We start from the raw sequence: 52,655 nt of genomic DNA, 5'->3' as shown, positions 1-52,655 counted from the left end.
TCTTTTTTTATTCCGCGAAAGCGGAAAACGTTTTAATTAAACACTATTTTTCTTCTGTTATTCTAATCCAGATTAATATGATATACACACATTTTTAGGCTCTGTAAAAAAGCGTAGTGCTTCCAAACCTCCTTCACGACCTACACCGCTATCTTTCATTCCGCCGAACGGGGTTCTTAAATCACGCATCATCCAAGTATTTACCCAAACAATCCCCGCTTCAATCGCGCTGCTCAAACGCATACTACGATTAAGGTCATTGGTCCATAGCGTAGCCGAAAGTCCGTAGCGTGAATCATTGGCTAGAGCGAGTGCTTCTTCTTCGGTATCAAATGGCATAATAGTGACTACGGGTCCAAAAATCTCTTCTTGGTTGAGTACGCACGCGTTGGAAGTGACTTCAATGATTGTAGGTTCTAGGTAATACCCATTTTCTGCTTTATGAACGTTAACCTTCTTCCCGCCGGTGAGGAGTTTCCCGCCTTCTTTTTCAGCTTTATCAATATAGCCTTGAACTTTTTCTAGGTGTTCTTTAGATACCAAAGCTCCCAGGTCTGTTGTAGTATCTTCGGGATGACCGACCACTAACTGCTTGACCTTAGTAATGAAATCGACTTTAAATTTTTCATAAAGAGGTCGTTCTATAAAAATTCTGCTTCCGCAGAGACAAATCTGACCTTGATTGGCAAAAGATGATTTCAAGGTGGTTGGTAGCATTTTATCGTAATCGCAATCTGCAAAAATGATGTTTGGATTTTTTCCGCCTAACTCTAGAGAAAGCTTTTTAAAAAGAGGTGCGGCGGTTTTTGCAATAGCCGCTCCTGTTGCTGTTCCACCAGTGAAAGAAATTGCTTTGATGCTGGGATGAGCTACTATAGTCTGCCCGGCAGTTTGTCCCAGCCCATGAACAACATTAAGTACTCCTTTTGGCAATCCTGCTTTAGCACAGATTTTACTTAATAGGAAAGCGGTTGCCGGAGTCACTTCACTAGGTTTTGCAATCACGCAGTTTCCCGCAGCCAGCGCCGGGGCAATTTTCCAGGTGAATAAATAAAGTGGGAGATTCCAGGGTGAGATACAACCCACAACCCCAAGTGGTTTGCGTAGCGTAAAATTAATCGCATTCTGCCCGGTACTCTCATGGCTTTCACTTGAAAATTGGGTAATCGCCTGAGAGAAGAATCTAAAATTACTCGCCGCACGTGGAATATCGACCGATTTGGCTAAAGAAACCGGTTTACCGTTGTCCTTACTTTCGGCTTTCGCCAATTCATCCAAGGAGGCTTCAATTAAATCTGCAATGGTCGCCAAAATCTTACTCCGCTCTTGTTGGCTGGTAGATGACCAATGTGAAAAGGCTTTTTCAGCGGCATCAACACCAAGTGCAACATCATCTTCGCTACTGTTGGGAATCTTACCATAAATTTCTCCTACCGCAGGCTCATAATTATCTAACCATTCGCCAGAGATAGGATCAAGAAACTCACCATTGATGTAATTTTGAATGGTCATTAGAGTGGTTTATACGCCATTGCTTTTATTTCTACCACAAGATTGGGATGCGGCAACTGGTGCACTGCAACGGTAGTTCTTGCGGGGCCGGTTTCAGCCTTAAAAAATTCTGCATACACCTTATTATAGCCTCCAAAATCATTCATATTAACCAAGAATGTGGTAACATCAACGACGTCGGCCATGGAAGCACCTTCTGTTGACAAATAATCTTTAATATTGTTGAGTACCGCTCTGGTTTGTTCTTCTATGTCTAAGTGCATGGTGCCCATTTCATCTACCTGATGCACGCCAGCGAAGCTATTATCTGGTAGCCTGGAACTGGTTCCAGAAATAAATAAGAAATCTCCTACGCGTTTGATGTGCGGATAGGCTCCTCTTGGAGTAGCTTTGTCTTTTAAGAGTTTATTGTTCATAATCGTTTCCGCGAAAGCGGGATTTTTTTAATTAACATGTTGTTTGTTCCCCTCTTGAGATAGGAGATGCTTAAAATTCATTTATCACCTAGATTCAAAGGAATCTTTACAATAGTAAGTAATCTACTTTAGTAACTCATCTTCGTGTAAAATTTCTTCAGTTTCAGTTTTTACTTTATTGAGTTTTTCTTGTAATTCCATTTCTTCAGTCAATACACCATCATCAATCAAGTTGAGTATTGCTTTGTCTTGCGCACGTCCTCTTCGCAATGCTTCAGAATAAGGGATGTCCTCATGAAAGGTAACCAGGCTGTACTTTGAATGGTACTCATGAGGAAATTCAGCTTCAAAAGCGGTTTCTAATTTTCTTTTTTCCTGAAACAATGGATTTGCTGTGTGCGATTTCATTTCATAAAAATTGTCTACCGCTAAGTCTGCAATTGCATCAGTATCCTTTTTGCGTTCGTGTTGGTAAGCCTCAAATACCTCAGCCCAGCGCGTTGGCTGATCAGAGTTGGTCTTACTATGTTTTTTTAGAATGTGATCAAAAACCACCACATCTTCAAACGAAGCGTTCATACCTTGACCATAAAATGGTACAATGGCGTGGGCGGCATCTCCCAATAAACAAACTTTGCCGTATGCATGCCAAGGACTGCATTTTATAGTACCCAACGGACCTGTTGGGTTTTCATGAAATTCTTCTACCAGATTTGGCATGAGTTTAAGGGCATCTGGATATTGATCTTCAAAATAGGCCAGGATATTCTCTTTGGTATCCAGTGCATCAAAATTATGTTCTCCTTTACTGTAGGAAAGAAATAAGGTCACGGTAAAGCTACCGTCTAAATTAGGTAAGGCAATAAGCATGTTTTCTCCCCGTGGCCAAATGTGAAGTGCATTCTTTTCCGTACGATAGCCACCATCTTGGGTGGGTGGAATCGTAAGTTCTTTGTAGCCATGTTCCAGGTAATTTTGCGAAAAGCTGAAGAGGAATTTTTTATGCAAATACATGCTTTTTCGTACCGAAGATCCCGCGCCATCTGCACCTAGAATAATATCAGCTGAAAAAGTGTGCTGTTCATTGGTAGTATAATCTTTAAAAACAGCAGAAGCATGCTCTAGATCTACCCGTTCGCACTTTAAACTAAAATGAATGTTAAGATTGGGCATCTTTTCTGCCTCATTAAGCAGCATGATGTTGAGGTCTGTTCGAGAAATGGAATTGATGAACTCATTTTCTCTACCACTGTAGGGACTAAAAACAGTGTTGCTCTCCAAATCATGAATCATACGGCCATGCATAGGTATACAAAGTGGCTTAATCTGTTCTTCTAAACCCACCAACTTAATGCCTTTTAGACCTCGATCTGAAAACGCTAAATTAATTGACCGCCCTGCATCTTGGTGTTGTTTACGCATATCTGGTCTGCGCTCTACAACTGTCACCTTGTATCCTCGTTGCGCCATTCGTAGGGCCAGTAGAGAACCACATAGTCCTGCGCCAATAATTAAAATATGTTCTTGTTTCATTCCTCTCCCCCTTGCCCCCTCTCCAAAGGAAAAGGGGAATCATTAAAAAATTAATTTAAAATCCTTTTTAATCGCGTTACAAATTCAAATACCTCTTCAAAAGTATTGTAGAGCGGGGTAGGAGCTACCCGAATGACATCTGGTTCACGCCAATCTGAAATGATCCCGGCATCAGTAAGTTTTTGGTGAAAATCTTTAGTGGCTTCTCTTACTGTAATAGACAGCTGACATCCCCTGAGTTCAGGATTTCTTGGTGTGATGATCGAAATTCGATCATCTTTCAGGCTGTCTATCAAAAATTCCAGAAACCCAGTTAACTTGATTGACTTCTCACGTAAGTTGTCCATCCCGGCCTCTTCAAAAATAGCCAAAGAGGCTTTTATGGCAGCCATAGATAAAATGGGTGGATTACTCAGTTGCCATCCTTCTGCACCAGGGATAGGGTCAAACTCATGTCGCATATTAAAACGAGTTTGTTTATTATGTCCCCACCAACCTGTAAATCGATTAATATCTTTGTTGTTAGCATGACGTTCATGCACAAAACAACCTCCTAAGCTCCCAGGGCCGCTGTTTAGGTATTTGTAGGTACACCATACGGCAAAATCAGGGCCGTTCTCATGCAAATTCGGCTGAATATTACCCACACCATGGGCTAAATCTATTCCTACTTTTGCACCATGTTCATGTCCTAACGTTGTGATTTGATCGATAGGATAGTACTGCCCAGAATAATAATTTGTATTTCCTACCATGACTAAGGCAATTTCCTTACCGTGTGTTTGCATGAGTGCTTCTAGATCTTCTAAACGACACAATTGTTCGCCGGGTCTGGGTTTCCATTCAATGAGGCCCGCATCTGGATCAAAACCGTGGTGCTTGATTTGGCTTCTTACCGCATACTTATCACTTGGGAAAGCATCAGTTTCTACGATAATTTTATAGCGTTTTTTAGTTGGCCTGTAAAATGAAACCATCATGAGGTGTAAATTGACCGTGAGGGTATTCATGATGACTACCTCATGAGATTTTGCTCCCACAATTTTGGCCATTTGCGCCGAAAGTGACTCGTGATAGGGCATCCATGGATTGGTGGCATCTACATGACCTTCTACTCCAAGATTAGCCCAGTCATTCAATTCTTGTTGGATGTAAGCTTCGGTTTGTTTTGGTTGAAGTCCCAAAGAGTTACCACAAAAATAAATGAGTGGTTTACCCGAAGCATCTGTAGGCAGGTGAAATTTTCCGCGAAAGCGGGATAAGGGATCTAATCGATCCTGTTCTTTTGCAAAGTCCAGCGTGGATTCAAATGTGGTAGCATCTGCTATTCTCATGCTCCTTTTGTTGCTTTAATGTTGGTGAAATACAATTTAAATTCGCCTGTATTGTCTTGATGCATGGTCGAGATATTCATGCCTTCAACTGTTTTGTAGTCTTCCCACGTTGTCATCATAGAGGGCTCTTCTTGATTTTTTTGTCTAAAAATCCACTCTTTTATCATGAAGTCATCGTCATAATAAAAGTCGTAGGCATCTCCCGGGGTGTAGCCGCCATCGCCAACATAGGTAAGACTTATTTTGTTTAAGCTATCCTTGGATATTGGAGCGACAGCACGCAGGGGTTGTGATATTTCTACACCTTTATCCCATACAAAATGATACGGAGCAAGTAACCAGTAGGAGTCATTGATAAAGGCCGCGTCTGCTTTTCTACTTACATCATCCAAGGTATTTCTTTTAAAGGTCAGGGTGTCTTCATTGGACTGCATGGTGACTTGATTGCGTTTAGGATACCAAATCCATGAGCGTTCATAGTGATTGTCACCACGATCTACGTTAAACGTAAATGACAATTTATTAATGTCTTTGAACTTTTCGACTCCATTTTTATAGGCAATAGCTTCGGCAGGAGAAAGATCGTTCAGGTCTGCTGTTGTTTCGTTAGCATTAGATTTTATGGCGGTTACACCTGTATCATTTTGTTCAGAATTTTTAGTTTTACAGGAAAGAAAAAAAATGATCAGAAGAAGACTAATCGATTTAAATACATTCATTTGGTCAAGTTTCAAGTAAAAATACAAAACCTATCTTTAGGAACTGTATTAGTTCTTAAATTCTGCCTATGGAAATGAAGATATATAAAAACGAAGCCAGAAAGCGATATGAAACGCTCTTTCATGATAAAATTGCATTTATTGAATATATAGAAGCTAAAAATGCGGTTTATCTTACCCACACAGAAGTGCCTGCATCACTAGAAGGAAGGGGTATAGGCTCTAAATTGATAAAAAACGTGTTAGATATTCTGATGGAAAAGGATGCTAAACTTGCCCCACTGTGCCCTTTTGTGGCTGCTTTTATTCGTAAAAATCCGGTATATAAATCTTTGTTAGCGTCTGGCTACCATGTTTAATTTAGTGGCGCTCTTTTAACTTTTGTATGATTTTATCGCCAACTTCTTCACCGTAGGTGCCATAAGGGCCTATAATTAAACCCTTTTTATCTGTAGTTGTAGTTACCGCATACAAGATTGAATTATCAGCTGGATTGGCTAAACCTTCGAATCTGTATACGTGATCAATGGTAAACTCATCAGCGGCGAATGTGTGAGATTTATCTACGGTATGAATGGCATTGTCTTTAATATCAAACTCCAGCGTATATCCTTGTTTCTTTAGTTCATTCATCTTTCCAGATAATGTTTTTTCTTGATTTATCATGATGGGGTTTTTCGGTTTAATTTATAGAGTAATTTTTTGTTGAGGTAAGGATGATTTTCAACGCGGTAATCACCCTCAACAATGCCTTTGTTATGTGAGGTGGTTTCAACAGCGTATATCACCGTATTATTTGTTGGTAAAGCTGCATTCTCGATGACGTGGATTTCATTGACTTCAAATTCGTCCGGACCAAAACTACTATCTATTCCGTATGCAAAAAGTTGTTCTTTGCCCACTTCAAAGTTTAGACTGTAGCCCTTATTGCGCAGGGTTTCAATAGCGTTTTCTATAGTTTTAAAATTACTCACCTCAATTTTATTGGCAAGGTACTGCACCAAGTAATCCTGTAATATGAATGCGATGTTAATCTATATGAAGGAATTGTTAATTAATTAGAAATGAATGAGTTTCACGAAGGATTGACAGCATTTATGTAGTTAAAAACTGAAATTTTGTCATTATCTACCGAAAAAATGTCAATAATCTAACCCTCAGTGGATTGGCACTTAATTTGTACTTCATGATATAGTTTAATCAAAAATAAATAATCATGAGCAATTTAGTTAACACAGAAAGAAACGGATTGAGAAGAAGAGCTAACTATAGTACTTTCCCAAGTTTAAGTTCTTGGATGAGTGATATTTTAGGCTCTGACATCAATACATTAATGACGTCTAATTTTAATACCGGAATGACACTACCTGCAACGAATATCAAAGAAACAGATGATGCTTATATGGTAGAAGTTGCTATCCCGGGAATGAAAAAAGAGGATTTTGACATCGAAATAGATCAAAATATTTTGACTATTTCTAATGAGCAGGAATTTGAAGATAGTGAAGAAAAAGAATCCTACACGCGCAGGGAGTTTGGATACTCATCCTTTAAGCGTTCATTTACGTTGCCAGAAACGGCAGATGATGAGAAGATTTCTGCGAATTATGAAAATGGTATTTTAGCGATTGAAATTCCAAAACGCGAGGAAGCAAAGCAAAAGCCGGCAAGACGTATTGATATTAAATAATCAATTTAAATTAGAAAGAAAAAAGGAGGTCAGTTGACCTCCTTTTTTTGTAGCTCTGAAATTTTGAGTTGGAGCTGATCTAAAGCCACTGGCTTTGAAAAATAATCATCAAAACCCTGATTAAGAAAACGTTCTTTATCACCAGGCATTGCAAAAGCAGTTACGGCAAATATAGGTTTATGATCATAATTGTATTTTTTTCTCAGGTGCAGCATGACTTCACTACCGTTCATCTCACCAATGCCCAAATTTATATCCATTAAAACAAGATCAAACTCTTTTTCACTAACTTTTAGAAATGCTTCATCACTATTTGCCGCAATATCGACTTGATATTGTGAGAGCATTTTTTTAATTACAACTGCATTAATTTTGTTATCTTCTACGTAAAGTATCTCCATATATACTAAGAAGTTTTTGGCAGTTCAATACTAAATATAGATCCTTTTCCTTTAGAACTCTGAACTTTTATTTGACCATTGAGCATATTTATGTATCGCTTTGCAATACTTAATCCTACACCAGCACCTTCATAACTTCTATTCTCACCCGTACTTTCCTGAATAAAAGAATCAAATATGCGGTTAATACTGCTAGGAGATATTCCTATACCTGTATCTCTAATGTCGATTTCAATATGATTTGCTTTGTCAAAAGACGTCATTGAAACCTCTCCATGGTTAGTGAACTTTATGGCATTATCCATCACATTAATAATTGCTGTTCGAAGGAGATTAGAATTGGAGTCAATAACCAGATTGTCTTTACATAAATTCAAGTCCAAATCTATTTTCTTCGATTGAGCTTTATGTTCGTACATATGATAGATATCCTTAATTAAATTGTTGATATCCACCGGACTTTTTTCAATGATATCATTATCCAGATTTACTTCATTGAGTGATTGCAGATTATCCAAAGTTTCCATTAGGCGTTGATTGGCCTCTGCCTGGTAACTCAATAGTTCTTGCATTTCTTCAAGGTTATCTGATTGCTGAAGCAGATGTGTTAGATTTACAATCCCGTTAAGCGGAGTTCTTATTTCATGACTCAAATTGGCAATGATATCGGATTTTAGTTGATTTAGTTCTTCTGCTTTGATTCTTGATTCCACGGATAGTATAATCGCTTTTTTGCGTTCGGTAATATCCAGAAAATTCATTATTACCCCGATAACTTCCTCATCTTCATTGAGGATGGGTTTATAGATAAGGTCCAGCCATTGTATTCCTTTATCTAATACGCGTTCAATCTCCTTATGGGTGCTAATCCCTTTCAAAGCCTGAGAAAAATTCTCTTTAAATGTTTGGGTAAAATGTCTAGGCATAACATCTCCAAAATAGGGTTGTTCCTCTAGAGGATCTACATTAAAACTCTCACGAATAATTTGTCTTGAAGCTTTATCGCAGGTTAAGATGTTTCCATTTAGGTCTAATAAAATATTGAAGGTAAAGCCATTATTGATCATCGCCTCTAAACGATTTTGATAAGTGGCTACTGCTTTTTCATTTACTACTCGTTCGTGAACATCAATTAAATTACCAATCAGTCGAGTGCTATTTCCCTGTTCATCTTTTTCAATCCAACCATATACATCGTGATAGCGATACCCTTTGCTTTCAATTTCTAGCCTGTAATGATTTCGATAATAGTTAGAGGTTCCCTGTAATTGAGTTAGGTGACGTTGATAGGCATCATCTCTGTCTTTAGGATGAATTAGTTTTCGGTAAGTTGGTTCTGGTATGTAAGAATTCTCTGGTAGCTCAAGAAGAGACTTAAAACTTTCGCTGTAAAACACCGAATCTGTTTGTAAATCGTGATCAAATATTCCAGACTTAATGCCTTTAAGCGCCAGGTACTGTGTTTTTTTACTATGAAGTAATTCTTGATACAACCGCTTTCTTTGGCTAATATCAGTTAAAATACCCACGGCATAAATTGCCGACCCGTTATATTCTAGTGGTTCAACATGGAGTTGCACCCATATTTCCTCGTCGGATCTTTTGAGTAAAACTTCTGTGTCGATATATTTCCCTTCTCGAAATAAAGCTTCGAATAATGAATTGATTTCTGTAGATTGATCAAAGGATTCAATAAACTCGTTGAAGGTGATCACCTCTTTTATTTCTCCGAAAAGTAATTGTGAAAACGAAGGCTCAAAGTTAAGATTTAGCTCTCCTTTATGGTAAGAGAAGGCCGATATCTGTCTTATCTTAATGAGTGGAAGATGATCCTCTGGTAAATTTTCATGATTCCCATTGCGTATTCCCAAAAGGTAAGCCGTATCATCTTGATAGAGCACTCTAAAATCCACTGAAATTATATCTTCATCATCGTTCACGAGATATAATTTAGCTAAATTATGCTCACGATTGACGACCAAATCCTTGGCGCTTTCTAACGATGAGGTTAAAATAGAATCATAGAAGTTTTTGCAACTAGAAAATTCTTCTTGCCAAAGATCGCTGCACTTTAATATTTCACCATTTTCTTTCATGACCAATTGATACTCTGATCTAAGGCTATCCAATTGACTTTTATCTAAGTTTGAAAATGGCATGAAACTTTTTTTAAATGTACATAATTACGGCGAATAAATAAATCGCTAGGGTAAAGGAATATAGGAATCGTCGTTAGGTACCTGCGGAAAACTTTTCGCCTGCCATCGCGCCTTGGCAGCTTCGATTTTTTCTTTAGAGGAAGAGACAAAATTCCAGGCGATATGGCGTTCTTCCGGAAAAGGTTTACCTCCAAAAATAAAAATATGACTATCTTTTTCTAAGGTAACATCACAAATATCTTCTTGTTTGCTCACCAACATGTTTCCTTGCGGAATGCTTTCCGCGCAGGCGCTAATTGATCCGCTAACGATGCAAATCCCAATTTCACCCTGCATATCTGCCGCTGCCGAAAAACTAGCGCTTTTCTTCGCTTTTATTTCTACCATAAACAGATCTGAATGAACGGGAACCGGAGAGATTCGACCGTAAGCTTTACCGGCAATTAAACGAAAATCTAATCCACCTTCCTGCCATGCGGGAATTTCCTCTTTAGTAAAGTGATGAAACTCTGGATTCATTTCTTCCAGTTCTTTTGGTAATGCCACCCAGATTTGATAGCCATGAACGGTAAAGAACTCACCTGTTCTCAACTCTTGCGGAGTACGTTCTGTATGTGTAACACCACTACCCGCAGTCATCCAGTTCACGGAGCCCGGTTTTATGCGCTGGCTTGTCCCCAGACTGTCTGCATGCATGAGTTCTCCCTCCAGTAAATAGGTGAGTGTAGACAACCCAATATGAGGATGTTGATCCACATCCATGTAATTGCCATTGCCAAGTTCTGTTGGTCCCATGTGATCGATAAAGATAAAGGGACCCACCATGCGTTTTTTTCTAAATGGTAGCAATCGACCTACCAAAAAGTCGCCGATATCGCGAGAACGTTCTTCAATGATAATTCCTTGGTTTGACATGTTTTTTTAGTCTTAAAGTCTTTTAGTATTTGAGTCTTTTAGTATTTGAGTCTGTTAGTAATAAGTCTATGAATGGTGAGTCTGTGAGTTGATGAGCTTTGAGTTATTAGTCTTGCGTTAAAATCTTTATTACAAATTTAAAAGCCCCCAACCATACATAAGGTTAAGAATCCTGAATGTTAAATGTTGAATATTGAACATTATATCTCTGCCAAATACTCATGTACAAATTTAATTGCCATGGCACCTTCGCCCACGGCTGAGGCGACTCGATTCATCGCGCCGGCACGCACATCACCTGAGGCAAAAATTCCCGGACTACAGGTTTCCAGTAAAAACGGTTCGCGTTCTTTTTTCCAGATTTTTTTAAAGTTTTCATGGCGCGCTAGATCCTTTCCGGTTTCAATAAAGCCACGTGCATTTTTGATGATATCCAAGTGTACCCAATCTGTATAAGGGCGATTCCCAATAAAGATAAACAAGGCGTCTGCGTTCACTTCTTTTCTTGTTCCTTCGTTATGCGTGAGTTCAATTGATGTTAGGCGTTCATTTGTTCCTATCGCCTTGGTAATATTAGATTCACCAATCACGGTGATGTTGTCAATCGCATCGATTTGATCAATCAAATAACTTGACATGCTGGAAGTCAGATCAGGCTTTCTGACTACGATATAGACATTTTTAGCGAAGTTAGATAAGTATACGGCACTTTGACCGGCCGAGTTTCCTCCACCCACGATATAGACCTCCTTATCTTTACAGGCTTGCGCTTCAGTCATGGAACTACCGTAATAGACTCCGGCTCCGGTAAAATCATCCACACCTTCGGCCTGTAATTTTCGATAGTTTACTCCGGTAGAAATCACGATACTTTTTGCATTGATTTTTTTATCATCAGATAAGGTTAAAATTTTATAGCTGTCTTTAGTCTCGATATTCTTAACTTCTTTGGGAGATAAGAACTCAATCCCAAAACGCTTAGCTTGCGAAATGGCACGGTGGGTTAATTCTTGTCCACTTAATCCATTTGGAAAGCCCAGGTAGTTCTCTATACGGGAACTCGTACCGGCTTGACCGCCGGGAGCATGCTTCTCGATCAAGATCGTTTTTAACCCTTCACTGCCTCCATACACTGCGGCAGCAAGTCCAGAAGGTCCCGCACCAATGATAGCGACATCATAAATTTCTTCCTTCGCATCGGCATTAAGACCTAATTCTACAGCGAGTTCAGAAAGGCTTGGATTTTTTAAGCATTCTCCATTTTCAAGACTTACCACCGGAAGGTTTTTTTCGTCTGTTTGGTGTAGCGCTAATAACTCTTTCGCTTTGGGATTACTCTCCACATCCATCCAAATGAACGGAAAAAGATTTCCGCTTAAAAAATCTTTAATGTCATGAGATTTAGGAGAATATTGATAGCCAATAACTTTTAGACCAACTTCTTCCGGGATATAATTGAGCTGCCATGCATTGAGCAAATCATCAACTACCGGGTATAACTTTTCTTCGGGTGGATTCCAAGGTTTGGTTAGGTAGTAGTCCAGTTGTACATCATTAATCGCTTTTATGGCAGCATCTGTATCAGAGTAGGCGGTAAGCAAAACGCGTTTGGCATTTGGGTACAGCCTTTTTGCGTTTTCTAAAAATTCAACACCCAGCATTTCTGGCATGCGTTGATCCACTAAAAAAAGAGCTACTTCATCACTTTTTTTCTTTTGTTCCTCAAGCACCTCTAGCGCTTCCTTTGGAGAGGTAGTACTCAAAATACGGTATTCTTTACGGTACTTATTTTTCATGTCCCGTACCACAGCTCTCAATACTTGAGGGTCATCATCTATACAAAACAGGATAGGTTTTTTTGACATAGTTAATTATTTCGTTAGATAGGAAGTTGAACTTTAAAGATAGTGCCGTTATTATTTGAGGTCGCTTTAATATCTCCCTGATGTTGGTGAATAATACGCTGTACCAATTCTAATCCCATACCCGTACCTTCACCGATAGCCTTAGTGGTGAAAAAAGGATCGAAAATTTTATCAATAATATCATCTGAAATACCGCTGCCATTATCTTGAACCTTGATCACAGCCTTTTTATTTTCTACGGAAGTAGTGATGGTAAGTTTTCCATCTTGATCCATCGCATCAATGGCATTGTCGATTAGGTTAGTCCACACCTGATTTATTTCTGAAGGTTTCATCGGAACAGGAGGAATATTTTCTGCAAAATTCTTCTCCACTTCAATCCCTTTTTTCTTTAACTTATGTTGCAGCATGATGAGAGTGCTTTTGATCCCTTTATGAAGGTCTTCTGGTGTTTTCTCCTGGCCGCGATCCATATGGGTGTAGGTCTTTACAGATCCTACCAGGGTACTGATGCGACTAGCAGATTCATCAATTTCATCCACCATTTTTTCTGTTGTGAGCATTTGCTCTATCCAGGTAATAGTTGGAGGGAAGTTGTGTGGTCCAACTTGATCCAATATTTTTTCTATCGTTGTTATATCAAAACAAAAGTCCAATAGGGTTTCAGTTAGTTCAAACGCATTTTCCACATTATGGTCTTCCAGCCATTCTTCCAGTTCCTCCTCTTTTTGAGCGCGCTCCATCAACTTCATGTTATTTTCAGGTCGGTTAGAGATTTTATCAAATAACAAGTCATTGATACGATCCACCTGATCATTGGTAACCTCCATCGCCATAAGCTCCTTAAACTTTTCGGGAACTGCGCCTAAGTGAGACTTTAAGGATTTGGCGCTTCGTACCATAGCAGATGCCGGGTTATTTAATTCATGCGCTAATCCTGCCGATAGCTTTCCAAGCGCCATCATCTTTTCTTCTTGTACATTTCGTTTTGTGAAATCCCGAATTCTACTGTTCATAACATGTACTAAAGCTTCTGTAAGTTCAAAGTGATTGGCGACCATTTCTCTAAAATGCACTCCTTCTACGACGAGCAGGGTACTATCTTCTATCGCTTCTCCAAAACCAAGTGCCGTACTCGCCCGTGAAAAAGGTAAAAGTCCTGAAAGGTCGTACTGATTAATCACCCCAACGGTTTTATATTTTCCCTGCTGCTCTATTTTAATCTCCAGTTTACCTCTAATTACAATAAAAAGTTTGTCAATAGGATCCCCTTTTTTAAACAGATGATCACATTGGTTAAGTTCTTTTGTAGTAGATTTAGATAAAAGCCAGTCTAATTGATCTTCTGGGACGTGGCTTAATGCAGGTACTTCTTTAAGGTCGACAACGGTACAATTCATCTTTTAAAATTACGAAATCTTGAAGGAATAATTATACGAAATTGAACCTGAACCTGAACTCTAAACTGAACTAACTGGAATGTGGGATTTCGTTATTGAAATTTATAAAAACGCTATACTGCTACTCAAGACTGCGACTGAACGCTAATACTTCTCAGGATGCTTAATGATGTCCTTAGCACGTTTGCGGTGTGCTTCGATCGTATTTTTATTCATTTTACTCAGCGTACTCATAATCATATTCATACGCTGATTGTTTTCCAGATGTTCCTTTTTACTGTCCAAAAAGTTCCAGTATAATGAATTAAATGGGCAGGCATTCTCCTCAGTCTTTTTGTTGACATTGTAGTGACAATTTTTGCAGTAATTTCCCATCTTGTTGATGTAGCTTCCGCTGGAAACATAGGGCTTTGTGGCTACAATTCCGCCATCAGCGAATTGACTCATACCACGCGTGTTGGGCATTTCTACCCACTGGATTGCATCAATGTATATGCCCAGGTACCATTCTTCAACCTGATCAGGATGAGTTTGCGTTAATAATGCATAGTTCCCGGTGATCATTAAGCGCTGGATGTGGTGCGCATACGCATGATCTAAACTTTGATTTATACTGTGTTTTAAGCAGTTCATCTTTGTATCACCCGTCCAATAAAAATCGGGTAAATCGTTTTGATTATCTAGTTTGTTAGAGCGACGGTATCCCGGCATTTCTTTCCAGTAAATTCCGCGCATATATTCCCGCCAGCCTAAAATTTGACGCACAAAACCTTCTACCTGCGAGATGTCAATGTCATCCTGATTATCTCGCCAATGATCTACCACGGATTCAATCACTTCTAGTGGGTGCAGCATTTTACTGTTCATCGAGAAGGATAATCTGGAGTGAAAGAGGTAGAGTTGATCAGTATGCATGGCATCTTGAAAATCCCCAAAATAGATCAACAAATTTTTACAAAAATAATTGAGTACAGAAAGGCTATCTTCCCGCGATGTAGGCCAATTAAAGTTATCTTCTTTGATATTACCAATGGTTTCTACGCCATGATCCTTAATTCGCTTTACGGTTGCTGAAACATCTTTTCTAAAGCCGCGTTCATGCGGAATTTCCTTTTCACCCTTCCACTTTTTACGGTTGCTTTTATCAAAGTTCCATTTACCGCCCTCTGGATCTTTATCATTAACCATCATGATGTCGTACTTTTTACGCATCATGCGGTAAAAATACTCCATCGTATATTGCTTTTTACCTTCGTAAAACTCTTCCAGATCGCTGCGCGAAGTTAGAAAGTGTTCTGTGTCAAACGATTCTGTTTCTATGTTTAGCGAATCGCAAATTTCCTTGAGCTGCTTATCTAGGCGATACTCATCTGGTAATTGATACTCAAACTTTTCAATGTTATGATCTTTGATAAGTTGATTAAGGTTTTTTTCTAAATCCTGTTGATTTTCATCATCATCCAGGGTGTAAAAAATCACGGTATGATCACGTTCTTTTAACCAATCTGCAAAATTGCGCATGCTCTCAAAAAAGGCCACCACTTTTTGAATATGATGGCGTACATAGTCAGTTTCTTGACGCATTTCTGCAAAAAAATAGATTATGTCCTCATTGGTATCATCGTACCAAGAATGCTTGTGATTTAATTGATCTCCTAAAATAAGTCGAAGTGTTTTCATAGTGTTTTGCTTATGCGTTTAGCCATAAATCGCGGTAGGATCGATCGCCATCGTAACGATCTGCCTGACTTTTAATATTAAATTTTCGATCCCGGGGATCATTACCTACACCTGCATTGTACATCCAATTGCCCCAATTGCTGTGCACGTCATAATCGACCAAGAGGCTTTCAAAATAGGCTGCGCCTATACGCCAATCTTGTTCTTTTTCTTTGGCAAAGTAGCTGGCAACATTCTGTCTGCCACGGTTACTCATAAAACCGGTTTTAGCCAGTTCAATCATATTGGCATTGACAAAATCATATTCAGTTTCGCCATTTTTCCACGCGTCAAGAGTTTCTATATCATTTTGCCAATTGTACTCCTTATCTAGGATTCCGCCAAGGTGAAATATGTTATCACCATGTTTTAGAGATACGTATTTGAAAAAATCCCTCCAGATTAATTCAAAGATCATCCAGTAGGTATCCTGATTTTTCTTGACCTCTTTTTCAAACTTTTTGACTTTATGATAAATCGTCCTGGCAGAAATACTTCCATTAGCCAACCAAGCCGAAAATTTTGAACTGTAATCGGTACCTACGAGTCCGTTTCGGGTTTGTTTGTATTGAGCAAGATTTTTGGTTTCCCAAAAGTAATGCTGAAGCCGATCCAGTGCAGATCGCTCTCCCCCTGTAAACGGAAAGGCAGTACGTTCATCCTTTTCTATCTGATCAAGTCCCAGATCAGCCAGAGATAGTATTGTGGTATCATGATTAATACGATTGGCGTCAGATTTCTTTTTTGGCGTGGGCAAGGAGTCTCTAACCGAAACTTCTTTCTCACATTTTTTTCTGAAGGCAGTGTAAACCTTAGGGATTTGACTAAAATCCTCGTAGGGTAAATCCTTTGGATGAAATAAGAATTGATCGTAATATTCATGAATCTTAACTCCGCTAAGTTTCTCTTTTGCATGTTCTAATTGCTTACGTTCATCACGTGTCCATTCCTTTTGCAAATAGAGGTTTTTGATACCATGCTCTTCAATAAGTTTAGGGATGATATCTTTAGGATTATCGTGATAGACCAGTAAACTTATGTTGAGATCGGCAAGATTATTTTTGAGCTCTTTTACAGATTCTAAGATAAATTGAGCTCTGTAGCGTTCGGTTTTTTTAAAACCAAAGTCTCCTTCTTTATAAAAATAAGGATCAAAGATATACACCGCAACAACTTTGTCGCCTTTACACGCTTCGGTTAATGTTTTGTTGTCACTAACGCGCAAATCATTTCTAAACCAAACTAAATTACTCATGCTTTTTTGTTTTTTCGGCAACGTTCACTACAGTAAATGACATTGTCCCAATTCTTTTCCCACTTCTTCCGCCAGGTAAAATCAAGTTGACATACGGGGCAGGTTTTAGTAGGGAGATGTCGTTTTTTAACTCCTCTCATGGTACAAAGAGGTGATTTCGTGATCTGGTTTTGCGTATGAAAATCTCTCTTTGAGTTGAGGTAATGCATAACCATCTAATCCATTGATTGCAGTGATATATGCACGATCTAATTGCACAAAGCCATCCTCATGCAGTAGCGTTGATTCAAGGTAGAGATGTGCAATCTCACCAACGATTAAACGCGTGTTGTTTTCTTTGATATGGTATTCATTTTTGAACGTACAACCTATTTTTACAGGAGATTCTTGTACATAGGGAGCATTAAAATTTTCTAAATAACAAGAGGTTAGCTTTGTTTTGTCAAACTCTGAGACTTCTTTATCATATCGTGCAGCGGTTTGGTGGGCCTTTTTGCTCCAGGATTGTGCGATATGATTTATGGTGTATGCGCCGGTGGTTTTAATATTTTCATAGGTGTGGCGTACCACCTTGGTAGGACGCATAATGAAACCGAGTAGGGGAGGATTAGCTCCAAGATGCACCACAGAACTAAAAATCGCTAAATTTTCATGCCCTTTAGTGTCTTGAGTGCCAATAAGGTTGGCAGACTTATATCCCGAAATACAATTTATAAGATTAGATCTGTAGCGTTTGTCTAGCGCATCAAGTTGCTGAGCGGTAAAGTGGGTCATGAATGGCATTTTCTCAAAGCTACATAGAGATATAGAAAACGCTTCTCAAGGAAATCTTAATATTATGGCGCGTGCGGGAATCTTAGTCAAGTGCTTAGTCAAGTATATGCACAAGGACATTAGAATAAGATTCTCGCTTGCGTGGGAATGACAATTATAGTGTGAAAATATTTCCTAAGTGGAAATTTCTATATCTGTTAGAGATTCCCACCTTGCTCCTTCGCTAGCCTCCTTCGCCATAGTAGCACAGCTACGAAGGCCGAGAAGCTTCGGCGACACGCGGACGCGGGAATATTAGTGATCTTCCTTAACTACAGATGGCATGTTACGCTTAAAGCGTTCAAACCGTGGAATAGAAACCGCCTGTATATATCGTTGTTGTGGATTGCGCTTTTCAAAATCCTGGTGGTAATCCTCAGCCTTCCAAAATTTTTGAAACGACATCACCTCTGCCGCAACAGGCTCTTCTAATTTTTTTGCCAGCGCATTTTTCTTCTCTAAAATGATTTCTTTTTGTTCATCATTTTGATAAAAGATGATAGAGCGATACTGTGAACCTCTATCCGGTCCTTGCCCGTTTACCTGAGTGGGGTCTTGAGAGGCAAAATAAACATCGACTAAAGTAGCAAAGTTTATTTTTGAGGGATCGTAGATTACTTCAACTGCTTCGGCATGTCCTGTTTTGCCGGTATTGCTTGATGCATAGGTAGGATTTTCTGTATGTCCGCCAGAGTAGCCAGAGATTACTTCATCTACGCCAATGACGCTTTCATATATGGCTTCTACACACCAAAAGCATCCACTGGCAAAATACGCTCTTGCCATACCATCTTTGATGGGAACTTCAACAGGATCACCATTTTCAACTTTAGCTTGAGCTTCATTATTCTGGGCATTATGATTATTGCATCCAATTAAGAAGAGTGCAAAAAACAGGGATAGGTATTTTATCATTGGTATTAATTTTTGGATTAACAACTATTAGTTACCTAATAAAACGAAAAAAGCCTTCTAGGCTTACAGCTAAAAGGCTTTTTGACAATAGTTTAACGTATGTCTTATATTTTAGTGAAAATACGCTGCATTTTTTCTTGTTCTTCAACAGCTAACTGTTCATCTACAAGGATGCGACCGCTGTGCTCATCTGTAATGATCTTTTTGCGCGATGCGATTTCCATTTGCACTTGTGGTGGGATGGTGAAATAAGAACCTCCAGAGGCTCCGCGTTCAATAGCAACTACTGCAAGGCCATTTTTGACATTGGTTCTTATGCGTTTGTAGGCTTTTACTAAGCGCTCTTCGATTTGTCCTTCGTATTCTTTAGACTTTTCTAATAAAGATTTTTCTTCTTTTTCAGTCTCTTTAAGAATTGCGTTAAGTTCGCTCTTTTTGTGACCTAAGTGGGCCTCACGCTCTTCTAAACGGGCTTTCGTTTCTTCAATCACCTCGTTTTTCTGTTCGATTTGCGCTTTAAATTCTTTGATGTGCTTTTCTGCTAATTGAATTTCTAATTCCTGGAATTCAACCTCTTTAGCGAGTGCATTAAACTCACGATTGTTACGCACGTTTTCTTGCTGCTTGCTGTATTTCTTGATGGCTTCTTTAGCATCTTCAATCAAGATCAATTTATTTTTTATCTCGGTATCTGTACTCTCTAAATCATCCTGAAGTTTTTCAAGACGCTTATTCATTCCAGCCACTTCATCTTCTAAATCCTCAACTTCTAGTGGAAGTTCACCGCGTACATTTCTAATTTCATCTACTCTAGAGTCGATTAATTGAAGATCGTATAATGCTCTTAACTTCTCTTCAACGGTTACTTCTTTTTTCTTTGCCATACTGTTTTAAAAATAATATACTGGATTGGTATTTTCTTCTGATAAAATGACTGCAAAATTAGGTAATTTTTTTGTAAGAAACTGATGCAAGCCTCTTTTTGTATGTCGTTCACTTTCAAAGTGACCAATATCAGCTATAATCAACTTATTTTCAGCGGTATAAAAATCATGATACTTCAAGTCACCGGTAAGAAATACATCTGCTTTTGCCCTAATGGCATGCTTAATGGCAAAGGCACCGCTACCTCCTAAAACAGCAACACGTTTAATGGTATTTTTACTAAGATGAGAATGTCTAATGCATCCCGGTCCAAAAATTTCTTTACAGTGTTTTAAAAACTCATGCACACCCAATGCATCGTTAAGTTCTCCAACCATTCCCATACCAACATCCTGATGTATATTATCCAGTCTTATAATCTCAAAAGCTACTTCTTCATAAGAATGTGTGGAATGAAGAGCATTCAAAACATTAGCTTCTTGATGTGCCGCAAAGATTACATTGATTTGAGCTTCAGGTTCGTGATGTATTGTTCCCTTTTTTCCGATTGACGGTTTAGCGTTTTCATTGGGGCGAAAGCTTCCGGTCCCTTCATTGGTAAAACTACACTGGTCGTAGTTACCAATATCACCTGCTCCTGCTTTGAAAAGTGCTTTTTTGAGTCGGTCAGCTTCAATGATAGGGGCATATGTTGTTAATTTCTTTATGTTTCCGCTCTGCGGAATCAGAGTTTTAGTATTTTCCAACCCCAAAGCTTCACACATTAAATGATTTACACCTAGTTTACTATTATCGTAGGCCGTATGTATCGCAAATATGGCGATGTCATTTTTGATCGCTTTAATGACTGCTCTTTCTATATAGGTTTTGGGAGTGATTTTTTTTAAACCAGAAAATACAATGGGGTGAAAGGTGACAATAAGATTACACTGGTTTTTTACGGCCTCCATCACGACCTCTTCAAGCGCATCGTGCGTAACTAAAACACCTGTACATTCTTGCTGATCATCGCCTACTAAAAGCCCAACGTTATCAAAATCTTCAGCATAATGAAGAGGAGCAATTTCTTCAAATAAAGCTGTTATTTGGTTAATGCGCATATCTTAATCCTTTAATGCGTAAAGATAAAAATTATACCTTCGCTTTTATGAAGATACTTCGTTGGCTTTTATTACCATTTTCCTTGTTGTACAGTTTGATTCTAACCTTAAGAAATCTATGCTATAATAAAGGATGGTTCACAAGTACGAATTTTGATCTGCCAATAATCTGTGTAGGTAATCTTAGTGTTGGCGGTACGGGAAAATCTCCTATGATTGAATATTTGGTCAGACTACTTCAAAAGGACTATCAATTAGCCATTTTGAGCAGAGGATACAAGAGGAAAACATCTGGGTTTTATGAACTCACCGGGAATGAGACAGCCAAGATGGTTGGAGATGAGCCGCTTCAATTTAAATCAAAGTTTGATGACATAATAGTAGCAGTTGATGAGCAACGGGTTCGGGGAGTCCAAACTTTACTAAATTTAAGTCATTCTCCCCAGGTTATTTTATTGGATGATGCTTTTCAACACCGAAAAATCTCGCCAAGTTTTACCATTTTACTCACCAAGCATAATGAACTTTATGTAGATGATTTTGTCTTGCCTACCGGAAATTTGCGTGAACCCCGAAGCGGAGTAACGAGAGCAGATATTGTCGTAATTACAAAATGTCCTAACAATATATCCAATCACGATATGAGAAGAGTGAAGGATAGATTAACCGGTATTGCACATGATCGCATTTTCTTTTCTGCTATCCAATACGATCAATCTGTTTTTTCAAGTAAAGGTCAGACTGACTTAGTAAAGTTCGTAAAAACACCGTTTACACTAGTCACCGGTATAGCCGATCCCAGTTCGTTGATCAATAAACTAAGAACATATTTAAACGATTTTGAGGTGTTGAGTTTTCCAGACCATCATAATTTTACAGCTAGAGAGCTGGCCATGCTTTCTTCTTACTCTAGAATTCTAACGACCGAAAAGGATTTTACTCGACTTAATGGATATTTAGCACAAGGCGTAGAACTTTACTACTTACCCATTACTTCAATAATTTTAGATGATGAAAGAACCTTCAATGAGCTCATCACAAATCATATAAACGAAAAGAGACGAATATAATTCGTCTCTTTTTTAAACTCTTGGCTAATTCAAATTATGTATTTCATAATTTCAATATATTAATCAAGACATGTGCCACATTTGAACTAAGTAATTTTTTCTGTTTTTACTTTTGCGCAGATTTTGCTAAAAAATTCTTCGGTCTTATAGGGCTTTGGGATAACCTCATCAAATCCATTACTAAAGAATTCATTAAGATCATCTGTCATCGATACTGCTGTGAGGGCTAGAATTGGAGTCGTTTTGTCAAATTGGCGAATGGTTTGTGTAGCTTCGATCCCGCCAACTTCAGGCATATGAATATCCATAAGAACCAGATCGTACTCATTTTTACGCATTGCTTCAATAGCGTATTTACCATCATCAACAACCTCACAAATAGCATCGTGTTTTAAGAGGATTTTTTTAGTAATCATTTGATTGATCTTATTATCCTCTACAATAAGAATTCGTTTGTTCGTAAGTAATGAAGTTATTTCGGTTTCGGATAAATCACCTAAGAATATGTCATCTACTGCTGGTGATTTCTTGGTGATTTCATCCTGAGCCACTTTTTCAAACTTTAAATCAAAGAAAAAGTTAGATCCCTTTTCAAGCTCACTGGTTAATTTTATCTCACTTCCCAGCAATACTAAAAGATTTCTAACAATAGACAGTCCTAATCCCGTACCCCCATATTTCCTATTAATTTCAACAGATCCTTGTGAGAAATTTTCAAAGATTCGTTCTTGATGTTCTCTGCTTATTCCTTTACCGCTATCTTGAATTTCAAAGAGTAAATTAACATGATTTTTAGTTTCACTTGATTTAGAAATCTTTATGCTAATTTCACCGTTTTCTGTAAATTTTATTGCATTTCCCACCAGATTAATTAAAATCTGAGATACTACTAAAGGATCTCCTTTAACTCGTTTTGGGATAGTAGGATCAAAAACATAGTTGAAATTGTTCCCGCGGTCTTTTGCAGATTTTTCTAACGTAACTAACACATCCTTTACTCTTTTTTGAAGATTGAAAGGCGCTTCTGTAATTTCTACTTTTTGAGCCTCAAGTTTATTAAGGTCAAGGATATTGTTAATTAAGGAAAGCAAGTATTCTCCTGAAAATTTTAATGATTTAAGATGCTCTTTTTGTTCTTTGGTGGGATTTTCTTGAAGTAATAAATGAGTTAGTCCCGTAACTGCATAAAGTGGCGTACGTAATTCATGTGAGATGGTAGATAAAAACTCTGCCTTAGATTGCGATGCTCTTTCTGCCTTTTCTTTTGCATCCGTGAGTTCTGTATTCTTATCTGAAAGTAAATTGTTCGCTTTTGCCCTAAGGTTATTGTTCTTGTATAAGGATATAGTAAGTAATGAAAGGATGACAATTAGAGCAACACTCAAAATAGATGCTAGCTGAGTAAATTTAATTGTTTTTTCATTTTTCTTTTTCTCTTCAGATAAATCTGAGATCATATCTCTAGCTGATGAGAGTTCATATTTGGCTGTTGCTTTTTCTGCTATTGTTTGCTTTTGAGCATTAAAAATGGAATCTCTGTAATTGTTGCTGTTGGTTAGAAAGATTAGCGCCTTCATATATTCACCTTTAGCCGCACTAATATCGCTCAATAGCTGATATGACTCTAAGATATTTGTTTTATAGTTATTATCCTGGCTTATTTTATATGCATTGTTTGCATAATCTTCTGCCAACTTAAGTTCTTGATTTAAGAAATACGCATTCGCCATGTTGTAGTAAAGGCTGGCGATTTGAAATTTATTGTTGGAAAGTACTACTTTATCTTCAGCCTTCTTGAGGTATTTTAAGGCTTCTTCAGGTTGTTTTTGATAAAGAAATAATATTCCGCGATTCAAATCAATCAATGCAATATTATCAGTGTCTCTTTGTGTTTTATAAATTGAAGCTGCCAGGTCAAGATAAGTTTGAGCAGTCTTGAATTTTTTTTGTGATATAAAAAGGCTGGATAGCTGTATATAGTTTTCGGCTAAATGATTTTGATCTTTAAGTTCCTGATGTATTGCAATGGCATTTCTAATCTCTGCGATTGCACGTGCATAATCCCCACGATCTTCATGCAACTTAGCGATAACCTCACTAACATGAGCGATGCTTGTCTTATCTTCTTTTTGACGTGCTAAATCTCTTGCTTCATCAAGTTTAGCTATTGCTTCTTCTATATCCCAATCCTGAGAAGCCTGATAAGCATCATCCAGTAAAAGCTGAATCTCATCCTTTTCTACCGGATCTTCAGAAATTCTAAATTGACCATAAGATATCCCTACGTACAAAGAGGTAAGTATTACAAAGATATTCTTAAGCATTTAATCGAAAAAAAAGTTTGCCAAATATAGCTATTCTATAAAGAGAAGCGAAATTAAATCCATAATTCTATTGGAGTATCCGGTTTCATTATCATACCACCCAATGATCTTAATCAATTGTCCGTCAATGACTGAGGTCATTTGAGCGTCAAATGTACATGAATAGGGCGTTCCTAAGATATCTTTCGAAACTATGGGATCGTTTGTATACGATAAAATATTTTTAAAGCTACCTTGTGATGCCTGTAAAAAAAGTTCATTTACCTGCTTAATTGAAGTGTTTTTAGTCACATTGAGCGTCATATCTGTAAGAGAACCATTGGGAACTGGAACTCTGATTCCACACCCTCCAATGACATTTTTAAGATCCGGAAAGATGTACGTTAATGCTTTTGCTGCACCCGTTGTAGTTGGTATGATGGATTGCGAAGCTGCTCTTGCCCTGCGCAAGTCTTTGTGTGGTTGATCGTGTAAACTTTGATCCGTTGTATAACTGTGTATTGTAGTTATGTAGGCCTGTTCAACATTTAAGCTTTCATGAATTACAGATAGCATGGGGGCAGCGTTATTCGTTGTGCATGACGCATTTGAAATAATGGTATCAGTGGCTGATAAGGTATCCTCATTCACCCCAATAACAATCATCTTGATCTCTTCATCTTGTGGAGGAACTGAAAGAATAACTTTTTTTGCTCCCGCTGTTAAGTGATGTTTTAGTTGTGTTCTTGTTTTGAATTTTCCCGTACATTCAATAACAACATCAACGTTGTGATCTGACCATGAAAGATGTTCCAGTTGAGGTATAGCTGTGATAGGGTATGGAGTTTGCTCCACATAAATACGTGTTGCATCATGAGTAATTTCATGTTCTGATACACCATGAATACTATCATATTTTAGAAGATGAGATAGTGTCCTTGCATCAGATATATCATTTATGGCAACCACATCAATATGCGGCTGTTTGAGTAATAATTTAAAAAGCGTTCTTCCAATACGTCCAAAACCGTTAATGGCAACTCGTATAGGAGCTCTCATCAATGAATGTGTTTATGTGCTTTGTAAGACGAACGTACTAAAGCACCGCTTTCTACATGCTTAAATCCAAGATCTTTACCAATAAGGTGGTATTTTTCAAATTGATCTGGAGTAATAAATTCTTTGACGGGTAAATGTTTTTTGCTGGGTTGCAGATATTGTCCAATGGTAACTACATCAACATCTGCCGCTCTCAAATCATGTAAAGTCTGAATAACTTCATCTTCTTGCTCACCCAGACCCAACATAATTCCTGATTTAGTACGATTTATTCCCTGATTCTTTAAATATTTTAATACACTAAGACTTTGTTCGTATTTTGCCTGTATGCGTACCTCACGAGTGAGTCGTTTTACTGTTTCCATATTGTGAGAAACAACCTCTGGAGAGACTGCAACAATACGATCCAAGTGTTTTTCTATTCCTTGAAAATCTGGAATAAGGGTTTCTAGTGTTGTTGCTGGATTCATTCTGCGAATGGCTTTTACCGTTTCTGCCCAAATAATAGAACCCATGTCTTTAAGATCATCACGATCCACACTGGTAACCACCGCGTGTTTAATTTTCATTAATTTGATAGAACGGGCAACTTTTTCAGGTTCATCCCAATCTACTTGTTCAGGGCGACCTGTTTTTACTCCGCAAAACCCACAAGAACGCGTACAAATATTACCTAAAATCATAAAGGTAGCCGTTCCTTCGCTCCAACATTCCCCCATATTTGGGCAACTACCTGAGGTACAAATTGTGTGAAGATCATATTTATCTACAAGACTTCGTAATTCGGTATATTTCTTACCCACAGGAAGTTTAACTCTAAGCCATTTAGGCTTTGGTTTAGGCTTTGGTATTGCAAGGGTTTCTGTTCTCATAACGTTCTATTGACAAAGATACTATAAACCGAATAATTTCAAGACTCTTTGTGATGAAGTATTAACCTTAGTTTTATAAAAAGAAAATAACCCTGAAATTATTTGATAATTCTCTTGTGATGAGCTTATAAACCTAAATTAAGGGGGATCAATTTTATATTTAATTAGTTGATCGCTGTGTAATAAGCTCTGCAAGAAGTTTCTTCGCTCTTAATAACCTTACTTTTACATTGCTGAGCGGTTCATTGAGTTCTTCGGCAATCTCCTTATAACTTTTTTCATTAAAATACCTCAAGTTAATTACCTCCTGATAGTGGGGCTTTAATTTTTTAATATCATTTAACAGCTGAGCAAGGTGTTGTTCGTTAATTAGTTTGTCTTCTATTGTGGGCGTTTCGTCTGCAATTTTTCTTATGTTATCTGCTGTAGCTTCCTTTAAGGCACGTCTGTGATGAGCGTTTCTTTTTCTAATAATATCAATATGAATATTCCTTGAGATTGTAATAAGCCAGGTTTTAAATGTATAATTTTCTTTAAATGTGCTGATTTTATCAAAAGCCTTACTAAAGGTTTGAATAGTTACCTCTTCGGCATCTAACTCATTTTCAATTCGCTTAAGTTGATATCCATATACATAACTCCAAAAAGTATCTAATAAGTAACTAAAAGCAGCTTGATTGCCTTGCTTAGCTAAACTTATGTAATGCTCAAGTTTGTTGTTTTCTATTTCCAATAGGTTGGTTTTGAAACAATATTAGCACTAAAGATAAGTAATTGATGAATAATTAAGATGAGTTCTAAAAACGGAAGAAAAACAATTAAATCTTGCTCTTTTAGTTTTTTAGCAATACTTCCCATACTAGACCATTGAATCACTAAACGTATTGAAAATACGATAAAGAACCACGATAAATATGAGGGGGAAAATAGAAATAATAAGGGGAGGGCAATCCAAAAGCTAAGTTGCGAAATATAAAATAAGGAAAGTAAAAACTTGTCTCGTCGTTTGTATTTAACCGCCGTGGATACGTGCCTGCGTTTTTGTCTTATCCAATCAACATATTTTACCTTTGGAATACTATACGTAAACGATTGGGGAGAGATACATATGGCGGTATTTGAACCTTTTGCTACCTCATTAATAAAGAGATCATCATCTCCAGATTTTAATTTGATATGATTAACAAATCCATTGTTTTCAAAAAACAACTCTTTTTTATAAGCGAGATTTCTGCCTACGCCCATATAAGGATTGCCCCATAAAGAATAATTTAAATATTGAGTAGCGGTTAATAGCGTTTCAAAACGTATAAGCTTATTTAAAAATGAAGATTTTTTGTGATAAGCTCCATACCCAAGAATAATATCTTTACGCTCACTAAACTGACCCATCATTTCGCCAATCCATTGATCAGAAAAAGGCTGACAATCTGCGTCAATAAATAGTAAATGGTTATACCTGGTTTTTTTTATACCCAGTGTAAGGGCATATTTTTTATTTCCCCAAAAAGCTTCATTATTCTTTACATCTACAATGTCTACGCGGTTGTCCTGATCAGCAAATCGTTGCATAACTTCCAGCGTGCCATCATTGGAGGAATCATTAATTAACACCACTTGAAAATTAGGGTAATCCTGTTGTAGGAGTTTTGGTAGTAATCCCTGCAGAGCATCTACTTCGTTTTTTGCACAAATTACAATAGATACACCAAATGATTGATCTCTAGGTTCAGGATTTCTATGAAATGCCAGCTTAAAAAAAGAAAGGTAATAAATGCAATTGATCGCAATTAAAGCGGCAAAGAGCCAGAAAATAACTTCTGACATTTATTTGCTTGTTGCAGGTTCATTGCAATCTACTTGGTCTTCCGGGAGTTTACCGCAAAAACTGCATGCCTGGCCATCTTTATTAAGGTATGGGTTTTGACTTGCACAGGTTCCTGCAAATTTACCGTCCTTCTTAGCCCAAATCTTGATCGCTATTCCTGCGACCGCTAAGAGTAATAATATGATCGTGAACACTAGTAATTTCATGAGACAAAAATACGATTAAGATGGCATACTTCAAAAGAAAAAAGTATTCCTACATTGTATTTTTTTTAACTTAAGTTTACAAATACTTTTGGAATTAAAGGTCACATAAACAGTAATTTGGACAAAAATTATATAACTATGAAATCAACATTTTATTATGCCATGATTTTGGCAGTAGGGTTAGCTTTTACTTCTTGTGATGATGCTAAGAAGAAAGAGCAAGCTGAAGCTGAAAAAATGGAAATGGAAAAGAAAGCTCAAGAAGAAAAAGAGGCAATGGAAGCCGAAGCTGAAGCGAAAAAAGCCGAAGAATTCAAAGCGAACTCTGTGGTAGGAGTAGCAATGGGTTCTGAAGATCATACGACGCTTGTATCTGCTGTGAAAGCTGCCGGATTAGTTGAAATGTTGCAAGGAGAAGGACCTTATACCGTTTTCGCTCCTACGAATGCAGCATTTGAAAAACTGCCAGAAGGTACTTTAGCCAGTCTTCTAGAAGAAGATAATAAAGATGCTTTAAAAGGAATATTATCCTATCATGTTGTACCTGCTAAGGTAATGGCAGCAGATTTAACTGCAGCGATAGAGAGCAACAATGGAAAATACGAAGTTGAAGCTGCCGGCGGAGGAAAATTTACTGCTATGGTAAAAGATGGTAAAGTAATGATCAAAGATGGTAAGGGAAATACAGCTACTGTTGTAGCAACTGATCTAGACGCTTCAAATGGAGTTGTTCACGTGATCGATAAAGTACTTATGAAAGAATAACATAACGCAACCTTTCAAAAAAGCTTCACTATGTGAGGCTTTTTTTATGCAATAATGTTAACCTCGGCCTCTAAGGATATTTCAAATTTATCCATTACCGTTTGCTGAACCATTTTAGCTAACGATAAAACATCTTCTCCCGTGGCATTTCCGTAATTTACCAAGACCAGGGCTTGATGTTTATGAACCCCTGCTTCTCCATCTCTAAATCCCTTTAATCCGCATTGATCAACAAGCCATCCTGCGGGAACTTTAACCATGGTTTTAGAAACTGCGTACATGGGCATTTGCGGGTGTTTTTTCTTTAGTTGTTCAAAGGTTTCTTTTGGGATAACAGGATTTTTAAAAAAGCTTCCGCTATTTCCTAAATGTTTAGGATCTGGAAGTTTAGATTGTCTTATTTGTATCACAGCATTGGATACATCTTTAATGGTAGGATTCACAACTCCCTTTTTAGTTAGAGTATCTTCAATAACTCCATATGACGTATTGAGAACGTGGTTTTTTTCCGTCAAGCGGAAGAATACCTTAGTGATAATAAACTTTCCTTTTAAATCACTTTTAAAAATAGAATGGCGATAATCAAACTCACATTCTTCCTTACTAAACTTTCTAATCTCACCCGAAGCTATTTCTACAGCTTCACACGCATGAAATACATCCTTAAGCTCAACCCCATATGCACCTATATTTTGGATAGGGGAGGTGCCAACATTTCCCGGTATGAGCGATAAATTTTCTAGCCCGCCGTAATCGTGATCAATAGACCATAATACAAACTCGTGCCAGTTTTCTCCTGCTAGGCATTCTATAATAACTTTATTATCATTTCGTTCTACAACTTTTTTGCCTTTTAGATTAAGATGAACTACCGTCTTGTATACGTCATTTGTTAGAAGCATATTACTTCCGCCTCCTAGTAAGAATATTTCTTCTGGACGATGGGTATCAAGAACTTTTATGAGTTGATCAGCTGTAGAAACCGAAATATATTCTTTGGCCTTAACATCAATACCGAACGTATTGAATTCTTTAAGTGATCGATTGAATTCTTTTTGCATTATTTGTTGTATTCTTCTAATGCGTGTCTTAAAATCTCGACAGATTTACGCAAACTATCTTCATTGAGAACATAAGCGATTCTAATTTGATTTAATCCGGTATTGGGTGTAGAGTAGAACCCCTGGGCTGGGGCAACCATTATTGTTTCATTCTTATAATCATAACTTTCAAGTAACCATTTGGCAAACTCTTCAGCGTTGTCAACAGGTAACTCTGCGACACAATAAAATGCGCCATTTGGTATTCCTACCCTCACACCTTTGATAGATTTTAGACCTTTGATTAAGGTATTTCTTCGTGAGACATACTCTTGATTTACTTCAGTAAAATATGAATCTGGTGTAAGTAATGCAGCTTCAGCGGCGATTTGAGCAAATGTTGGCGGACTCAATCTGGCTTGGGCAAATTTCATTGCCGTCGCCATAACTTCTTTATTCTTTGAGACAAGGCAGCCAATTCTTGCACCACACATGCTATATCTTTTTGAGACAGAATCAATCATAATGGCATGTTGATCCAGTCCGTTTTTAGCCATAATAGAATAATGTTGATGACCATCATAAACAAACTCTCTGTAAACTTCATCAGCAACGATAAAAAGATCGTGTTTTTTTACTAAATCCGCCAGTTGATTGATTTCATCCTTTGTATATAAATATCCTGTGGGATTACCTGGATTACAGATAAGAATAGCTTTTGTTTTGGGGGTAATGAGCTGCTCAAATTCTGATATGGGCGGGAGCGCAAAATTGTTTTCAATTTTAGATTGAACCGGTACTACGGTTACGCCAGATGCTGTTGCAAAACCATTGTAATTGGCATAAAAAGGCTCTGGGATAATGATTTCATCGCCTTGATCCGCTATACAACCCATAGCAAATAGTAAGGCCTCACTACCTCCTGTAGTTACAATAATGTCTTTTGAAGTGACCTCAATAGTATTCTTTTGATAATAGGACGCAATTTTGTTTCGATAACCTTCAGATCCATCAGAACGAGTATATGCAAGCACATCCAATGAGTGCATTGTCACAGCTTCCATCGCAGCGTGCGGTGTTTTGATATCGGGCTGACCAATATTTAGATGATATACTGTTTTTTTTGCGGCGTACGCTTTTTCGGCGTAGGGAACGAGTTTTCTAATGGGCGATTCTGGCATCGCAATTCCTTTTTCAGAAATAGCTGGCATAGCGATTTTGTTATGGTCAATAAGACTGTAAAAGTCCGAAATATCGCGCTCTTTTCCGCAGAAAACAGCTAAAAAAGCAAAAGGCCAATTCTAATGAATCAGCCTTTTGCTATAGTTATAAACAATTTGCTTCCTAGGTAATAGACTTAATTAGTCTTTTCTAATACACTTTTAGTATCCTTAGCTTTTACCAACCCTTTAATTTTTAGTGCAACAGTACTCTGTTCTGCATTCGATTCTACGGTAATTGTTTTACGAATAGGTCCGGGTCGTTTAGTGTCATATTTAACTTCAATAACTCCGGTTTCTCCGGGTTGAATTGGCTTTTCAGGTTTTTTAGGGATTGTACAACCGCAAGATGAATTGACCCGCGTTATCACTAACGGTGCATTTCCAGTGTTTGTAAATTCAAAACTCCTAACCCCATTACTGTCATATTCAATCTCACCATAATCAACAGTTTTAGTTTTAAATTTGATCTTAGCTTGTTTTTGAGCGATCATAGTTACACTTGTAAAGGCAACAATAATCAATAGGCTAAATTTTTTCATAATTTATGATTTAAAGAAAGATAAAAGTAGTCTGTATTATTTGCCTGTGCAAAAAATAATATTAACAGAAGGCTATCTTTTAAAATCCTCGTATTTTTACCTACTATTTCAAAAATCAGACCAAAATATGGCATCAGCGCCTTTATATAACGCAAAACAAGTAGAAAAAAAGTGGTATGACTACTGGATGAAAAATGACTATTTCCATTCTGTTCCAGATGAACGTACTCCCTACACGATCGTAATTCCGCCACCTAATGTTACTGGTGTGTTACACATGGGGCACATGCTAAATAATACCATTCAAGATGTATTGATTAGACGTGCCAGGCTTAAAGGATTTAATGCATGCTGGGTGCCTGGCACTGATCATGCCTCTATTGCGACAGAAGCCAAGGTTGTTGCTAAACTTAAAGAAGAAGGAATAGATAAAAATTCCTTAAGTAGGGAAGAGTTTTTAGCACACGCCTGGGAATGGAAAGAAAAATATGGCGGAGTCATACTAGAGCAACTTAAGCGTTTAGGAGCCTCTTGCGATTGGGAACGCACTAAGTTCACAATGGATGAGGATATGTCACAGGCGGTAATCAAGTCTTTTATTGATTTGTACGATAAAGGTTTAATATATAGGGGCTACCGCATGGTGAATTGGGATCCTGAAGCTAAAACCACCTTGTCTGATGAAGAGGTAAATTATGAGGAACGTCAAGGTAATTTATATTATCTCACCTACGCCATAGTCGATAGTGAAGAAGCGCTAACTATCGCCACCACCAGACCCGAAACTATTTTTGGGGATACCGCGATCTGTATTAATCCTAATGATGAGCGATTTAAATATTTAAAAGGTAAAAAGGCTGTTGTACCTATCGTTGAACGAGAAGTGCCTATTATTTTTGATGAGTATGTGGATATGGAGTTTGGTACAGGTTGTTTAAAAGTTACCCCTGCGCACGATGAAAATGATAAAATTCTTGGTGATAAACACAAGCTGGATGTTATTGACATATTTAATGATAATGCTTCGCTTAACGCGGAAGGACTCCACTATGAAGGTAAAGATCGTTTTGTTGTAAGAAAAGAGATTGTTGAAGAGTTAGCGCAAAAGAATAGTTTGTTAAAGACCGAAGCTTACTCCAATAAGGTAGGAACTTCTGAACGAACCAAAGCGGTGATAGAACCTCGTCTTAGCGACCAGTGGTTTTTAAAAATGGAAGATTTGGCACAGCCCGCCATCGATGCTGTACTTAAAAATGAGGAAGTAAAACTATTTCCAAAGAAATTTGAAAGCACCTACCGTCACTGGATGGAAAATATCAGGGACTGGAATATCTCCAGGCAATTGGTGTGGGGTCAACAAATTCCTGCCTATTATTACGGCTCAGGTAAAGATGACTTTGTGGTTGCCGCAACTGCAAAAGAAGCTGCATCTTTGGCTTCAAAAAAGTCTGGAAAAAAGATTATCCCTCAAGAATTAATCCAAGAAACTGATGTTTTGGACACCTGGTTTTCTAGCTGGCTCTGGCCAATGAGTGTTTTTGATGGGATTCGCGATCCAGAAAATGAAGAATTTAACTATTATTATCCCACAAATGACTTAGTTACAGGTCCGGATATTTTATTCTTTTGGGTGGCACGTATGATCATTGCGGGCTATGAGTATACCGGTAAACGACCTTTTGAAAATGTGTATCTCACTGGTTTAGTGCGTGATAAGCAACGTAGAAAGATGTCTAAATCTTTAGGTAATTCTCCAGATGCGATTAAACTAATTGATGAATTTAGCGCAGATGGGGTTAGGGTAGGGCTTTTATTGAGTAGCGCGGCAGGGAATGATTTGATGTTTGACGAAGCACTATGCCAGCAAGGAAAGAACTTTAGCAATAAAATTTGGAATGCCTACCGATTAATCAGTGGATGGGAAGTGGATCATACAACCGATCAGCCAACCTATGCGAAAACAGGTCTAGCCTGGTATGAAGCTAAATTTCAAAAAACACTACTTGAAATTGAGGATCATTTTTCCAAATATCGAATCAGCGATGCCTTAATGGCTACGTATCGCTTAGTATGGGATGACTTTTGTAGCTGGTTGTTAGAGATTATAAAGCCACCTTACGGGGAAAAAATTGATTCAAAAACAAAGCAAGTTGCCGTTAGTATGCTAGAAAAAAATCTAACGATCCTTAATCCCTTCATGCCTTTTTTAACAGAAGAACTATGGCACAGCATCAGTGATAGAAAGAAAGAAGAGGCGCTAATTGTTTCGGCATGGCCACAGATGACAAAAACATACGATACTACATTACTCGAATCTTTTGATCAAGCGGTACAGGTTATTACTGCGATACGTTCAATTAGAAAAGAGAAGAACATTTCGTACAAAGATTCGATTGAACTACATGTGCTTAATACAGACAAAAATACAGCCTCTCATGATGAGGTGATTCGTAAATTGGGCGGAATTTCAGCCATTTACCATACCGATTCTGCCGTTGATGGTGCGTTATCCTTTAGGGTTAAATCAACCGAATATTTCATTCCGGTTGAGGGAACTATTGACGTGGAGGCAGAAATTGCTAAACTCAATGAAGAGCTTTCTTATACCCAAGGATTTTTACAATCTGTCAATAAAAAGTTATCGAATGAGCGCTTTGTGAACAACGCTCCAGAAAAGGTTATCGCGGTTGAAGAAAAGAAAAAGGCAGATGCCGAGGCTAAAATTGAAGCAATTGAAAAAAGTCTAGCGTCCCTTACGTAAGCGATATATCGAAGTAATTCTCAACTAGGGTTATATATCCCTTTTTCGCTTTGGAGACGGTCGTGTTTTGAAGCTGAAAAAGAGCATTCGCCTTAAACGCATTTATTAATGGATTGGATCCACCGGGATAGGTATTACTTTTTGTAGCTATTTTATAGTGAGCGTAGAGTTTGAGTAGAAAATCAGCAGGAAAAGGTTGGTCATGATGATTGACTTTTTCTACGGCAGCCTTAAATGCGGTATTTAATTCTGCGCCTTTCATACTCAAATTCTTGCAATAATTGTTTCTCCCCCGCGTACTTTTTGGTTTAGTTCAACATCTAACTTTGTGCCGACGGGTAAAAAAACATCCACACGGGATCCAAATTTGATAAAACCGCTATCGCTGCCCTGTATGACCTGTTCATTTTCTTTCGCATAATTTACGATTCGTTTAGCCAAAGCTCCTGCGATTTGACGATACAGGATGGGTCCTACATTGTTATTTTCAACAACTACAGTAGTGCGTTCATTTTCCTCACTTGCCTTAGGGTGCCACGCCACCAAATATTTCCCGGGGTGATATTTACTCAATTTCACTCGTCCTCCGATAGGATGGCGGGTGACGTGAACATTGAGCGGAGACATAAAAATTGAAACTTGAAGCCGCTTATCGTTAAAAAACTCTTTCTCTTGTACTTCTTCTATCACCACTACTTTTCCATCTACAGGCGAAACGACAGATCCCTCATCCAGTACAGTGACTCGTTTTGGATTTCTAAAAAATTGAAGAATAAGAATTAAAAACATGAATACTGCAGAAATCAGAGCAATGCGCAACCAGGGAATGGTCACAAAGGTATTCACCAAAACGGCTGAAATTGCTGCGATGATAAATGTGACAATGATGATGGTATATCCTTCTTTATGAAACATAATTAAAGTACAATTTTAAGGTAAAGATAAATAAAAGGACTGGCATAGATGATGCTATCCAGTCGATCGAACATTCCACCGTGACCCGGCATTAGTGTTCCGCTGTCTTTTACATTTGCCTGTCGTTTAAAACGTGATTGAATGAGATCACCTAGAGTACCAAAAATGCTTACTACCATGGCAAGTCCTATCCAAATAAACGCATTAAATAATTGGGTAAAATAAAATAAGAGCAGACCGGCCAAAATACTAAACGCTACACCACCTACAAAGCCTTCCACCGTTTTTTTAGGTGAAATACGTTCGAATAATTTTCGGCGTCCAAAATTTTTTCCAACTACATAGGCAAAGGTGTCATTAGTCCAAATTAGAATGAAAATTCCTAAAATGGAGTAAGGAAGATAGGCTTCAGAAATAACAGGAATAAGGGTCAAGAATGTGATTGAACCCGCTAAGTAAAGTATACTAAAGGCATATTTTTTTACCAGACGATCTTTTCTGATACGTTCTTTTTCTACCAATTCGATAAAGAGTGCAATATTTACAAAAATCACAAATCCGCTAAAAGCACCTATCACGGTTTGTTGATGAGGTATTAAATATCCAAAAACGATAACAAAAATAATTAAAGCGATATACGGACTGAAATTTTTAAATTTTATAAGGGGTTGAAATTCATGGATGCACAATACTCCAAAGAGTACAATTACTACGGCAAAGACCTCTTTAGAAATAAAAATTGCACCTATTAGAATGGCAATATATAAAAGCCCTGAAACACCTCTGGTAATAGCTTCATTCATATATTATAAGTCTTCTAACAGGAGTAGGTAAACATCCTTGTGTGCACTCCCATAAGACATAAAATCCTGATCTTTTGAAGTATCAAAATTTTTAATAGTAGTTATGTTAGAAGGAATGTGTTGCTTATTTCTTGCTGTAATACCACTCATGCCCTCATCTATGTTTTTTACAATTTGACTTGTAGAAGCATAGATTACCAGATTAGCGGGTAGTTCATTTAGCTTTCTTCCTTTCATTTGACGTGAGGATAAAAGTAAAGCTCCCGTATCTGCAATTAAAAACTCGCAGGTAGATAAGAAGAAAGCAGCACTTATATTTTGATTGAAATTAATGTCAAAATTTTCAAATTTTTCCATGAGACGCTTTTCGTAAGAAAATACATCCTGTTGCTCCCAACCATTTTCCAGTAAAATATTTTCAAATGCGTTGAATACATCTTCGATAGAAGCACAATAAATAAACTTTCCTCCATTGTTTTTAAAGTTGAGCATAAAGCGCTCATCAATAGGAGTATTTTGATCAATAGTAATAGGTTCTTCAGCCTCTTGAGGTGATTCAACCGAAGATTCTTCTTCAGATGTCTTTATGTGAAATAGTTTTTTGAAGAAATCCATTTTCAATACTACAGTAATGATCAAAAATAAAAAATCCTTATATAACCTTTGGCTAAATAAGGATTAGTTATGAAAAGTTTATGTCGATAAGTTATTTGGGAGTATCTGTAGCTTCTTTAGTGTCTACATTTGTATCCTCCTTAGTTTCTGTATCAATTACAGTGACTTCTTTACCATTTTTCACTACCTCCCCATTTTGATGTTCAGGTTTTTCAAATGGGCGCTTACCGAAGATTTTTTGAAGATCGTCTTTAAAAATTACTTCGCGCTCAAGAAGCATTTCTGCCAGTTCAATAAGTTTATCTTTATTATCTTCTAAAATAGAGATAGCTCTTTTGTATTGATTCTCAATGAGGTTAGATATTTCTTCATCAATCAATTCAGAAGTCTTCTCACTGTAAGGCTTTTGAAAATTATACTCACTTTGACCACTACTGTCATAATAGGTGAGGTTTCCTAATTTTTCATTTAAGCCGTAGATCGTTACCATAGCTCTTGCCTGTTTAGTAATCTTCTCAAGGTCGCTTAATGCACCCGTTGAAATTTTATTAAACATTACTTTTTCGGCAGCTCTACCTCCCAGGGTTGCACACATCTCATCGTACATTTGCTCAGGTCGAACGATTAAGCGCTCCTCAGGCAGATACCATGCAGCTCCAAGGGATTGACCACGGGGAACTATCGTCACCTTAACCAGTGGTGCAGCATGCTCTAATAACCAGCTTACTGTGGCATGTCCAGCTTCGTGATAGGCAATGGTCTTCTTTTCATCTGGTGTGATGATCTTATTTTTCTTTTCTAGTCCACCTACGATACGATCTACTGCATCTAAGAAATCTTGTTTACCAACTGCTTTATTTCCTTTACGGGCAGCAATAAGTGCAGCTTCATTACATACATTAGCAATATCTGCTCCAGAGAATCCGGGAGTTTGTTTTGCCAAGAATGAAGTGTCAATTTCGTCTTTAGCGACTTTTATTGGCTTTAAGTGAACCTCAAAAATTTCTTTTCGCTCTCTTAAGTCTGGTAAATCCACATAGATTTGACGATCAAAACGTCCCGCTCTCATTAAGGCCTTATCCAGCACATCTGCACGGTTTGTAGCAGCCACCACAATTACGTTTGTGTCTGACCCAAAACCATCCATTTCTGTTAGCAGTTGATTTAAGGTATTTTCGCGTTCATCATTGGAACCCGAAAAATTACTTTTACCACGTGCTCTACCAACAGCATCAATCTCATCAATAAAAATGATCGAAGGTGATTTTTCTTTGGCTTGCTTAAATAGATCACGAACTCGGGATGCACCTACACCTACAAACATCTCTACAAAATCAGAACCCGATAACGAAAAGAACGGTACTTTAGCTTCACCTGCAACGGCTTTAGCTAGCAAGGTTTTACCTGTTCCCGGAGGCCCCACTAATAATGCTCCTTTTGGAATTTTACCACCAAGCGAAGTGTATTTTTCAGGATTTTTAAGAAAATCTACAATCTCTTGTACTTCTTCTTTAGCACCTTCAAGCCCTGCCACATCTTTAAATGACGTTTTTACCTTGGCATTTTCATCAAAAAGTTTTGCCTTGGATTTACCAATGTTGAAAATTTGTCCGCCTGCTCCACCGGCACCTCCTGCACTCATTCTACGCATGATGAATATCCAAATGGCGATAATAACGATGATCGGAAGCAGTCCAACCAACATCTCACCCCAAAAGTTCGTTTTAGTATCGTAGAGGACAACAGTGTCTAAGTCATTTTCTGTCTTGATTTCCTGAAGACTGTTCTCAAAGTTTTGAAGATCTCCAAACTCAAAGGTATAATCAGGTGATCCGGACGATGGAAATAATTGATTTTGTTTCGCCTTTTTGTGTTGCTCTTGATTTTGAGCCTCATCTGTAAGAAAAACATTGGCCTGTCGTTTGTTAACGATAACCACTTTTTTTACATCTCCTTCTCGTAAAAAGTTTTCAAATTGAGCCGGACTTGTTTTTGCAGGATCGCTTAAACCGCTTCCTCCAAAAATGTTGATTCCTATGAATACAGCAATTAAAATCCCGTAAATCCAATACGAATTGAATTTAGGTCGTTTTAAATCTGGTTTTTTATTTTTTTGTTCTTTCGCCATTATCTTATTACCCGTTAATAACTGGTTTCTATTACAGTCGTTTTAGCATCTCCCCACAAACTTTCAATGTCATAATATTCTCTAATGTGTTTTTGAAACACATGCACGACAACGTTTACATAGTCCATAAGCACCCATTCTGCATTTTCTGCCCCCTCAACATGCCAAGGCTTATCTTTTAGCGTTTTACTGACTGTTTTTTGAATGGAATTTACAATTGCATTGACTTGAGTATTCGAGGTTCCCGTGGCTAATATAAAATAATTACATACGGTATTATCAATGTCTCTTAGGTCTAGGATTTGGATGTCATTTCCCTTTACTTCTTCAATTCCAGAAATGATCGTAGCAATGAGTTGATCTGCGTTAATTTGCTTTTCCGTCATTCAATATTTATCTTTTCGCAAAGTTATTACTTTTTATACTTTTTTTAAGAGACTTAACATAACATTATACGCCCCTAATTTGCTTATGATACAACTAATCAAAGTTGATGCCACCGATTCTACAAATACCTTTTTAAAAGACTATTTAAGAAGTAATAATGGTGTCAACAAACTATGCATTCAAGCAGGTTATCAACTAGAGGGCAGGGGACAAGCCGGGAATCATTGGAAGAGTGAAAAAGACCAAAACCTTTTGTTTAGTGTGCTTTACAGCGATTGGAATCTAAAATCGCATCACCAATACATCATTAGTATTGCCACCGCGGTATCCATTAAGCAAGTATTGGACGGCTTAAAAATACCAGACGTGATGGTAAAATGGCCTAACGACATATTGGCAGAAAGGAAAAAAATTGCAGGAATTTTAATTGAAAACACACTCAAAAATGGCAGAGTAGCTGCCTCAATCATAGGTGTAGGTCTTAACGTGAATCAGACCTCATTTAACGAATTGCCTAATGCTACTTCACTCCGTCAATTGACAGGACAATCCTTTGACCTGGATGAACTATTGCAAAAGCTATTGATACAGCTAGAGAACAATTTTGAGAAGGTATCACAGGGCAATATTAAAAATCTCATTATTGACTATCACCAATATCTATTTAGAAAAGATAAAGCCTCTACATTTCAACGTCCAGATGGAAGCACATTTATAGGTATTATACAGCAGGTTGCCAAAAATGGGAAGATCATACTTTTAGAAGAAGATGATCACCTTAATACGTATGATGTAAAAGAAATTAAGCTGCTTTATTAGAGCTTGCTGATATTTTCTGCCAGCGTTTCAATAAAATTGGTGATAGGCTTTTTGATCATCATGCTCATCATGGCATTAAATTGACCTTCAAAAGTAAGTTGAGCATCCGTTTGACCTTGTGCCTTTTCATTGAGGTCTAAGGTCAATGTAAACGGCAGCTTATCACTAAGCGCACCCAATACAATCTTATCATCTGGATGAGTTTCTTTGATCTCAAGTTTAAGTTGTGGCATTCCTTTTAGTTGAAAGAGAAAACTCTCTTTTGATAGGGTTTCAAATTGCTCCATACTTTCTGGCATGATCTGCTTGTAATTTTCAACTTGTGTTAAAAAAGTAAACAATTCTGCTTTAGACTTGTGTGCTGTTTTATATTCTGTTTGTAGGGTCATAGGTTATTTGTTTGGCTCCCACGTAGATGGGTTTTTACGCCAATTTTTTAAAGTTTCTGTGTGAGCGGTAGATACATAATTGCTGGATTGAGCCTCTTTAATCAAGTGCTCATAATTGCTCAATGTTTTTAAATCAACGCCAGCATCCTCAAAATTAGTAGTTGCGGTATCAAATCCATAGGAGAAAATGGCAAGCATCCCTTTCACATTGACCTGAGCTTCCTTTAGCGCAGTTACTGCATTTAAACTGCTCTTACCCGTACTAATCAAATCCTCAATAACAACTACCTGTTGACCAGATTCTAAATGTCCTTCAATTTGGTTTTGTCGGCCGTGTTTTTTGGCTTCGGGTCTCACGTAAATAAAAGGAAGATTTAAATAGTCTGCTACTAACATTCCTATACCAATTGCCCCTGTAGCGACGCCGGCAATCACATCGGGTTTTCCGTAGAGGTCTTCAACCGCTTTAGCGAGGTGTTCTCTCATATAATTACGAATCGCGGGGTAGGATAAAATAACGCGGTTGTCACAATAAATAGGCGATTTCCAGCCACTGGCCCATGTAAAAGGCTCTTGTACATTCAATTTTATTGCGTTAATTTGCAGCAATAGCTCTGCTGTTTTACGGGCAGTTTCATTATTTAATACCATGGTCGCAAATGTATAAAGTTTTTGTGAATGATGTTCCCATAATTCTTTCAACAAAAAGAGAAATTGGCGAACATTACCTATCAGTGCCTATTAAAAGAGCAAATCTAAAAAAGCTAATAAAACAAATTAGCAAAGGGGCGATTACTCATTTGCATCTATATCATCCCAAGGAAGAAAAATTACTCAAGCATTTAAAAAAGAAACTTCCTGTTGTGCCTGCTGCCGGCGGGTTGGTATTTAATCAAAACAGAGATGTTCTCTTTATCTATCGCAATAAGCGTTGGGATATCCCAAAGGGGAAGATCGAGAAAAAAGAATCCATTGAAGCGGCTGCTATTCGCGAAGTAGAAGAAGAAACCGGAGTTGAATCTCTTGAAATTGAAAAATTCATAACGATTACCTACCATATTTTTAAGCGGAATAACAAATTTAAGCTGAAAGAGACCCATTGGTTTCAAATGTCTACCACGTATGAAGGTGAGTTAATTCCTGAAGAAAGCGAAGGCATCCAAAAAGTAAAATGGAAAAATTTGAAAAAAAGCCGAAAAGCACTTGCCAATTCCTACGAAAATATCAAGATGGTTTTTCCAGAAAAGTATTTAGCGTAGCACTCTAAGCACAGGATAAGTCAAATGCGCAGCTTCATAATGCGGACTCTTTTTGTGTATCCAATCTAACTGTGCGTACCAGTTATTTGCAAAGTCTGATTCTCTTCGTTTTTTATCATCAAACTCTTTTTTGACAGATGGATTTTTTGCTAAAAAGTCTGCTGCGATATCTTCAAACACATAGGGCGAGAAGCCTTCCTTTTGCTGTAGAATGGTATCGAAGAAATTCCAGTTAAAAAAGGAATCAACAGCAGTCGGTTCTAACGTTTCTAATAAATACCTGATACCGGGTTGATCTGTTGCAATGTAATAGTATTGCCCTGCTGTGATAGATTTAGCTTCTTGGGTTGAGGTTATCGCAGTATTGTAATGATTGTAATGACCTTCATATGCCGTAGTACGCGTTTTATACTCTGCGATGCGGTATTCTTCAACAGTAATAGTAGAATCTTTTTCTATTAAGGACATCTTGATCTTGTTTTGTTGGAGTCGATCCACCACTCTAAACCAACTTTTTGGAACAAGGTATGCTTTTGGGATAGCTACATCATCTTCAGCTGTAAACGTATTGGCGTATAAAACTTCTTTTTCAAAAGGTCTGCTGCGATCGTATTTAAGACGATCTCTTCCGGTTACTGGGCTTGTTATTTTTTCGGCTTCGTACCCTTTAAAGTGTAGTGTGCTATTTTGGGTGGTGTCTGCTTTAAAATCCAGTGGATATGTTTCCGCTTGACGGTAAAAGGTATCTGCATCATCACGCAGTTTCTTAATTGTATCGTGATCTTTTTCTACAATCTCAATCATGCTTTTCATGAGTTCGTAGGTGCCATCAACCCGATCTTTATACGGTTTTAGCATGTGTGTCTCTACCATCATGCCTAAGGTGTTCCACAATGTGGTATATCCTGTAGAGTACCTGGGGTGATCCATAAACTGAGTAAATCCACGCTCTGGTGTGGTATTAAACACATTGACGTACGGTGTGATGGGCCAATCTTTCGCTTCTAGCGATTGCTCTAATTGCGGCATGAGTTGGGTGTGCAGGTAATTGCCTAATTCACCCCCTAATTTATTATGTTGGGTAAATAGATGGGTGAGCACATATTGATAGTCTGCACCGTTGCTCACGTGATTGTCAATAAATATATCTGGCTTTACGTAATGAAAAACCTTGGCGAAACTTTGCGCATTTTTGGTGTCAGCTTTTATAAAATCTCGATTAAGGTCATAATTACGGGCATTACCTCTAAATCCGTAAGAAACGGGACCGTTTTGATTGGTACGAGTAGTAGAATTTCGATTTAATGCACCCCCGATATTATAGATTGGTATAACTGCAATGATGCTATTTTGTGGAGTCGGTAGCTTTTCTTGAGCTAAATCCCGCATCAACATCATAGAAGCATCTATACCGTCACTTTCCCCGGGATGAATGCCATTGTTGACTAGAATAATGCGTTTATCGCGATCTTTACCAAATTCTGATTCCAGGGTTCGATTTGGATTAAAGGTAACTAAATGGAGGGGTTCGCCGCTATCGGTTTTACCTATGGTGTAGGTCGAAACTGAAACATAGGCATCTGCCAGATCAGTGTAAAATTGGATGGTTTCCTGGTAGGTGGCAGTTTCTTTCCCGCTAGACTTTTCGAAACGCGTGGTGAAGTCATATGTGATAGAATTCTTTGTGTTTTGACAGGATGTATGAAATATAATGATCGACAGAATTATTATTCTCTTCAAAATGATGTTAAATTTTAAATTTTATCCCCGTAAATATAACACAAGGGGTGATTATTTTAATGCGATGTATTATTATTGTGCTGAATTATAAAAATATAACATGAAAAAAATTACTTTTCTTGCTGCTGCATTGTTTAGTGTAGCGGTTTTTGCTCAAGAACTTTCGTCTGTATCAGACAAAGAATTCTCTGTAATTAATACAAACCCAAAAGCGGCAGTATTATTTGACCAACAACCAGACGGAACAAGTGGTATCGTTTCTGATTTCTATAACCTTACAGGTTCGCCGGTATATAGTACTGATGATTTTGAATTAGGTGACGATAGTACAATTCAAACTATTACCTTTTATGGTTTTCAAAACTCATTAAATTTGGAGACTCTTATAACCGGTTTTGATCTTTATATTTATGAAGATAATAATGGTTTTCCTGCCAGTGATCCAACTCAGCCAGGTACTGGAGTTTTAGAATTAGTAGATTTAGCCATAGATGATGATGTTGTTGCTCTGGATACAACTGATTATTTCTTTACGATCAACATCACCTCAGCAAATGGAGGTAATGAGTTCACTTTGCCTGCTGGGACTTACTGGATTGTGGCGGCTCCTAGAGTGAATGTCGATTTTAGCGATCCAAATTCTGGTGGAGATCGTTGGAATTGGAGACAAAGTATCGATGGTAATGGGGCTGAAGCACATTTAATAGATCCAGATGATCTTTTTGGTGCTGGAGCAACATCGTGGACATCTTTTAGTGCTTTAGGATTATCTTTTACCTCTACTGCATTTACAATTGAAGGTGAAGTTTCTCTTTCGGTTAATGATCAGTTGAGTAGTCAGTTATCCTTATATCCAAATCCAGTAAGCGATGAATTAAGAGTAGGTTTACCATCTTCTATTGAAGTAGAATCTGCAATTTTTTACGATGTTCTTGGAAAACAAACTGAACTAATATTGAAAAACGGTTCAATCAATACTTCTTCTCTTTCTAGCGGAGTTTATATTTTAAAACTCACTACAACTGAAGGTGTTGTAAACCGTAAAGTGGTGAAGAAATAAGCTATACCGAATAAATTAAATTTAAAGCGCTACTTTTAAAGTAGCGCTTTTTTAGTTTACTCTAACTGCATCTGGAACCAAACCAGTATAGTCGCCACCATTTCTAATCACATCCCGCACGATAGAACTGGAAATATAACTTTTGCCAGATGAGGTTAATAAAAAAACAGTTTCTATCTTGGCCAACTTACGGTTAGTGTGTGCAATGGCTTTTTCAAACTCAAAATCACCGGGATTTCGTAAGCCCCTTAGAATGAATTCGGCATCTTGCTGCTGGCAAAAATCTACCGTTAATCCTTGATACGACATTACCTTAATTTTAGGTTCATTCTTAAATGTTTCCGTTAAAAAGGCGATACGTTGTTCCATTGAAAACATATAATTTTTATCTGCATTTACTCCAATGGCTAAGATAATCTCATCAAAAAGCGTAAGTCCGCGTTCAATAATATCGTAGTGACCTAGGGTTATTGGATCAAAGGATCCGGGAAAAACAGCTCTTTTCATGATGATTTAGTTGATGCAGTTAAGGCGTGCGTTATAATTTCATCGAAAAATTCAGCTAATGAAAGACCAAATTCCTTTACTTGTTGCGGTATAATACTTTCTGGTGATAAGCCGGGGTTGGTATTAACCTCAATAAAATGAGCTTCTCCCTGATGAAAGATAAACTCACTGCGACATACTCCTTTGAGATTTAATACACGGTAAATAGTAGTCATAGCCTCTTGCACGGCTTTAGTTTGTTCTGGAGTGATTCTTGCCGGAGTAATCTCTTGAGATTTACCCAAGTACTTGGCTTCATAGTCAAAGAAGTCATTTTCAGATACGATCTCTGTGACAGGTAATGCGATGATTTTTCCTTGATATGTAAAACATCCTACAGAGACTTCGGTCCCTTCCAAAAAAGATTCTATGATAAGTTGGTCATCATATTTTAGTGCCTCATCAATAGCCTTAAACAAATGTTCAGCTTGACTTACTTTAATAACACCGTAACTGCTTCCAGATCTATTGGCCTTTACAAAACAAGGTAGACCAACGTGCTGTAGGATTTGTCCCTCATTTACGTTTTCTCCTGCATTAAGAAAGAAATTTTCGGCAGTTTTGATTCCGTATTTTCTTAATACGCTAATACAATCCCTTTTATTGAATGTTAGTGCAGCTTGGTAAAAATCACAAGAAGTTTGCACAATCCCAAGTAGTTCAAAATATGCTTGCAACTTTCCGTCTTCCCCTGGAGTGCCATGAATGGTATTATAAACAACATCAAATACAATTTTTTGTCCTGCAATTGAAAGGGAAAAATCTGATTTGTTTACAGGATGTCTTTTCTTATCATCGTCCAAATAGAACCAATCTTCTTCTAAGACATGGATACAATATCCTTTATATTTTTTAGCGTCTAAATTGTCTTTCACTAAATTGCCGCTGCGAATAGAAATTTCTACTTCACTGGAAAAGCCACCCATCGCAATTGCAATATTTTTCATGAAAATCGTTTAGTAAACAAATCAAAAATATCAAACTTGGGGTACGCCACCAAAAACAATCAGCTTTTATATCTTTGTCGAACATAACATACTATGCGAATTATACAGTTTTTAAAAAGTAAAACTTTTTTTATACAAATTGGAATAGCCTTAATCATTCTCTTTTTGTTGATCTTTTTAGTATTAAAATGGCTTAGTTTTACGACAAACCATGATCAAAAAATCGAGGTTCCTGATTTGGCTGGTTTTTCTACAGACATTGCCGCAGAGAAACTTAGAGAATTTAATTTAAGGTATGAGGTTCTCGACTCTGCTAATTATAACCCCAGCTATCCTCAATATGCTGTCGTTGAACAAGTCCCCAAACCGGGAAGCTTTGTTAAAGAAGATCGAAAAATTTACTTGACGCTAAATCCTTCAGGGTATCGTGATGTGGAGATACCCATTTTTATGCGCCAATCCAGGCGCCAGGTTGAACCTACGCTAATTGCCCTTGGATTAAAAATAGGAGAAGTCACTAAGCGTCCAGATTTTGCTAAAGATGCAGTTCTGGGTTTATACCACAACGGGGAGAAATTAAAATCCGGGGATAAACTCATGAAGACATCTACTATAGATATTATTATTGGTGATGGTTCACAACTCTACAAGCTGCCCCAGAGTACTGATACAGATACTTCATCCACACCACAAGAATGAGTGCAATAGATACCGTTGAAGACCAGGATGGGTTATACGAGCACTATCATTTTGTCGCATCTAAAGGGCAGGAACCCCTACGAGTAGATAAATTCTTAATGAATTTTATTGAAAACGCCACGCGGAATAAGATCCAACAAGCAGCAAAAAATGGTAATATTTATGTCAACGACCAAGTGGTCAAACAAAATTACAAGGTCAAAGCAGGAGATGCTGTAAAAGTACTCTTTGAGCATCCTCCCCATGAAAATTTACTGGTACCTGAAGATTTGCCCCTAAACATCGTTTATGAAGATGACACACTACTAGTGATCAATAAGGATGCCGGAATGGTCGTCCATCCCGGTCACGGCAACTACTCTGGTACGTTGATTAACGGACTCATACACCACTTTGAACATTTACCCAATAACTCCAGTAACCGCCCGGGATTAGTTCATCGAATTGATAAAGATACCAGCGGACTTTTAGTCGTCGCCAAGACCGAGGAGGCCATGGCGCACCTCTCAGATCAATTTGCCAATAAAACCTCACAACGTGAGTATGTCGCGTTGGTGTGGGGAGATGTCAAAGATGATGAGGGTACCATTGAAGGCAATATTGGTCGAAATCCTAAAAACCGTCTTCAAAATATGGTCTATACAGATGATCAAGATCAGGAAGGTAAACCTGCCATTACTCATTATAAAGTCATTGAACGCTTGGGTTATGTAACGCTTGTGTCTTGTAAACTTGAAACTGGGAGGACACATCAAATACGTGTTCATATGAAGTATATAGGTCATACGCTATTTAACGATGAGCGTTATGGCGGCGATAAGATTCTAAAAGGAACTACTTTTTCAAAATACAAGCAGTTTGTAGAAAACTGTTTTCAGGTACTGCCACGGCAAGCGCTACACGCCAAGACACTTGGATTTGTACATCCTAAAACGTGTAAAGCCATGTCTTTTGATTCTGAAATTCCTGAAGATATGACCACATGCATTGAAAAGTGGCGACAATATGCGCAGCACGCGAAATATTAAGAATAAGATTTCGTTAAGCTGATACTAAATTCTAATACGTTTAGCCAATTGCTCTTATTTTTGAAAAAATCTAAATTGTTATACCGTTGAAAATTGTTGTATCTCCCGCTAAGTCACTCAATTTAGAGGATAAAGTACCCACCAATCGTGGCACTCAACCTCAATTTTTAGAAACTACCAATCAAATCGCCCGCAAATTGGGTAGAATGACTAAAGATGAAATTGCTGAGCTTATGAGCATAAGCGATAAGCTGGCAGATTTAAATTACGGTCGCTTTCAAGAATTTGAAGAGGAGCACACCAAATCAAATTCCAGACCTGCGATTTATACCTTTGATGGCGATGTGTATGATGGGATCGATGCCTATTCTATTGATACAAAGCATTTAGATCGCCTCCAAGATAGCCTGCGCATTCTTTCTGGTTTATACGGAGTTTTAAGACCTTTAGACCTCATGCAGGCTTATCGTTTAGAGATGGGAACCAAGCTTCCCATTGGTCAAACCAATGATGATTTGTATGATGTTTGGCAAGAAAAAGTGACTCAATCTCTAAATGAAGAATTAAAAGAGAATGAGCTTTTCATAAATCTAGCGAGTAATGAATATTTTAAAGCCGTTAATGAGAAAGAACTCAAGGTTCCCGTAATAACACCTATTTTTAAAGACTATAAGAACGGAAAACTTAAAATCATAAGCTTTTACGCCAAAAAAGCCCGTGGGTTAATGGTGCGTTACATTATAGACAAAAATGCGCAAAGCATTGATGACTTAAAAGGGTTTGATTATGAGGACTATGGTTTTAGTGAAAAACATTCTAATCTAGAAAAAAACGAATTGGTTTTTACGCGATAATATTTTTAAACGCACCCATCCATACCCACCCTTTATTCCTGAAGGTTCAACTAAATTGATTGTAGGAACGCTTCCGCCGCCACGGTTCGTTACCCAAGATTTTAAACTTGGCGATGTAGACTTTTGTTACGGCAGTATTGATGGATTATTGTGGAAGGTGCTGGACGAAGCTTTTAGCCTTCAGTTGAGCTATGAAACTACAGTTAAAGCCATTGAACAACGCAAGAATTTTCTACAAAAATATAAGATTGGGATTTGTGATATCGTTTCTTCCGCGAAGCGGAAAAAAATAGATGCCTCAGATTTAGGAATGTACGATGCTGAGCTAAGACCTATAGTCTCCATTTTACGTGAGAATCCTTCGATAGAAACACTTTTATTAATGGGTGGAAACAGTAAAAATGGACCCGAATATTTTCTTCGGAAACATCTAAAAACGCATCAAATTAGTTTAATCCTAGAAAATGAAGCGCATCCAAAAGAGCACTTTTTCAAATTATCAGATCACCGAAACATACGTGTAGTGAGTTTGATTTCTCCCTCTGGTGCAGCCAATATGGCCATAGGAAGCATGCAGGAATACAAAGAATTAAAAAATAAAAACCCTAAATTCAATACGTTTGATTTTAGGGTAAAGCAATATGCTACTTATTTCTCTTAGGATTAGACCTTCTCTTGTTGTGCTTTTATGGTTTTTGCATTCGGTTTAAATTTCTTCTTTCTAGGTCTTAGTTTACCATAGCTTCCCAGTTGTATTTTACCACGTTTTGTTTTGCGATCCCCTCTTCCCATTGTGTTTAGTTTTTTCTTTTTTCTAAGATAGTCATCCTTTAAAAAAATTATTTTAAACTCCCGTTAAAATTTATAGGTCAGAGCCATAGCCCTATAATCATTACCAATCAATGGAAATAGACTTATATCGGCATTTTTCTTTCTGTGCAATTCTGGCACTAGAATTCCGCAGGCAATCCCTACCGCATAACCTGCTAAATTGTCGGTTAAAAAATGTTTCCCTGCCTCCATACGCAGATAACCTACAGCAAGCGGCAATGCTCCTGCGGTCAACCACACCCATTTGCGGTATTTGCTGTTTGGATTAAAGTCATGATATACTTTCGCGGCAAACATAGTGGCAGCTGTAGTGGCCGCTACATGTCCCCCTAAAAAGGAACTTTTATTTTTACTATCTGCTCGCTCATCTGTTTCAAGAGACGTGTCGTAGGTTAAGGGTCGTGTGCGATCAATCAGCGCAGAACTCATGGTATAAAATACCGCTGTGGTAGCCATGGTCTCTACATACAAACCTGCTATTTGCCCCGCGTGTGAACGTTCATTTTTATCATAAAGCAATACCAAGGGCATGGCAAAACTGGCATAAAAAGGAATATCACTTAGGCTATTCGCAGATTCTGAAGAGTTTCCGGCTACCCATCGGTCTATACCGGCGATATCATCTTTATTTAAGTTGTTTAATTCTTGTTCTGTAAAATCATCTTTTTGCAAATTAAGATATAAGCCATAGGCACTTACACCTATGCCCACTCCGGTCCAAATTCCGTCTTTCACCCAGTCGGTTTCATAGGGAGAATTAGTAGTAAAGTCAACGTCTTGAGCTGCCATCAGGCTTGTGCACAATAAAAAAACAATGAAAATTCTCATAAACTACGATTTTGTACAAATGTGTTATAAAGATAGCGGCCTACATAAGGCTTTAACCAAATCGTAACATAGATTAGGATTTTCTTAAGATGACTTATGCGTCTTGCATTAGTTAGAAAGAAAATGAATAACCAATAGAAAAAGGTCGCTGTATCCCTTTGATTTCAGGATTTTGAGATTCGTTTGACGAGGTAATCTTGTGCAGCTCTGGGACTAAAATTCCGCTGGTCATTCCAACTAAAAAGCCAACGACATTGTCTGATAAAAAGTGCTTCCCTGCTTTAGTTCTTAAATACGCTACAAACAAGGGAATTGCTACTGCTCCTACCCACACGATATCAGTGTATCCACCATTAGGGTTAAAGTCATTGTATATTTTTGCTGTAAAAAAGGTCGCTGTGGCTGTGGCGGCAACGTGTCCACCAAAAAAAGAACGGGTATTTTTACTGTGTGTTCGTTTTTCAAAAGGAAGAGATTTATTGTACGTCAAGGGCCGATAGCGAGTAATTAAACCTGCGCTAAGGGAATAGAGCGCACCGGTGATGGCCATAGATTGTACATACATGCCGTAAATATCTGCGGCGTGACTTCGCTGATTATTATCCAGAGAAAATATAATCGGTAGTGCAAAGGATGCATAAAAGGGATAATCGCTTACTTTTTCGGCTTTTTCTGAATAATTCCCTACCGCCCAACGGTCATAAAAAGGGATATTTTCAGGATTTAGCGAGTTTAATTCTGTAGTAGTAATAAATGGTTTACTCTTGATTTCTTTAAATCCAAAATACGTCCCACCTAAAGCAACAGCCGTAATTCCACTATCTGTAAGCCAATCTACCTCATAGGGAGATTGGGCGCGGCTTGAAAAATAGCCTAAAAAAATAAATAGTATAGCGGTGTTCAGAATATTCATCAACACAAATGTGAGTGAATACTACGAGATTACCCCTCATTTTAACGTGAAGCTAACAGCCTTACGCTCTTATTTCCCGAATAAAATCCTGAATTCTATCAACTCCATGAGCTGTTAGATGCTTAATAAAAGCAGACCCAATGATTGCTCCTTTGGCATGAGTGGTGGCTGCCTTGAACGTTTGGGCGTTACTGATCCCAAAACCTACAATTTGCGGATTTTTTAAATTCATCGCAGCTATACGTTTAAAATAATCAGATTGCTCATCACCAAATCCGGTTTTCGCTCCTGTTGTACTTGCACTGCTTACCATATAAATAAAGCCATCACTGGCGTCATCAATTGCTCTAATGCGTTCTTCAGAGGTTTGCGGAGTGATCAAAAAGATGTTGAGTAAACTGTATTGATCATAGATAGCTTTATATTTTTCTTGCCAAACGTCAAGCGGAAGATCTGGCATAATGATACCGTCAATGCCAATTTCAGCACAGGCAGCACAAAATTTTTCTACGCCATATTGAAGCATGGGATTAAAATATCCCATCGCGATCAAAGGAATGTCTACCTGTGCTCTTATTCTTTTAAGTTGATCAAAGAGTTTTTGTGTATTCATTCCATTTTTAAGAGCAGCGGTAGAACTTTCTTGAATGGTAGGTCCATCGGCTAAGGGATCGCTAAAAGGCAGGCCTATTTCCACCATGTCTACTCCTGAAGCTTGCAAAGCCTTAAGTACGGGAACCGTATCTTTTAAATTAGGGTACCCCGCTGTAAAGTAGATGGATAAAAGCTTTTTATTTTCCTGTAATTTTTGTTGTATTCTATTCATATTTATTCCCGGACTTGATCCGGGATCTGTTTACTTCCCGCGTAGGCGGGAATCTTTTTATATCCTATCCCGAAGCTTCGGGATGTTTCAGAGTTTTAATCATTTGTCTTAATCACATTTCGACTCCGCTCAATGTGACAGAAAAATTAAATCGAATCATTCTCACAACCCAAAATAATCAATATAGGTCTGTAAATCTTTATCGCCTCTACCAGATAAATTAAACACCAACACATCATCCTCCTTAAAATCCATTTGATCAAAAATGGCAAAAGCGTGACTGGTTTCAATCGCAGGAATAATTCCCTCAAGTTTAGAAACCTCTATCCCCGCTTGCATAGCAGCTTCATCGGTCACTGAGACGAATTGAGCTCTACCACTACGGTACAAATGTGCGTGCATAGGACCGATCCCAGGATAATCTAACCCTGCCGAAATAGAGTAGGGCTCAGTAATTTGACCGTCACCGGTTTGCATCAATAACGTTTTGCTGCCATGGATAATGCCTTCTTTTCCCAAAGCTGTGGTAGCTGCGCTTTCTCCACTAGAAACTCCTTTTCCTGCCGCTTCAACGGCTATAATCTTAACCTTAGGATTATCTAAATAATGATAATACATTCCGGCGGCATTGCTGCCTCCACCCACGCAGGCAATTACATAATCAGGATCTTCACGCCCCTCTTTCTCCAGCAACTGTTTCTTGGTTTCTTTAGAAATAATCGCTTGAAATCTGGCTACCATATCTGGATAGGGATGAGGTCCCACCACAGA

At 37.9% G+C, this 52,655-nt stretch carries 56 protein-coding genes (1 of these 56 running past the window's edge); 12 read left to right on the top strand and 44 right to left on the bottom strand.

Going from position 1 to position 52,655, the window contains the following annotated elements:
- Positions 1–72: 72 nt before the first annotated feature.
- The 5 genes from ABD000_RS11975 to ABD000_RS11955 all read right to left on the bottom strand — a co-directional run bounded on the left by ABD000_RS11975 (position 73) and on the right by ABD000_RS11955 (position 5,514).
- On the bottom strand, positions 73–1,512 hold the full coding sequence (locus ABD000_RS11975; RefSeq protein WP_343767875.1) for an aldehyde dehydrogenase: 1,440 nt from the start codon (positions 1,510–1,512) through the stop codon (positions 73–75).
- Entirely contained in the window at positions 1,512–1,928 is a 417-nt protein-coding gene (locus tag ABD000_RS11970) for a RidA family protein (protein ID WP_343767873.1), read from the bottom strand. Before ABD000_RS11970 ends, ABD000_RS11975 begins: the two co-directional genes overlap by 1 nt.
- Before the next feature lie 123 nt (positions 1,929–2,051).
- Positions 2,052–3,461, bottom strand: a complete 1,410-nt coding sequence (locus ABD000_RS11965) for an FAD-dependent oxidoreductase (protein WP_343767870.1) — start codon at positions 3,459–3,461, stop codon at positions 2,052–2,054.
- A gap of 50 nt (positions 3,462–3,511) precedes the next feature.
- Positions 3,512–4,795: a kynureninase gene (gene kynU / locus ABD000_RS11960; RefSeq protein ID WP_343767868.1), complete on the bottom strand. Its 1,284-nt coding sequence runs from the start codon at positions 4,793–4,795 to the stop codon at positions 3,512–3,514.
- The gene (locus ABD000_RS11955) at positions 4,792–5,514 is read right to left on the bottom strand and encodes a hypothetical protein (RefSeq protein WP_343767866.1); all 723 of its coding nucleotides are present in this window, start codon (positions 5,512–5,514) and stop codon (positions 4,792–4,794) included. The genes kynU and ABD000_RS11955 overlap by 4 nt, the downstream gene beginning before the upstream one ends.
- A gap of 68 nt (positions 5,515–5,582) precedes the next feature.
- On the opposite strand from ABD000_RS11955, the gene ABD000_RS11950 reads away from it, so the two are divergent.
- Positions 5,583–5,873 (top strand): GNAT family N-acetyltransferase, encoded by a 291-nt coding sequence (locus tag ABD000_RS11950; protein WP_343767864.1) that lies wholly within the window; start codon positions 5,583–5,585, stop codon positions 5,871–5,873.
- Position 5,874: 1 nt separating this feature from the next.
- Here the strand turns inward: ABD000_RS11950 and ABD000_RS11945 are convergent, their stop codons facing one another.
- Both ABD000_RS11945 and ABD000_RS11940 read right to left on the bottom strand, forming a co-directional pair.
- Positions 5,875–6,180: a phosphoribosylpyrophosphate synthetase gene (locus ABD000_RS11945; RefSeq protein WP_343767862.1), complete on the bottom strand. Its 306-nt coding sequence runs from the start codon at positions 6,178–6,180 to the stop codon at positions 5,875–5,877.
- On the bottom strand, positions 6,177–6,488 hold the full coding sequence (locus tag ABD000_RS11940) for a hypothetical protein (RefSeq protein WP_343767859.1): 312 nt from the start codon (positions 6,486–6,488) through the stop codon (positions 6,177–6,179). Before ABD000_RS11940 ends, ABD000_RS11945 begins: the two co-directional genes overlap by 4 nt.
- A 242-nt stretch (positions 6,489–6,730) precedes the next feature.
- Between ABD000_RS11940 and ABD000_RS11935 the strand changes: the two genes are divergently transcribed.
- A complete protein-coding gene (locus ABD000_RS11935; protein ID WP_343767857.1) occupies positions 6,731–7,204 on the top strand; it encodes an Hsp20/alpha crystallin family protein in 474 nt (157 codons plus the stop codon).
- Positions 7,205–7,233: 29 nt separating this feature from the next.
- On the opposite strand, the gene ABD000_RS11930 is transcribed toward ABD000_RS11935, so the two are convergent.
- The 12 genes from ABD000_RS11930 to ABD000_RS11875 all read right to left on the bottom strand — a co-directional run bounded on the left by ABD000_RS11930 (position 7,234) and on the right by ABD000_RS11875 (position 20,631).
- Positions 7,234–7,605, bottom strand: coding sequence for a response regulator (locus tag ABD000_RS11930; protein ID WP_343767853.1), 372 nt, complete (start codon positions 7,603–7,605; stop codon positions 7,234–7,236).
- Positions 7,606–7,610: 5 nt separating this feature from the next.
- Positions 7,611–9,764, bottom strand: a complete 2,154-nt coding sequence (locus ABD000_RS11925) for a PAS domain-containing sensor histidine kinase (RefSeq protein WP_343767851.1) — start codon at positions 9,762–9,764, stop codon at positions 7,611–7,613.
- 45 nt (positions 9,765–9,809) lie between these two features.
- On the bottom strand, positions 9,810–10,679 hold the full coding sequence (locus ABD000_RS11920; RefSeq protein ID WP_343767849.1) for a pirin family protein: 870 nt from the start codon (positions 10,677–10,679) through the stop codon (positions 9,810–9,812).
- Between the two features lie 200 nt (positions 10,680–10,879).
- On the bottom strand, positions 10,880–12,544 hold the full coding sequence (locus tag ABD000_RS11915) for an NAD(P)/FAD-dependent oxidoreductase (protein WP_343767845.1): 1,665 nt from the start codon (positions 12,542–12,544) through the stop codon (positions 10,880–10,882).
- 14 nt (positions 12,545–12,558) lie between these two features.
- Positions 12,559–13,944, bottom strand: coding sequence for an ATP-binding protein (locus ABD000_RS11910; protein ID WP_343767843.1), 1,386 nt, complete (start codon positions 13,942–13,944; stop codon positions 12,559–12,561).
- Positions 13,945–14,088: 144 nt separating this feature from the next.
- Positions 14,089–15,624 carry a cryptochrome/photolyase family protein gene (locus ABD000_RS11905; RefSeq protein ID WP_343767841.1) on the bottom strand — a complete coding sequence of 512 codons (1,536 nt, stop codon included), beginning with the start codon at positions 15,622–15,624 and terminating at the stop codon, positions 14,089–14,091.
- A gap of 10 nt (positions 15,625–15,634) precedes the next feature.
- On the bottom strand, positions 15,635–16,918 hold the full coding sequence (locus tag ABD000_RS11900; protein ID WP_343767838.1) for a DASH family cryptochrome: 1,284 nt from the start codon (positions 16,916–16,918) through the stop codon (positions 15,635–15,637).
- Positions 16,915–17,058 carry a DUF2256 domain-containing protein gene (locus ABD000_RS11895; protein WP_343767836.1) on the bottom strand — a complete coding sequence of 48 codons (144 nt, stop codon included), beginning with the start codon at positions 17,056–17,058 and terminating at the stop codon, positions 16,915–16,917. The genes ABD000_RS11900 and ABD000_RS11895 overlap by 4 nt, the downstream gene beginning before the upstream one ends.
- Positions 17,045–17,692 (bottom strand): flavin reductase family protein, encoded by a 648-nt coding sequence (locus tag ABD000_RS11890; RefSeq protein WP_343767833.1) that lies wholly within the window; start codon positions 17,690–17,692, stop codon positions 17,045–17,047. The genes ABD000_RS11895 and ABD000_RS11890 overlap by 14 nt, the downstream gene beginning before the upstream one ends.
- 294 nt (positions 17,693–17,986) lie before the next feature.
- On the bottom strand, positions 17,987–18,646 hold the full coding sequence (gene msrA, locus ABD000_RS11885) for a peptide-methionine (S)-S-oxide reductase MsrA (RefSeq protein WP_343767829.1): 660 nt from the start codon (positions 18,644–18,646) through the stop codon (positions 17,987–17,989).
- Between the two features lie 104 nt (positions 18,647–18,750).
- A complete protein-coding gene (locus ABD000_RS11880) occupies positions 18,751–19,530 on the bottom strand; it encodes a zinc ribbon domain-containing protein (RefSeq protein ID WP_343767827.1) in 780 nt (259 codons plus the stop codon).
- Positions 19,531–19,536: 6 nt separating this feature from the next.
- Positions 19,537–20,631 (bottom strand): Nif3-like dinuclear metal center hexameric protein, encoded by a 1,095-nt coding sequence (locus ABD000_RS11875; RefSeq protein ID WP_343767823.1) that lies wholly within the window; start codon positions 20,629–20,631, stop codon positions 19,537–19,539.
- Between the two features lie 47 nt (positions 20,632–20,678).
- Here ABD000_RS11875 and lpxK point away from each other — a divergent pair, with 47 nt between their 5' ends.
- Positions 20,679–21,701 (top strand): tetraacyldisaccharide 4'-kinase, encoded by a 1,023-nt coding sequence (lpxK, locus tag ABD000_RS11870; protein ID WP_343767821.1) that lies wholly within the window; start codon positions 20,679–20,681, stop codon positions 21,699–21,701.
- A gap of 86 nt (positions 21,702–21,787) precedes the next feature.
- Here the strand turns inward: lpxK and ABD000_RS11865 are convergent, their stop codons facing one another.
- The 6 genes from ABD000_RS11865 to ABD000_RS11840 form a co-directional block, all read right to left on the bottom strand.
- The gene (locus ABD000_RS11865; RefSeq protein ID WP_343767818.1) at positions 21,788–24,025 is read right to left on the bottom strand and encodes an ATP-binding protein; all 2,238 of its coding nucleotides are present in this window, start codon (positions 24,023–24,025) and stop codon (positions 21,788–21,790) included.
- 30 nt (positions 24,026–24,055) lie between these two features.
- The gene (gene gap / locus ABD000_RS11860) at positions 24,056–25,063 is read right to left on the bottom strand and encodes a type I glyceraldehyde-3-phosphate dehydrogenase (protein ID WP_343767814.1); all 1,008 of its coding nucleotides are present in this window, start codon (positions 25,061–25,063) and stop codon (positions 24,056–24,058) included.
- Positions 25,063–25,935: a lipoyl synthase gene (gene lipA / locus ABD000_RS11855; RefSeq protein ID WP_343767811.1), complete on the bottom strand. Its 873-nt coding sequence runs from the start codon at positions 25,933–25,935 to the stop codon at positions 25,063–25,065. Before lipA ends, gap begins: the two co-directional genes overlap by 1 nt.
- A 160-nt stretch (positions 25,936–26,095) precedes the next feature.
- Positions 26,096–26,668, bottom strand: a complete 573-nt coding sequence (locus ABD000_RS11850) for an RNA polymerase sigma factor (protein WP_343767809.1) — start codon at positions 26,666–26,668, stop codon at positions 26,096–26,098.
- On the bottom strand, positions 26,659–27,762 hold the full coding sequence (locus tag ABD000_RS11845; protein WP_343767806.1) for a glycosyltransferase: 1,104 nt from the start codon (positions 27,760–27,762) through the stop codon (positions 26,659–26,661). The genes ABD000_RS11850 and ABD000_RS11845 overlap by 10 nt, the downstream gene beginning before the upstream one ends.
- Entirely contained in the window at positions 27,763–27,969 is a 207-nt protein-coding gene (locus ABD000_RS11840) for a DUF4064 domain-containing protein (protein ID WP_343767803.1), read from the bottom strand.
- A gap of 138 nt (positions 27,970–28,107) precedes the next feature.
- On the opposite strand from ABD000_RS11840, the gene ABD000_RS11835 reads away from it, so the two are divergent.
- Positions 28,108–28,734: a fasciclin domain-containing protein gene (locus tag ABD000_RS11835; protein ID WP_343767801.1), complete on the top strand. Its 627-nt coding sequence runs from the start codon at positions 28,108–28,110 to the stop codon at positions 28,732–28,734.
- A gap of 44 nt (positions 28,735–28,778) precedes the next feature.
- On the opposite strand, the gene murB is transcribed toward ABD000_RS11835, so the two are convergent.
- From murB to ABD000_RS11820, 3 genes are all read right to left on the bottom strand, one after another.
- Positions 28,779–29,795, bottom strand: a complete 1,017-nt coding sequence (gene murB, locus ABD000_RS11830; RefSeq protein ID WP_343767799.1) for a UDP-N-acetylmuramate dehydrogenase — start codon at positions 29,793–29,795, stop codon at positions 28,779–28,781.
- Positions 29,795–30,985, bottom strand: a complete 1,191-nt coding sequence (locus ABD000_RS11825; protein WP_343767796.1) for a pyridoxal phosphate-dependent aminotransferase — start codon at positions 30,983–30,985, stop codon at positions 29,795–29,797. The genes murB and ABD000_RS11825 overlap by 1 nt, the downstream gene beginning before the upstream one ends.
- Positions 30,986–31,131: 146 nt before the next feature.
- Positions 31,132–31,536 (bottom strand): DUF1573 domain-containing protein, encoded by a 405-nt coding sequence (locus ABD000_RS11820; RefSeq protein ID WP_343767793.1) that lies wholly within the window; start codon positions 31,534–31,536, stop codon positions 31,132–31,134.
- A gap of 127 nt (positions 31,537–31,663) precedes the next feature.
- On the opposite strand from ABD000_RS11820, the gene ABD000_RS11815 reads away from it, so the two are divergent.
- Positions 31,664–34,297 carry a valine--tRNA ligase gene (locus ABD000_RS11815; protein ID WP_343767790.1) on the top strand — a complete coding sequence of 878 codons (2,634 nt, stop codon included), beginning with the start codon at positions 31,664–31,666 and terminating at the stop codon, positions 34,295–34,297.
- On the opposite strand, the gene ABD000_RS11810 is transcribed toward ABD000_RS11815, so the two are convergent.
- The 6 genes from ABD000_RS11810 to rsfS all read right to left on the bottom strand — a co-directional run bounded on the left by ABD000_RS11810 (position 34,290) and on the right by rsfS (position 39,144).
- Positions 34,290–34,559 (bottom strand): acyl-CoA-binding domain-containing protein, encoded by a 270-nt coding sequence (locus ABD000_RS11810; RefSeq protein WP_343767787.1) that lies wholly within the window; start codon positions 34,557–34,559, stop codon positions 34,290–34,292. The genes ABD000_RS11815 and ABD000_RS11810 overlap by 8 nt on opposite strands.
- A 2-nt stretch (positions 34,560–34,561) precedes the next feature.
- A complete protein-coding gene (locus tag ABD000_RS11805) occupies positions 34,562–35,212 on the bottom strand; it encodes a phosphatidylserine decarboxylase family protein (RefSeq protein WP_343767785.1) in 651 nt (216 codons plus the stop codon).
- 2 nt (positions 35,213–35,214) lie between these two features.
- Complete coding sequence (locus tag ABD000_RS11800; protein WP_343767783.1) at positions 35,215–36,015, bottom strand: phosphatidate cytidylyltransferase; 801 nt, start codon at positions 36,013–36,015, stop codon at positions 35,215–35,217.
- A 3-nt stretch (positions 36,016–36,018) separates the two neighbouring features.
- Entirely contained in the window at positions 36,019–36,630 is a 612-nt protein-coding gene (locus ABD000_RS11795) for an LUD domain-containing protein (protein WP_343767781.1), read from the bottom strand.
- A 91-nt stretch (positions 36,631–36,721) separates the two neighbouring features.
- Positions 36,722–38,758 carry an ATP-dependent zinc metalloprotease FtsH gene (gene ftsH / locus ABD000_RS11790; RefSeq protein ID WP_343767779.1) on the bottom strand — a complete coding sequence of 679 codons (2,037 nt, stop codon included), beginning with the start codon at positions 38,756–38,758 and terminating at the stop codon, positions 36,722–36,724.
- A 14-nt stretch (positions 38,759–38,772) separates the two neighbouring features.
- The gene (gene rsfS, locus ABD000_RS11785; protein WP_343767775.1) at positions 38,773–39,144 is read right to left on the bottom strand and encodes a ribosome silencing factor; all 372 of its coding nucleotides are present in this window, start codon (positions 39,142–39,144) and stop codon (positions 38,773–38,775) included.
- An 85-nt stretch (positions 39,145–39,229) separates the two neighbouring features.
- Here rsfS and ABD000_RS11780 point away from each other — a divergent pair, with 85 nt between their 5' ends.
- Positions 39,230–39,964, top strand: a complete 735-nt coding sequence (locus ABD000_RS11780) for a biotin--[acetyl-CoA-carboxylase] ligase (protein WP_343767773.1) — start codon at positions 39,230–39,232, stop codon at positions 39,962–39,964.
- On the opposite strand, the gene ABD000_RS11775 is transcribed toward ABD000_RS11780, so the two are convergent.
- Entirely contained in the window at positions 39,961–40,353 is a 393-nt protein-coding gene (locus ABD000_RS11775; protein ID WP_343767771.1) for an SRPBCC family protein, read from the bottom strand. The two genes, ABD000_RS11780 and ABD000_RS11775, sit on opposite strands and share 4 nt — an antisense overlap.
- Before the next feature lie 3 nt (positions 40,354–40,356).
- Entirely contained in the window at positions 40,357–41,004 is a 648-nt protein-coding gene (pyrE, locus tag ABD000_RS11770; protein WP_343767769.1) for an orotate phosphoribosyltransferase, read from the bottom strand.
- An 8-nt stretch (positions 41,005–41,012) separates the two neighbouring features.
- Here pyrE and ABD000_RS11765 point away from each other — a divergent pair, with 8 nt between their 5' ends.
- Entirely contained in the window at positions 41,013–41,612 is a 600-nt protein-coding gene (locus ABD000_RS11765; RefSeq protein ID WP_343767767.1) for an NUDIX hydrolase, read from the top strand.
- Here the strand turns inward: ABD000_RS11765 and ABD000_RS11760 are convergent.
- Positions 41,604–43,352 carry a M14 family metallopeptidase gene (locus tag ABD000_RS11760; RefSeq protein ID WP_343767764.1) on the bottom strand — a complete coding sequence of 583 codons (1,749 nt, stop codon included), beginning with the start codon at positions 43,350–43,352 and terminating at the stop codon, positions 41,604–41,606. The genes ABD000_RS11765 and ABD000_RS11760 overlap by 9 nt on opposite strands.
- 100 nt (positions 43,353–43,452) lie before the next feature.
- On the opposite strand from ABD000_RS11760, the gene ABD000_RS11755 reads away from it, so the two are divergent.
- Positions 43,453–44,412, top strand: coding sequence for a T9SS type A sorting domain-containing protein (locus ABD000_RS11755; protein WP_343767762.1), 960 nt, complete (start codon positions 43,453–43,455; stop codon positions 44,410–44,412).
- A 51-nt stretch (positions 44,413–44,463) separates the two neighbouring features.
- On the opposite strand, the gene coaD is transcribed toward ABD000_RS11755, so the two are convergent.
- Positions 44,464–44,919, bottom strand: a complete 456-nt coding sequence (gene coaD / locus ABD000_RS11750; RefSeq protein WP_343767760.1) for a pantetheine-phosphate adenylyltransferase — start codon at positions 44,917–44,919, stop codon at positions 44,464–44,466.
- Positions 44,916–45,905, bottom strand: a complete 990-nt coding sequence (locus ABD000_RS11745) for a D-alanine--D-alanine ligase (RefSeq protein WP_343767757.1) — start codon at positions 45,903–45,905, stop codon at positions 44,916–44,918. Before ABD000_RS11745 ends, coaD begins: the two co-directional genes overlap by 4 nt.
- Positions 45,906–45,998: 93 nt before the next feature.
- Here ABD000_RS11745 and ABD000_RS11740 point away from each other — a divergent pair, with 93 nt between their 5' ends.
- The 4 genes from ABD000_RS11740 to ABD000_RS11725 all read left to right on the top strand — a co-directional run bounded on the left by ABD000_RS11740 (position 45,999) and on the right by ABD000_RS11725 (position 49,147).
- Entirely contained in the window at positions 45,999–46,604 is a 606-nt protein-coding gene (locus ABD000_RS11740) for a PASTA domain-containing protein (RefSeq protein WP_343767754.1), read from the top strand.
- Positions 46,601–47,632: an RluA family pseudouridine synthase gene (locus ABD000_RS11735; protein ID WP_343767751.1), complete on the top strand. Its 1,032-nt coding sequence runs from the start codon at positions 46,601–46,603 to the stop codon at positions 47,630–47,632. Before ABD000_RS11740 ends, ABD000_RS11735 begins: the two co-directional genes overlap by 4 nt.
- Positions 47,633–47,718: 86 nt before the next feature.
- The gene (gene yaaA, locus ABD000_RS11730; RefSeq protein WP_343767748.1) at positions 47,719–48,486 is read left to right on the top strand and encodes a peroxide stress protein YaaA; all 768 of its coding nucleotides are present in this window, start codon (positions 47,719–47,721) and stop codon (positions 48,484–48,486) included.
- 1 nt (position 48,487) lies between these two features.
- Positions 48,488–49,147: a uracil-DNA glycosylase family protein gene (locus ABD000_RS11725; RefSeq protein ID WP_343768886.1), complete on the top strand. Its 660-nt coding sequence runs from the start codon at positions 48,488–48,490 to the stop codon at positions 49,145–49,147.
- 2 nt (positions 49,148–49,149) lie between these two features.
- Here the strand turns inward: ABD000_RS11725 and ABD000_RS11720 are convergent, their stop codons facing one another.
- The 5 genes from ABD000_RS11720 to trpB all read right to left on the bottom strand — a co-directional run.
- Complete coding sequence (locus ABD000_RS11720) at positions 49,150–49,278, bottom strand: 30S ribosomal protein THX (protein WP_343767746.1); 129 nt, start codon at positions 49,276–49,278, stop codon at positions 49,150–49,152.
- Between the two features lie 63 nt (positions 49,279–49,341).
- On the bottom strand, positions 49,342–50,145 hold the full coding sequence (locus tag ABD000_RS11715) for a phosphatase PAP2 family protein (RefSeq protein ID WP_343767743.1): 804 nt from the start codon (positions 50,143–50,145) through the stop codon (positions 49,342–49,344).
- A gap of 112 nt (positions 50,146–50,257) precedes the next feature.
- Positions 50,258–51,058 carry a phosphatase PAP2 family protein gene (locus tag ABD000_RS11710; RefSeq protein WP_343767740.1) on the bottom strand — a complete coding sequence of 267 codons (801 nt, stop codon included), beginning with the start codon at positions 51,056–51,058 and terminating at the stop codon, positions 50,258–50,260.
- A gap of 61 nt (positions 51,059–51,119) precedes the next feature.
- A complete protein-coding gene (gene trpA, locus ABD000_RS11705; protein WP_343767737.1) occupies positions 51,120–51,884 on the bottom strand; it encodes a tryptophan synthase subunit alpha in 765 nt (254 codons plus the stop codon).
- 162 nt (positions 51,885–52,046) lie between these two features.
- Positions 52,047–52,655 carry the 3' portion of a tryptophan synthase subunit beta gene (gene trpB, locus ABD000_RS11700; protein ID WP_343768884.1) on the bottom strand. It continues 585 nt past the right edge of the window, so 609 of the gene's 1,194 nt are visible here — the last part of the coding sequence; its start codon lies off the right edge, out of view; it ends in the stop codon at positions 52,047–52,049.

Origin of the sequence: Gangjinia marincola (genome assembly GCF_039523415.1) — a bacterium.
GTDB lineage: Bacteria > Bacteroidota > Bacteroidia > Flavobacteriales > Flavobacteriaceae > Gangjinia > Gangjinia marincola.
Note: the sequence above shows the minus strand (reverse complement) of the source record. Positions and strands in the feature narration are given on the sequence as shown.

Coding starts and splice junctions, on each gene's coding strand:
- ABD000_RS11975 (WP_343767875.1), bottom strand. CDS start 1,512: ATGACCATTCAAAATTACATCAATGGTGAGTTTCTTGATCCTATCTCT.
- ABD000_RS11970 (WP_343767873.1), bottom strand. CDS start 1,928: ATGAACAATAAACTCTTAAAAGACAAAGCTACTCCAAGAGGAGCCTAT.
- ABD000_RS11965 (WP_343767870.1), bottom strand. CDS start 3,461: ATGAAACAAGAACATATTTTAATTATTGGCGCAGGACTATGTGGTTCT.
- kynU (WP_343767868.1), bottom strand. CDS start 4,795: ATGAGAATAGCAGATGCTACCACATTTGAATCCACGCTGGACTTTGCA.
- ABD000_RS11955 (WP_343767866.1), bottom strand. CDS start 5,514: ATGAATGTATTTAAATCGATTAGTCTTCTTCTGATCATTTTTTTTCTT.
- ABD000_RS11950 (WP_343767864.1), top strand. CDS start 5,583: ATGGAAATGAAGATATATAAAAACGAAGCCAGAAAGCGATATGAAACG.
- ABD000_RS11945 (WP_343767862.1), bottom strand. CDS start 6,180: ATGATAAATCAAGAAAAAACATTATCTGGAAAGATGAATGAACTAAAG.
- ABD000_RS11935 (WP_343767857.1), top strand. CDS start 6,731: ATGAGCAATTTAGTTAACACAGAAAGAAACGGATTGAGAAGAAGAGCT.
- ABD000_RS11930 (WP_343767853.1), bottom strand. CDS start 7,605: ATGGAGATACTTTACGTAGAAGATAACAAAATTAATGCAGTTGTAATT.
- ABD000_RS11925 (WP_343767851.1), bottom strand. CDS start 9,764: ATGCCATTTTCAAACTTAGATAAAAGTCAATTGGATAGCCTTAGATCA.
- ABD000_RS11920 (WP_343767849.1), bottom strand. CDS start 10,679: ATGTCAAACCAAGGAATTATCATTGAAGAACGTTCTCGCGATATCGGC.
- ABD000_RS11915 (WP_343767845.1), bottom strand. CDS start 12,544: ATGTCAAAAAAACCTATCCTGTTTTGTATAGATGATGACCCTCAAGTA.
- ABD000_RS11910 (WP_343767843.1), bottom strand. CDS start 13,944: ATGAATTGTACCGTTGTCGACCTTAAAGAAGTACCTGCATTAAGCCAC.
- ABD000_RS11905 (WP_343767841.1), bottom strand. CDS start 15,624: ATGAAAACACTTCGACTTATTTTAGGAGATCAATTAAATCACAAGCAT.
- ABD000_RS11900 (WP_343767838.1), bottom strand. CDS start 16,918: ATGAGTAATTTAGTTTGGTTTAGAAATGATTTGCGCGTTAGTGACAAC.
- ABD000_RS11895 (WP_343767836.1), bottom strand. CDS start 17,058: ATGAGAGGAGTTAAAAAACGACATCTCCCTACTAAAACCTGCCCCGTA.
- ABD000_RS11890 (WP_343767833.1), bottom strand. CDS start 17,692: ATGACCCACTTTACCGCTCAGCAACTTGATGCGCTAGACAAACGCTAC.
- msrA (WP_343767829.1), bottom strand. CDS start 18,646: ATGATAAAATACCTATCCCTGTTTTTTGCACTCTTCTTAATTGGATGC.
- ABD000_RS11880 (WP_343767827.1), bottom strand. CDS start 19,530: ATGGCAAAGAAAAAAGAAGTAACCGTTGAAGAGAAGTTAAGAGCATTA.
- ABD000_RS11875 (WP_343767823.1), bottom strand. CDS start 20,631: ATGCGCATTAACCAAATAACAGCTTTATTTGAAGAAATTGCTCCTCTT.
- lpxK (WP_343767821.1), top strand. CDS start 20,679: ATGAAGATACTTCGTTGGCTTTTATTACCATTTTCCTTGTTGTACAGT.
- ABD000_RS11865 (WP_343767818.1), bottom strand. CDS start 24,025: ATGCTTAAGAATATCTTTGTAATACTTACCTCTTTGTACGTAGGGATA.
- gap (WP_343767814.1), bottom strand. CDS start 25,063: ATGAGAGCTCCTATACGAGTTGCCATTAACGGTTTTGGACGTATTGGA.
- lipA (WP_343767811.1), bottom strand. CDS start 25,935: ATGAGAACAGAAACCCTTGCAATACCAAAGCCTAAACCAAAGCCTAAA.
- ABD000_RS11845 (WP_343767806.1), bottom strand. CDS start 27,762: ATGTCAGAAGTTATTTTCTGGCTCTTTGCCGCTTTAATTGCGATCAAT.
- ABD000_RS11840 (WP_343767803.1), bottom strand. CDS start 27,969: ATGAAATTACTAGTGTTCACGATCATATTATTACTCTTAGCGGTCGCA.
- ABD000_RS11835 (WP_343767801.1), top strand. CDS start 28,108: ATGAAATCAACATTTTATTATGCCATGATTTTGGCAGTAGGGTTAGCT.
- murB (WP_343767799.1), bottom strand. CDS start 29,795: ATGCAAAAAGAATTCAATCGATCACTTAAAGAATTCAATACGTTCGGT.
- ABD000_RS11825 (WP_343767796.1), bottom strand. CDS start 30,985: ATGCCAGCTATTTCTGAAAAAGGAATTGCGATGCCAGAATCGCCCATT.
- ABD000_RS11820 (WP_343767793.1), bottom strand. CDS start 31,536: ATGAAAAAATTTAGCCTATTGATTATTGTTGCCTTTACAAGTGTAACT.
- ABD000_RS11815 (WP_343767790.1), top strand. CDS start 31,664: ATGGCATCAGCGCCTTTATATAACGCAAAACAAGTAGAAAAAAAGTGG.
- ABD000_RS11810 (WP_343767787.1), bottom strand. CDS start 34,559: ATGAAAGGCGCAGAATTAAATACCGCATTTAAGGCTGCCGTAGAAAAA.
- ABD000_RS11805 (WP_343767785.1), bottom strand. CDS start 35,212: ATGTTTCATAAAGAAGGATATACCATCATCATTGTCACATTTATCATC.
- ABD000_RS11800 (WP_343767783.1), bottom strand. CDS start 36,015: ATGAATGAAGCTATTACCAGAGGTGTTTCAGGGCTTTTATATATTGCC.
- ABD000_RS11795 (WP_343767781.1), bottom strand. CDS start 36,630: ATGGATTTCTTCAAAAAACTATTTCACATAAAGACATCTGAAGAAGAA.
- ftsH (WP_343767779.1), bottom strand. CDS start 38,758: ATGGCGAAAGAACAAAAAAATAAAAAACCAGATTTAAAACGACCTAAA.
- rsfS (WP_343767775.1), bottom strand. CDS start 39,144: ATGACGGAAAAGCAAATTAACGCAGATCAACTCATTGCTACGATCATT.
- ABD000_RS11780 (WP_343767773.1), top strand. CDS start 39,230: ATGATACAACTAATCAAAGTTGATGCCACCGATTCTACAAATACCTTT.
- ABD000_RS11775 (WP_343767771.1), bottom strand. CDS start 40,353: ATGACCCTACAAACAGAATATAAAACAGCACACAAGTCTAAAGCAGAA.
- pyrE (WP_343767769.1), bottom strand. CDS start 41,004: ATGGTATTAAATAATGAAACTGCCCGTAAAACAGCAGAGCTATTGCTG.
- ABD000_RS11765 (WP_343767767.1), top strand. CDS start 41,013: ATGTATAAAGTTTTTGTGAATGATGTTCCCATAATTCTTTCAACAAAA.
- ABD000_RS11755 (WP_343767762.1), top strand. CDS start 43,453: ATGAAAAAAATTACTTTTCTTGCTGCTGCATTGTTTAGTGTAGCGGTT.
- coaD (WP_343767760.1), bottom strand. CDS start 44,919: ATGAAAAGAGCTGTTTTTCCCGGATCCTTTGATCCAATAACCCTAGGT.
- ABD000_RS11745 (WP_343767757.1), bottom strand. CDS start 45,905: ATGAAAAATATTGCAATTGCGATGGGTGGCTTTTCCAGTGAAGTAGAA.
- ABD000_RS11740 (WP_343767754.1), top strand. CDS start 45,999: ATGCGAATTATACAGTTTTTAAAAAGTAAAACTTTTTTTATACAAATT.
- ABD000_RS11735 (WP_343767751.1), top strand. CDS start 46,601: ATGAGTGCAATAGATACCGTTGAAGACCAGGATGGGTTATACGAGCAC.
- ABD000_RS11720 (WP_343767746.1), bottom strand. CDS start 49,278: ATGGGAAGAGGGGATCGCAAAACAAAACGTGGTAAAATACAACTGGGA.
- ABD000_RS11715 (WP_343767743.1), bottom strand. CDS start 50,145: ATGAGAATTTTCATTGTTTTTTTATTGTGCACAAGCCTGATGGCAGCT.
- ABD000_RS11710 (WP_343767740.1), bottom strand. CDS start 51,058: ATGAATATTCTGAACACCGCTATACTATTTATTTTTTTAGGCTATTTT.
- trpA (WP_343767737.1), bottom strand. CDS start 51,884: ATGAATAGAATACAACAAAAATTACAGGAAAATAAAAAGCTTTTATCC.